At 39.0% G+C, this 57671-nt stretch carries 58 protein-coding genes (1 of these 58 running past the window's edge); 19 read left to right on the top strand and 39 right to left on the bottom strand.

Annotation, left to right across the window (positions count from 1 at the left end; all coding sequences use genetic code 11):
• The 8 genes from MLE13_RS08900 to MLE13_RS08865 all read right to left on the bottom strand — a co-directional run.
• Nucleotides 1-221: the start of an MBL fold metallo-hydrolase gene (locus tag MLE13_RS08900; RefSeq protein WP_240749375.1), read on the bottom strand. The gene continues 763 nt to the left of window position 1, outside the view; the window shows 221 of its 984 coding nt (coding positions 1-221); the start codon lies at nt 219-221; its stop codon lies off the left edge, out of view.
• Complete coding sequence (locus MLE13_RS08895; protein WP_240749374.1) at nt 218-1192, bottom strand: quinone oxidoreductase family protein; 975 nt, start codon at nt 1190-1192, stop codon at nt 218-220. The genes MLE13_RS08900 and MLE13_RS08895 overlap by 4 nt, the downstream gene beginning before the upstream one ends.
• 11 nt (nt 1193-1203) lie before the next feature.
• Nucleotides 1204-2973: an acyl-CoA dehydrogenase family protein gene (locus MLE13_RS08890; RefSeq protein ID WP_240749526.1), complete on the bottom strand. Its 1770-nt coding sequence runs from the start codon at nt 2971-2973 to the stop codon at nt 1204-1206.
• The gene (locus MLE13_RS08885; protein WP_240749373.1) at nt 2960-3382 is read right to left on the bottom strand and encodes an acyl-CoA thioesterase; all 423 of its coding nucleotides are present in this window, start codon (nt 3380-3382) and stop codon (nt 2960-2962) included. The genes MLE13_RS08890 and MLE13_RS08885 overlap by 14 nt, the downstream gene beginning before the upstream one ends.
• A 20-nt stretch (nt 3383-3402) precedes the next feature.
• Nucleotides 3403-3960 carry a TetR/AcrR family transcriptional regulator gene (locus tag MLE13_RS08880; protein WP_240749372.1) on the bottom strand — a complete coding sequence of 186 codons (558 nt, stop codon included), beginning with the start codon at nt 3958-3960 and terminating at the stop codon, nt 3403-3405.
• 31 nt (nt 3961-3991) lie between these two features.
• On the bottom strand, nt 3992-4765 hold the full coding sequence (locus tag MLE13_RS08875; RefSeq protein WP_240749371.1) for an SDR family oxidoreductase: 774 nt from the start codon (nt 4763-4765) through the stop codon (nt 3992-3994).
• 152 nt (nt 4766-4917) lie between these two features.
• Complete coding sequence (locus MLE13_RS08870; RefSeq protein ID WP_240749370.1) at nt 4918-5082, bottom strand: YfhE family protein; 165 nt, start codon at nt 5080-5082, stop codon at nt 4918-4920.
• 29 nt (nt 5083-5111) lie between these two features.
• Nucleotides 5112-6110 carry a threonine ammonia-lyase gene (locus MLE13_RS08865; RefSeq protein WP_240749369.1) on the bottom strand — a complete coding sequence of 333 codons (999 nt, stop codon included), beginning with the start codon at nt 6108-6110 and terminating at the stop codon, nt 5112-5114.
• A gap of 156 nt (nt 6111-6266) precedes the next feature.
• Between MLE13_RS08865 and MLE13_RS08860 the strand changes: the two genes are divergently transcribed.
• A complete protein-coding gene (locus tag MLE13_RS08860) occupies nt 6267-6827 on the top strand; it encodes an SLOG family protein (RefSeq protein ID WP_240749368.1) in 561 nt (186 codons plus the stop codon).
• 91 nt (nt 6828-6918) lie between these two features.
• Entirely contained in the window at nt 6919-8403 is a 1485-nt protein-coding gene (locus tag MLE13_RS08855) for a glycine betaine uptake BCCT transporter (protein ID WP_240749367.1), read from the top strand.
• 158 nt (nt 8404-8561) lie between these two features.
• On the opposite strand, the gene MLE13_RS08850 is transcribed toward MLE13_RS08855, so the two are convergent.
• Both MLE13_RS08850 and MLE13_RS08845 read right to left on the bottom strand, forming a co-directional pair.
• Nucleotides 8562-9467, bottom strand: a complete 906-nt coding sequence (locus MLE13_RS08850) for a catalase (protein WP_240749366.1) — start codon at nt 9465-9467, stop codon at nt 8562-8564.
• Nucleotides 9468-9574: 107 nt separating this feature from the next.
• A complete protein-coding gene (locus MLE13_RS08845; protein ID WP_240749365.1) occupies nt 9575-10255 on the bottom strand; it encodes a hypothetical protein in 681 nt (226 codons plus the stop codon).
• Between the two features lie 129 nt (nt 10256-10384).
• Between MLE13_RS08845 and MLE13_RS08840 the strand changes: the two genes are divergently transcribed.
• Nucleotides 10385-10672: a hypothetical protein gene (locus MLE13_RS08840; RefSeq protein WP_240749364.1), complete on the top strand. Its 288-nt coding sequence runs from the start codon at nt 10385-10387 to the stop codon at nt 10670-10672.
• Nucleotides 10673-10707: 35 nt separating this feature from the next.
• Here the strand turns inward: MLE13_RS08840 and MLE13_RS08835 are convergent, their stop codons facing one another.
• Nucleotides 10708-10908, bottom strand: coding sequence for a hypothetical protein (locus tag MLE13_RS08835; RefSeq protein ID WP_240749363.1), 201 nt, complete (start codon nt 10906-10908; stop codon nt 10708-10710).
• A 32-nt stretch (nt 10909-10940) separates the two neighbouring features.
• Complete coding sequence (locus MLE13_RS08830) at nt 10941-11420, bottom strand: PaaI family thioesterase (protein WP_240749362.1); 480 nt, start codon at nt 11418-11420, stop codon at nt 10941-10943.
• A gap of 686 nt (nt 11421-12106) precedes the next feature.
• Here MLE13_RS08830 and pepF point away from each other — a divergent pair.
• Entirely contained in the window at nt 12107-13918 is a 1812-nt protein-coding gene (gene pepF / locus MLE13_RS08825) for an oligoendopeptidase F (protein ID WP_240749361.1), read from the top strand.
• A 281-nt stretch (nt 13919-14199) separates the two neighbouring features.
• Here pepF and MLE13_RS08820 read toward each other — a convergent pair whose 3' ends face one another.
• The 4 genes from MLE13_RS08820 to MLE13_RS08805 form a co-directional block, all read right to left on the bottom strand.
• Nucleotides 14200-15483, bottom strand: coding sequence for a purine/pyrimidine permease (locus MLE13_RS08820; protein ID WP_240749360.1), 1284 nt, complete (start codon nt 15481-15483; stop codon nt 14200-14202).
• An 83-nt stretch (nt 15484-15566) separates the two neighbouring features.
• Entirely contained in the window at nt 15567-15833 is a 267-nt protein-coding gene (locus MLE13_RS08815) for a hypothetical protein (RefSeq protein ID WP_240749359.1), read from the bottom strand.
• A 162-nt stretch (nt 15834-15995) separates the two neighbouring features.
• Nucleotides 15996-16640, bottom strand: coding sequence for an NAD(P)-dependent oxidoreductase (locus MLE13_RS08810; RefSeq protein WP_240749358.1), 645 nt, complete (start codon nt 16638-16640; stop codon nt 15996-15998).
• A gap of 159 nt (nt 16641-16799) precedes the next feature.
• Complete coding sequence (locus MLE13_RS08805) at nt 16800-17534, bottom strand: MBL fold metallo-hydrolase (RefSeq protein ID WP_240749357.1); 735 nt, start codon at nt 17532-17534, stop codon at nt 16800-16802.
• Between the two features lie 116 nt (nt 17535-17650).
• Between MLE13_RS08805 and MLE13_RS08800 the strand changes: the two genes are divergently transcribed.
• From MLE13_RS08800 to MLE13_RS08785, 4 genes are all read left to right on the top strand, one after another.
• A complete protein-coding gene (locus tag MLE13_RS08800; protein WP_008431229.1) occupies nt 17651-17980 on the top strand; it encodes a general stress protein in 330 nt (109 codons plus the stop codon).
• Between the two features lie 239 nt (nt 17981-18219).
• Nucleotides 18220-19275 (top strand): YkvI family membrane protein, encoded by a 1056-nt coding sequence (locus MLE13_RS08795; RefSeq protein ID WP_240749356.1) that lies wholly within the window; start codon nt 18220-18222, stop codon nt 19273-19275.
• Nucleotides 19276-19401: 126 nt separating this feature from the next.
• Entirely contained in the window at nt 19402-20568 is a 1167-nt protein-coding gene (locus tag MLE13_RS08790; protein ID WP_240749355.1) for an acyl-CoA dehydrogenase family protein, read from the top strand.
• Nucleotides 20569-20856, top strand: a complete 288-nt coding sequence (locus tag MLE13_RS08785; protein WP_240749354.1) for a DUF3219 family protein — start codon at nt 20569-20571, stop codon at nt 20854-20856. It begins immediately after the preceding gene.
• A gap of 55 nt (nt 20857-20911) precedes the next feature.
• Here the strand turns inward: MLE13_RS08785 and MLE13_RS08780 are convergent, their stop codons facing one another.
• From MLE13_RS08780 to glgB, 8 genes are all read right to left on the bottom strand, one after another.
• Nucleotides 20912-21172, bottom strand: coding sequence for a DUF3006 domain-containing protein (locus MLE13_RS08780; RefSeq protein WP_240749353.1), 261 nt, complete (start codon nt 21170-21172; stop codon nt 20912-20914).
• Nucleotides 21173-21176: 4 nt separating this feature from the next.
• Entirely contained in the window at nt 21177-22298 is a 1122-nt protein-coding gene (locus MLE13_RS08775) for an MBL fold metallo-hydrolase (RefSeq protein WP_240749352.1), read from the bottom strand.
• An 85-nt stretch (nt 22299-22383) separates the two neighbouring features.
• Complete coding sequence (locus tag MLE13_RS08770; protein ID WP_240749351.1) at nt 22384-23193, bottom strand: SDR family oxidoreductase; 810 nt, start codon at nt 23191-23193, stop codon at nt 22384-22386.
• 19 nt (nt 23194-23212) lie between these two features.
• Entirely contained in the window at nt 23213-25600 is a 2388-nt protein-coding gene (locus tag MLE13_RS08765) for a glycogen/starch/alpha-glucan phosphorylase (protein WP_240749350.1), read from the bottom strand.
• Between the two features lie 15 nt (nt 25601-25615).
• Nucleotides 25616-27043 carry a glycogen synthase gene (locus MLE13_RS08760; RefSeq protein ID WP_240749349.1) on the bottom strand — a complete coding sequence of 476 codons (1428 nt, stop codon included), beginning with the start codon at nt 27041-27043 and terminating at the stop codon, nt 25616-25618.
• Complete coding sequence (locus MLE13_RS08755) at nt 27040-28062, bottom strand: sugar phosphate nucleotidyltransferase (RefSeq protein ID WP_240749348.1); 1023 nt, start codon at nt 28060-28062, stop codon at nt 27040-27042. Before MLE13_RS08755 ends, MLE13_RS08760 begins: the two co-directional genes overlap by 4 nt.
• A complete protein-coding gene (locus MLE13_RS08750) occupies nt 28059-29207 on the bottom strand; it encodes a glucose-1-phosphate adenylyltransferase (protein WP_240749347.1) in 1149 nt (382 codons plus the stop codon). Before MLE13_RS08750 ends, MLE13_RS08755 begins: the two co-directional genes overlap by 4 nt.
• A complete protein-coding gene (gene glgB, locus MLE13_RS08745) occupies nt 29200-31062 on the bottom strand; it encodes a 1,4-alpha-glucan branching protein GlgB (protein ID WP_240749346.1) in 1863 nt (620 codons plus the stop codon). The genes MLE13_RS08750 and glgB overlap by 8 nt, the downstream gene beginning before the upstream one ends.
• 238 nt (nt 31063-31300) lie before the next feature.
• Between glgB and MLE13_RS08740 the strand changes: the two genes are divergently transcribed.
• Both MLE13_RS08740 and MLE13_RS08735 read left to right on the top strand, forming a co-directional pair.
• Nucleotides 31301-31879, top strand: a complete 579-nt coding sequence (locus MLE13_RS08740) for an SCO family protein (protein WP_240749525.1) — start codon at nt 31301-31303, stop codon at nt 31877-31879.
• 4 nt (nt 31880-31883) lie between these two features.
• Nucleotides 31884-32213 (top strand): hypothetical protein, encoded by a 330-nt coding sequence (locus MLE13_RS08735; RefSeq protein WP_240749345.1) that lies wholly within the window; start codon nt 31884-31886, stop codon nt 32211-32213.
• A 69-nt stretch (nt 32214-32282) separates the two neighbouring features.
• Here MLE13_RS08735 and MLE13_RS08730 read toward each other — a convergent pair whose 3' ends face one another.
• Nucleotides 32283-33323: a lactonase family protein gene (locus tag MLE13_RS08730; protein WP_240749344.1), complete on the bottom strand. Its 1041-nt coding sequence runs from the start codon at nt 33321-33323 to the stop codon at nt 32283-32285.
• A 187-nt stretch (nt 33324-33510) separates the two neighbouring features.
• Between MLE13_RS08730 and MLE13_RS08725 the strand changes: the two genes are divergently transcribed.
• Nucleotides 33511-34071, top strand: coding sequence for a shikimate kinase (locus MLE13_RS08725; protein WP_240749343.1), 561 nt, complete (start codon nt 33511-33513; stop codon nt 34069-34071).
• Nucleotides 34072-34272: 201 nt separating this feature from the next.
• On the opposite strand, the gene MLE13_RS08720 is transcribed toward MLE13_RS08725, so the two are convergent.
• Nucleotides 34273-35682, bottom strand: a complete 1410-nt coding sequence (locus tag MLE13_RS08720; protein ID WP_240749342.1) for a hypothetical protein — start codon at nt 35680-35682, stop codon at nt 34273-34275.
• A 296-nt stretch (nt 35683-35978) separates the two neighbouring features.
• Here MLE13_RS08720 and MLE13_RS08715 point away from each other — a divergent pair, with 296 nt between their 5' ends.
• On the top strand, nt 35979-36887 hold the full coding sequence (locus MLE13_RS08715; RefSeq protein WP_240749341.1) for a proline dehydrogenase family protein: 909 nt from the start codon (nt 35979-35981) through the stop codon (nt 36885-36887).
• A 44-nt stretch (nt 36888-36931) separates the two neighbouring features.
• Here MLE13_RS08715 and MLE13_RS08710 read toward each other — a convergent pair whose 3' ends face one another.
• Together MLE13_RS08710 and MLE13_RS08705 are read right to left on the bottom strand one after the other, a co-directional pair.
• Nucleotides 36932-37873, bottom strand: coding sequence for a ring-cleaving dioxygenase (locus MLE13_RS08710; RefSeq protein ID WP_240749340.1), 942 nt, complete (start codon nt 37871-37873; stop codon nt 36932-36934).
• 107 nt (nt 37874-37980) lie between these two features.
• Entirely contained in the window at nt 37981-38718 is a 738-nt protein-coding gene (locus MLE13_RS08705; protein WP_240749339.1) for a hypothetical protein, read from the bottom strand.
• A 273-nt stretch (nt 38719-38991) separates the two neighbouring features.
• Here MLE13_RS08705 and MLE13_RS08700 point away from each other — a divergent pair, with 273 nt between their 5' ends.
• Entirely contained in the window at nt 38992-39987 is a 996-nt protein-coding gene (locus MLE13_RS08700; RefSeq protein ID WP_240749338.1) for an alpha/beta hydrolase, read from the top strand.
• A 48-nt stretch (nt 39988-40035) separates the two neighbouring features.
• On the opposite strand, the gene MLE13_RS08695 is transcribed toward MLE13_RS08700, so the two are convergent.
• The 7 genes from MLE13_RS08695 to MLE13_RS08665 all read right to left on the bottom strand — a co-directional run bounded on the left by MLE13_RS08695 (nt 40036) and on the right by MLE13_RS08665 (nt 47316).
• Nucleotides 40036-40650, bottom strand: coding sequence for a PH domain-containing protein (locus tag MLE13_RS08695; protein WP_240749337.1), 615 nt, complete (start codon nt 40648-40650; stop codon nt 40036-40038).
• Between the two features lie 68 nt (nt 40651-40718).
• Nucleotides 40719-42011 (bottom strand): DUF4139 domain-containing protein, encoded by a 1293-nt coding sequence (locus tag MLE13_RS08690; protein WP_240749336.1) that lies wholly within the window; start codon nt 42009-42011, stop codon nt 40719-40721.
• A gap of 16 nt (nt 42012-42027) precedes the next feature.
• Nucleotides 42028-42249 (bottom strand): hypothetical protein, encoded by a 222-nt coding sequence (locus MLE13_RS08685; protein WP_240749335.1) that lies wholly within the window; start codon nt 42247-42249, stop codon nt 42028-42030.
• 227 nt (nt 42250-42476) lie between these two features.
• Nucleotides 42477-44141 carry a formate--tetrahydrofolate ligase gene (locus MLE13_RS08680; RefSeq protein ID WP_240749334.1) on the bottom strand — a complete coding sequence of 555 codons (1665 nt, stop codon included), beginning with the start codon at nt 44139-44141 and terminating at the stop codon, nt 42477-42479.
• 93 nt (nt 44142-44234) lie between these two features.
• Nucleotides 44235-45197 carry a hypothetical protein gene (locus tag MLE13_RS08675; protein WP_240749333.1) on the bottom strand — a complete coding sequence of 321 codons (963 nt, stop codon included), beginning with the start codon at nt 45195-45197 and terminating at the stop codon, nt 44235-44237.
• Nucleotides 45198-45316: 119 nt separating this feature from the next.
• The gene (locus MLE13_RS08670) at nt 45317-45712 is read right to left on the bottom strand and encodes a hotdog fold thioesterase (RefSeq protein ID WP_240749332.1); all 396 of its coding nucleotides are present in this window, start codon (nt 45710-45712) and stop codon (nt 45317-45319) included.
• Between the two features lie 29 nt (nt 45713-45741).
• The gene (locus tag MLE13_RS08665) at nt 45742-47316 is read right to left on the bottom strand and encodes a fatty acid--CoA ligase (RefSeq protein ID WP_240749331.1); all 1575 of its coding nucleotides are present in this window, start codon (nt 47314-47316) and stop codon (nt 45742-45744) included.
• 398 nt (nt 47317-47714) lie between these two features.
• On the opposite strand from MLE13_RS08665, the gene MLE13_RS08660 reads away from it, so the two are divergent.
• Nucleotides 47715-48770, top strand: coding sequence for a LysM peptidoglycan-binding domain-containing protein (locus tag MLE13_RS08660; protein WP_240749330.1), 1056 nt, complete (start codon nt 47715-47717; stop codon nt 48768-48770).
• 127 nt (nt 48771-48897) lie between these two features.
• Here the strand turns inward: MLE13_RS08660 and MLE13_RS08655 are convergent, their stop codons facing one another.
• Nucleotides 48898-50301, bottom strand: a complete 1404-nt coding sequence (locus MLE13_RS08655; RefSeq protein WP_240749329.1) for a protoporphyrinogen oxidase — start codon at nt 50299-50301, stop codon at nt 48898-48900.
• Between the two features lie 155 nt (nt 50302-50456).
• Between MLE13_RS08655 and MLE13_RS08650 the strand changes: the two genes are divergently transcribed.
• The 3 genes from MLE13_RS08650 to MLE13_RS08640 all read left to right on the top strand — a co-directional run bounded on the left by MLE13_RS08650 (nt 50457) and on the right by MLE13_RS08640 (nt 53084).
• Nucleotides 50457-51014 carry a nitroreductase family protein gene (locus MLE13_RS08650; RefSeq protein WP_240749328.1) on the top strand — a complete coding sequence of 186 codons (558 nt, stop codon included), beginning with the start codon at nt 50457-50459 and terminating at the stop codon, nt 51012-51014.
• 100 nt (nt 51015-51114) lie between these two features.
• Nucleotides 51115-52545: an FAD-binding oxidoreductase gene (locus MLE13_RS08645; RefSeq protein WP_240749327.1), complete on the top strand. Its 1431-nt coding sequence runs from the start codon at nt 51115-51117 to the stop codon at nt 52543-52545.
• Nucleotides 52542-53084, top strand: coding sequence for an MFS transporter (locus MLE13_RS08640; protein ID WP_240749326.1), 543 nt, complete (start codon nt 52542-52544; stop codon nt 53082-53084). The genes MLE13_RS08645 and MLE13_RS08640 overlap by 4 nt, the downstream gene beginning before the upstream one ends.
• Nucleotides 53085-53145: 61 nt before the next feature.
• Here the strand turns inward: MLE13_RS08640 and coaW are convergent, their stop codons facing one another.
• Nucleotides 53146-53961 carry a type II pantothenate kinase gene (coaW, locus tag MLE13_RS08635; RefSeq protein WP_240749325.1) on the bottom strand — a complete coding sequence of 272 codons (816 nt, stop codon included), beginning with the start codon at nt 53959-53961 and terminating at the stop codon, nt 53146-53148.
• A gap of 202 nt (nt 53962-54163) precedes the next feature.
• On the opposite strand from coaW, the gene MLE13_RS08630 reads away from it, so the two are divergent.
• Nucleotides 54164-54640: a DUF948 domain-containing protein gene (locus tag MLE13_RS08630; protein WP_240749324.1), complete on the top strand. Its 477-nt coding sequence runs from the start codon at nt 54164-54166 to the stop codon at nt 54638-54640.
• A 55-nt stretch (nt 54641-54695) separates the two neighbouring features.
• Here MLE13_RS08630 and MLE13_RS08625 read toward each other — a convergent pair whose 3' ends face one another.
• On the bottom strand, nt 54696-55544 hold the full coding sequence (locus MLE13_RS08625; RefSeq protein WP_240749323.1) for a mechanosensitive ion channel family protein: 849 nt from the start codon (nt 55542-55544) through the stop codon (nt 54696-54698).
• Nucleotides 55545-55879: 335 nt separating this feature from the next.
• Between MLE13_RS08625 and MLE13_RS08620 the strand changes: the two genes are divergently transcribed.
• Nucleotides 55880-56785 (top strand): sensor domain-containing diguanylate cyclase, encoded by a 906-nt coding sequence (locus MLE13_RS08620; protein ID WP_240749322.1) that lies wholly within the window; start codon nt 55880-55882, stop codon nt 56783-56785.
• 131 nt (nt 56786-56916) lie between these two features.
• On the opposite strand, the gene MLE13_RS08615 is transcribed toward MLE13_RS08620, so the two are convergent.
• On the bottom strand, nt 56917-57474 hold the full coding sequence (locus MLE13_RS08615; protein WP_240749321.1) for a copper resistance CopC family protein: 558 nt from the start codon (nt 57472-57474) through the stop codon (nt 56917-56919).
• Nucleotides 57475-57671: the final 197 nt, after the last annotated feature.

The raw sequence follows: 57671 nt of genomic DNA, 5'->3' as shown, positions 1-57671 counted from the left end.
ATGTCAGTGACTTTTTTATCTTTTAGTTTTTCTTCCCATAGGTCTCTCGTAAGCTTGTTGTTCAATCCCGCGTCGATGACTGTCCATTCGTTCTCGTATTCAGCTATAAAGCAATTCACGTGATTTAAACGAAAAGGTAAATCAATTCGAACAAGTTCTACACCTAGCTTCTCTAGCAACGCTGTAGTATCCAGGGCTTTGTTTGTAAAAATACGCGTCATGGCCTCAACACTAATTTCCCAATGGTTTTTCTTCCCTGCAAAGAATGATGTGCTTTCGCAGCTTCCGCTAATGGATAAACTCCACCAATCGTTAATACCAATTCCCCACTCTTCATATAAGCGAGTAATTCATTAAAGCTTTGGTGGATCAATTCGGGATCTCGCATAATTTGTGGCAGGAAAAACCCAATAACAGACTGATTTTTCCGCATTAATTGTCCGGGACTAAAAGAAGACTGTTCTCCACTAGCAGCACCGAAAACGACAACCCGGCCAAAAGGAGCCAAACATTTTAATGTTTTATTGAACACTTCGCCGCCGACCATTTCCAATGCCAAATCTACACCTCTACCACCGGTAATGTTTTTGACTTTGTCGCCCCAGCCTTCTTCTGTGTAGTTAACTAAATGAGTTGCACCCATTTTCTGTGCATGAAACAGTTTCTCTTCTGTACTGGCTGTCGCAATAATTGTTTCAGCGCCAAAAATCCGAGCCAATTGTATAGCGATCGCACCAACTCCTCCTGCAGCAGCATGAATTAGTACCGTCTCTCCTTTTTGAATCCGTCCCATTGTTTTTAATATGTGATACGCACTCAATCCTTGTAATGGCAGTGCTACAGCTTGATCAAAATCGACGCCTTCTGGAATCTTGGTCAAAACACTTTCATCGACTGCAGCGAATTCTGCATATCCTGCAGAACCAATCAATGCAACCACACGATCCCCTGCTTTGAAATTTTCTACATTTTTCCCGCTCGCAACAATTACTCCTGCCACTTCTGAGCCTGGAATATAAGGCAGTTCGGTTTGTACAACATACTTCCCTTCACGCCTAGCTGTATCTGCATAATTGATGCCAATCGCTTTTACTTCAACAATCACTTCTGTGTCAGCAAAATCTGGTTTTTCAACCTCTACAAGTTGCAAGACCTCTGGTCCACCAAACTCTTCGAATTTTATAGCCTTCATTAATACTCCCCCTAAGAAATATACTGACTTGCCTCTAATAAGTTTTTAGCAATTTGCCGCTTTACTTTATCTAGCCCAGTCTTTTGTAACCGACTCAATTCACTTGTTACAACTGCCGTATTATGTGCCAATTGATTTTCTTCAGAAGCAGCCTGCAGTATTTTACGAGCAATCATTTCTACTTCAAGCAATGTATCACCTGTCATTGCCTGGGCCATTAAAGGTTTTTGTGTATGCTGCTCTTTTGTTTCAGATTCAAGTGCTTTTGCGGTTCTCATGACAGCCGATTCCAAAGAATATAATGCGATGCCGATATCTGCTAATGCCATTAAAATTTCCTGTTCTTCTATTAGTTCTGTACTAAAGGTTTCATAACAAATTCCGATGCAAAAAAGAAAGACTCGCCGAATTGCATGGATCGCTTCTAATTCATTAGAAAGGACGTCATTAGTTATAGACTTCGGCGCCTTCAAATCCTCAACGGCGGATACCGTTAGTTGCTGTAACGAAATTTTCCCTTTGGCTGTCTGTTTCAGTAAATTTCCGATGATGAGCAATCTGTTTACTTCGTTAGTACCTTCAAAGATCCGATTGATCCGCGAATCTCGATACATTTGTTCGATTTTATATTCTTTAATAAACCCGTAGCCACCATGCAATTGAAGTGCTTCATCTACTACAAAGTCCAAGGTTTCCGAACCGTGTACTTTGCAAACTGCGCATTCAACTGCATATTCCATTAATTGTTTCGCAATTTCATGATGTTCTTGCGAATCATAAAGATCCCCTAATGCGTTTTCAAGATAACCAGCTGTTCGGTATTGTAACGATTCGGAAGCGTAAATCCGAAGAGCCATGTGAGCAATTTTTTCTTGTGTCGCTGGAAATTCTGCAATCGCTTTTCCAAATTGACGTCGCTCACTCGTATATTTCAATGTAAGCTCCAAGCCATATTTTGCCGCCCCCATACAAGCAGAGCCTAAATTATAGCGACCTAAATTTAAGACGTTTAACGCAATGACATGCCCTTTGCCAATTTCACCAAGTAAATTTTCTACAGGTACTTCGCAATCTTCAAAAATCACTGCACACGTCGAAGATCCTTTAATGCCCATTTTCTGTTCTTCAAGACCAAGCGATAAGCCGGGATGGTTTTTTTCAACGATAAATGCTGTAAAAGCCGTTCCGTCTACTTTTGCATAAACGATAAATGTATCTGCAAAATCCGCATTGGTAATAAACATTTTTGTTCCATTTAATATGTAATGAGTCTTTTCCTCATTGAGTTTCGCTGTCGTCTTTGCAGACAAAGCATCTGAACCCGCTCCCGGTTCTGTCAGGCAATACGCTCCGATAAATTCTCCAGAAGCAAGTTTTGGCAAGTACGTTTCTTTTTGCTGTGGTGTTCCAAAATAAGTAATCGGCAATGTCGCTATACACGTATGATTGGAATGCGCCACCCCGTAACTCCCAGCTGAACCAAGCGATTCTCCGACTAACCCTTTACTAATTTTATCCAGACCAAGACCACCATACGCTTCAGGAACACTATGACCAAGTAATCCTAGTTCTCCAGCTTTTTCAAACAAAGTTTGAACCAATTCGAAATTTTGTTTTTCAATTTCATCATTATTTGGTCGCACTTCTTTTTCTAAAAACCGTTTAGCTGTTTTTGCAATCAATCGGTGTTCTTCCGTAAAATCTTCTGGAGTGAAAAAGTTATCAGATGCTTGGTAAAGAAAAGCTGCACCTTTATAAGCTGAAGTTTTAGTTTCCACTATGGCTTTCCCCCTTGACCAAATACTTTTCTAGTTTCTGGCGTTTATCAGCAGACAAAGATTCACTTTTTTGTGTTTCAAAATTAAATTGCACTGCACTTGCTTCACCTTTCGCAATCAATTCTCCGCTCTGTGCATCTTTAATTTCGTGCACAAGTTGAAAACTGGAATTTCCGATGCGACTCACTTCTGTCAGAACGATTAACTGTTGGTTGTAATGTCCTTGTTTCACAAAATCACATTTAATAGATGCCAAAATGATGTTCCAATTATTAATATCTCCACCGAACCCTAGCTCTGCAAAAAAATCAGTGCGTGCTTCTTCTAAGTAAATAAAGTAACTAATATTGCTTATGTGACCTAATGCATCTGTTTCACAAAACCGCGCTTTCACTGGAATTTCAAACGCCATCTTTCTTCCTCCCTTCCTTATCAAGCAATGCCATTAAGAATTAAATCGCTATATATACGCGCTAATTGATCCGGTGAGACCTTGCCTAAAGGGTTAAACCATTGATAACTCCAATTCGTGACACCTAAAATAGCAAAAGCGACCATTTCGGGTTCAAGTCCACCTCGAAACTCCTGTTGAACGATTCCTTCACTTATAATTTCCTCCAAGTTTTTCCGGAACATCTCACGTTTCTTTTTCACTTTTACCGCATTGTCTTTACCAAGATGACGCATTTCCCTGAAAAACACTTTGCCACTTGGTCCATGATTTGCAATATCTACAATTAATAAAGCAATAAGTTGTTCTAGTTTCATACGACTGCTGTGATTTTCTTGACTTATAGCTCTTTGTCGCTCTAATAGTTCGTCGATATAACTTATGTGAATATCCATTAATAACTGTTCTTTACTGGAGAAGTGATAGTAAAAAGTCCCTTTAGTCACCCCTACCTCTTCGACAATATCTTGAATAGAGGTTTCAGTGAAACCTTTTTTCTCAAATAACAAAATACTTGTTTGTTTAATTTTATTTTTCATGATTGTTCGCCGCCATTCGTTTTCCTATGGACTAAAGAACGTGCATGCCACCATCAACAACAACGACATCTCCCGTTATGTAATCCGATGCTTTAGATGCCAAAAATAAAGCAGTTCCTTTTAAATCTTCTTCTGTTCCAAATCGATTCAAAGGTGTTTTGGCTAGCAAACCTTCCTGACCTCGTTCTATTACTGCTTTAGACATTTTAGTTGGAAAGAAACCGGGTGCTATCGCATTTACATTAATATTATGTTGACCCCATTTTGCAGCTAAGTCTTTTGTGAAAGTGATGACTGCACCTTTGCTGGTATTGTAGCCGATGGTGTCCATCAACGTTGGATCAATTCCACCCAATCCAGCAACCGACGCAATATTAATGATTTTCCCACTGTTTTGTTCAATCATTGTTTTTCCAACTTCGCGACTCATTAGGAAAGTGCCCGTTACATTTACATCCATTACTTTTTTCCACGCATCTAGTGGCATATCAATAACAGGCGCTCCCCAAGTTGCACCAGAATTATTCACCAAAATATCAATTGATCCAAATTTTTCGAGCGTTTTTTGAATCACATTTTCTACATCTCTTTCATTCGTCACGTCACAAGCTAATGCTAAAGTCTTCACACCCATTTGCTCGAGCTTGTTCGCCGTTTCTTGGCAAGCTTCGATCTTTCGAGAACAAACGACAATATTTGCGCCCGCTTCAGCAAAAGCTTCAGCCATCATTGCCCCAAGACCTCTGCCTCCTCCTGTAATAATCGCTGTCTTTCCATCTAACTTGAATAAATTCATGACGGTCATTTTTCGTCCTCCTTATAAACAATTTCATACTGACTAGTCGGTATGTTCAGAATACTTAAACTTCATGTTAGCCCTTTCAATTTTTTATTGCAACAAGCAAACGACAAAAAAACAAGCGGGCTCATTACTTGAGTAATAAGCCCGCTTGTTTCTTAATTATCGTTAGAGTTTTCATCTTCTTTGTTTTTTTGTTGATCGTCCTCTTTGGCTGCTTTATCCGCTTTTTTAAAATCTTCATTGTAATGTACTTCTTGTGCTGATGTTAAATCTAAATCTTTATCTGACAATTTTTCATGCGGTTCTTTTTCGCTACTCATTTTCACCAATCCCTTTCTGATTTTAATATCTATCCTTCTTTAATGCCTTTTTTCCCGCTCAGTTCATCATTAAACATTTCGCTTTTTAAGAGTGTTGAAATTTGATAGAGATCCACATTTCCACCAGACAAAACAACAGCAACTTTTTCATTTGACTTCCCAACTTTACCGGCCATTACAGCTGCAAGAGCTGTCGCTCCTGATGGTTCTACTAACTGCTTGGTGCGTTCTAAAAGAAATTGAAATGCCTCTTTTATTTCTTCTTCAGAAACTAAGACTAGTTCATCTAAATGCTCGCTTATAATAGGAAACGTCAAATTCCCAGGTTGCGAAGTGCGTAGTCCATCTGCAATGGTGGATGTTCCTGAAATCGCCGTAATTACTCCATCTTGAAGCGATAGGTACGTATCATTTGCACTTTCTGGCTCTACACCTATAACACGAACTTCAGGTTTCGAGTTCTTGACTGCGCATAAAATTCCACTCATCAACCCGCCTCCCCCGACCGGCGCGACGATTACCTCAATATTTGGCAACTGTTCTAAAATTTCTAACGCAATTGTTCCTTGTCCCGCAATCACCGCCGGATCGTCATAAGGAGGAATATACACACCGTTTCTTTCTTTGGCGCGTTGCTTAGCTCTTGGTATCCGTTCAGCAGATGTCAGTCCGCAATACTCGATTTCTGCGCCATAACTCTTAATAGCCTCTACTTTAGCTCGGCTCGCATCTTCTGGCACTACAATTACTGCTGGGATGCCTAACTGGTCAGCAATATAAGCTACAGCCTGCCCGTGATTTCCAGATGAAGCGGCTGTGATAAAGCGTGCACCTTCTGCAACTGCCTGCATCACAGCATTTGTAGCTCCTCGTATTTTAAATGACCCCGTTTTTTGGAGATGCTCGGCTTTTAAAAACACTTCCATTTCACAATGCTCATTTAATTGTGATGAAGTAATAATTGGCGTCATGTGAATACTATGCTGAATTTTTTCGTGTGCTTTTTTTACGTCATTTAAACAGACCACTCCATCTACTCCTTTAACTTTTAGTATTTTGATACATTCACCATATCTTATCACGTCTAACAATATAAAATTAATTATTCCGATAACTAAAGCGAGTATTAAAGCTATTCTCTTTCCTGTAAACTAAAATTGTACGATTTGAAAGGGGTGGGTCAATTGTTGAAACGACTGATAGTCACCGGTTATAAACAACATGAACTTGGCATATTCGATGAAAAAAATCCCGGTATCCGCTTTATTAAAAAAGCGTTAGAGAACCGGTTTCGCGCTTTGCTTGATGAGGGGTTAGAATGGGTTATTGTAAGCGGGCAATTAGGGGTCGAAACTTGGGCTGCAGAAGTAGTTCTCGATATGAAAGAAGAATTTCCTCAATTGAAATATGCAGTGCTGACACCATTTCTTGAACAGGAAAAAAGGTGGAACGAAACCAAGCAGGAAAACTACCGGATGATAATCGATCAAGCCGATTTTCATCGGAGCTTAACGAGCAAACCATATGAAGCACCTTGGCAATTTATCGAGAAAAACAAGTTTTTTTTACGTAACTCTGATGGCATCTTAATTCTTTACGACGAAGAAACAGATGGCTCTCCTAAATTCATAAAAAAAGAAGCAGAGCGTTATGCAGAGAAGTCTGACTATCAAGTGTTGACCATAACAGGGGATGACTTACGGGTTGTGACAGAAGAAGAACAAATGAATGATTGGGACCATTAATAACGAATATCCCTCCATCCTCCGGTTGACTACGTCGCTTCTTTTAGGTAACCTTAACAACTATGTTAAAAAACTATTACCAGGGGGAACTATGAAAAAAGCTTCGAAAGTCTTTTATATTACATTTGCGCTAATCATCTTGACTGTCGCATTTGGGGTCATTGCACCTGAAACATTTGAATCTGCTACCGGCAGTATTCGCAACTATATTAATACAGCATTCGGTTGGTATTATTTGATGATAATGGGTATTTTGATGATTTTTGTCGGCATCATTATTGTCAGTCCATATGGAAAAATCCGCCTTGGGAAAGACTCGGATCGCCCAGAATTTTCAACATTCAGTTGGATTTCTATGCTGTTTTCTGCAGGAATGGGTATTGGTCTTGTCTTCTATGGTGCTTCCGAGCCGCTATCTCATTTTGCTGTTCAACCACCTACAGCTGAACCAGGCACCGATGAAGCTTTCAAAGAATCATTACAACGGACTTATTTCCATTGGGGCATTCATATTTGGACGATGTATGGGATGGTCGCTCTATCTTTAGCCTTTTTCCAATTCAGAAAAGGAGAACCTGCCTTAATTTCTTCCACATTGAAGCCGATTTTTGGAGATAAAATGAATGGACCACTAGGGACGCTCGTTGATGTGCTTGCTGTTTTTGCAACAGTTTTTGGTGTGGCAACTTCACTCGGCTTTGGTGCTGCTCAAATTAATGGAGGAATCGCCTATCTGTTCGGCGCACCACAAGAATACTGGGTGCAAATGATCATCATTGGAGTTGTCACCATTCTATTCATCATTTCTGCATGGTCAGGGCTAAACAAAGGCATCAAATATCTGTCTAATGTCAACATGATTGTCGCTGTTGTTCTATTGATATTAGTTTTGATATTAGGACCTACCCTTTTAATCTTGAACATGTTCACCGAAACTTTCGGAGAATATATTCAAAACCTAATCAGCATGAGCTTTAAATCTGCTCCACTGGATGCCGATAATCGCAGCTGGCTAGACGGCTGGACGATTTTCTATTGGGCATGGTGGATTTCATGGGCACCTTTTGTCAGCATGTTTATAGCTCGTATCTCAAAAGGTCGTACAATTCGCGAGTTTCTTACCGGGGTAGTAATTGCCCCGACAGTATTCGGTTCAATCTGGTTTGCGACTTTTGGAACAACCGCTATCAACCTACAAAAAAGCGGCATCGACTTGACTGCTTTCCCAACTGAACAGACGTTATTTGCGATGTTCAACGAACTACCTTTTGGATTTGTCATGTCGATTATCGCAATTTTGCTCGTTAGCACATTCTTTATCACATCAGCTGATTCAGCTACTTTCGTGTTAGGAATGCAATCAACACGCGGATCATTATTGCCAAGCAATCAAATTAAAATTTTATGGGGAATTGCGCAATCGATGATTGCTGCAATCTTATTATCCGTAGGTGGTTTGGCAGCCGTACAAAATACAATCATTATCGCGGCATTGCCATTCTCTTTTGTTATCATTCTAATGTTGTTTGCTTTAGTTAAAACATTGAACCTAGAATTACAAATGATGAAAAAATAAAAAATACGAAAAGCCGTCTTCAGGAAGAATTCTGAAGACGGCTTTTCGTATAGCTTAACTCAAAAGGGTTGGGGTATACATAAGCGCATTTTTTCACACTTAACAATTTATAGAATTTTCTATAGCCTAGGCTCTGCCAATAAAACAGATTGTGCTATTTACGTTTCTAAAGTTCTCCGGTCATGTGAAATTTGATACGCATGGTGACGAAAATTTAATATCCGATCCTCTGAACATTCAATTCCATCTGTCACAAGTGTTGGATCAAAAACAACTTCTTCTGCTTCTTCTGCAGCTTCTATAATTGTCAAAGTTCCCAAAGTCAGTTTCTCTCGATCCTGTGGCCATTCTTTTGTCGGGTCATCGGTGGGATCTTCTGGTTGACCCAATATGACATCCAATCGGAATTTCACAGGTCCTTTTGCGACACGTTCTTCTATATCTCTTTCAAAAGTACCTGAAGACAAGGAAATTGCATCGAGTGGAGACAAGGTATCTACTTCTTCTGGTTGCCAGAGATATTTAATGGGTTGTCGTTGCCCCTCTTCATTAATAAAATAAAAGGCATGAATAGCATAATATTGACCCGTAGCAAAACTAGAAGGCGCTTGCATTTTCCAGATATTAGTAAGCATGGCTCCGCTTTCGGGATAATCCGCTAACAACCCTACCAACTCTTTAAAGCTAGGCTTCCCTTTCTTAAAAGACTTTACAACACCGAGCATTTCACTAAAAATCTCAGGTGTTTTAGCAAAAAAGATAGGTGAGGTGACGCCTACAATATTTGTTACTTTTCCATTCGGTAAAAGGAATTGAACAGCCATTCCCTTTACCGGAGACATCGCATCCGTCCATTTCGGGTCTGGAGAAAAATGCGAAAAACGTACAACGGCTTCGCTTTCTCCTTCTTGAAAATGCGTCGCTTTAGTTAAATGATTAGCTGAGCCTGTCGCAGTAAAGTGAGCTCGATAACTCTTCCCTCTTGCATGAGCTCGGCGGTACCCCGCTGGAACGTCAAATACTTTTTCAATTCGATCAATCGTTGTTTTTGCTAATTCATCCATTTCATCACCTCTTATGGTCATTCATACCCCTTTTCTCCATATTTAACATCGTTATTTTAAAAGTTTAACCTAAAAAAAGGCGACCCCTAGAGGTCGCCTTTTGCTTATTATTGTCTAAATTCACCATCGTTGATGTTGTATAAGTAACTCCAGTTATCGGCTTTGTACAATTGATGAAAAGTAAGTCGATCTCCTGTACCAAGAATTACTTCTTCTTCAACAATTGCTACTATCATCGCAGTACCTGTGTTATCCAAGTTCAAGTAAACATCTCCAATAGAAGGGCGAATTGCACTCTTTTCACGCAATACTTCTTCTAATTGAGCGTCTTGCTCCAACTGTTCAGCTGAAACTTTAGATTTATCAAGGTAGATGATATCATTGCTGCCCGCTGCTTCTTCAGGAGACATAACGAGAAACTCTTTTGCTTTCACGGTATTTTGACGCGTCGTAATTACATTGTTTCCTTCAACAGACTCTACTTTTTCGAACTCATTCAACGAATAATGATCCATATAATCCGGGTCTGGTTTCGTGATTAAGATATAACCGCCTTCTTCAGCTGGTTGGTTCTCAAGTAACGTATACCGAGATCCAAAAAACAAGAAAGAGTCCATATGCTTCGGTTTGTAAAGTGTGATTTCTTCCGCTTTGCAGTCTACTTGCTCCATATCTTTGACACGGAACATCAACACTGACTTTTTAGCCAATGGTTTTACAGAGTACACCTTGTGTAACTCATTTTGATAATAAACAAATTGCCCTTTTCTTACTTGAAGTAATTTCATCATTAACCCTCCGATACTATCATTGCCATGGCTTTATTCTAGAGGAAAAATCGACAGAAGTCCATGCAGGCACTCGAATTGTTTGGTATGCTACTTATCATTAAACTATTAATGGCGGAGGCTCTAGACATGAATAATGAAAATCGAGATGAATATATCATCAAAAAATATCAACAAGATGAGCAAATTATGGTTCAGCTTTTTGTTCAATGGTGTATAAACTATAACTTAGACCCAGCTGAACTATATCAGCGTGCATACCCAGGCCAACTCCAAAGCCCCGTTTTGACTGATGCCATTGAGCAGTCGGATTCAGAGGAATTAGCTATTGACCATCACACCTTATTGGACGTTCTACAGCTTTTTGGCAATGATGATTTGGCTTTTGTTGTTTCAGAAGAAATTGAAAAACTTTAAAAAAGTAAAGGTCTAGTGCTAACACACTCGATCTTTTATTTTGTTCGTTTTCTCAACTCTTTTGCTTTTTGTTCAATATGGCTAGTTCGTAAGTTTTCATATCGATTAGATGCAATATTGCTGTAAAGTTTATCGAAGTTCGACTCTTCTTTAACGGGTTCAATTTCCGGCTCAGGTTCAACCACTTCTGCTTTTGGCTGTTCAACTTGTTCTGCTTCGTTTTTGTTTTCTACCATTATCAAGCACTCCTTCTCTAACTTTTTTCAAATTATTTCGCAAAGGAAGCTGGCATAACCACCGCTGTTACTTCGCCTGTTGCACAAAGTGTATCGCCAGCGTAAACCTCTGTTCTCACTTTGAATTTCTTTGGATGAATTTCTTCGATTTTCCCTACCGCTTTCAGCTCGATGCCTTGAGGAGTTGGTTTTAAATAATCTACATGCAAAGAAGCGGTAACAAATCGCGGTGGTGCTTCGCCACTCCCTGGTTCAAAACCATTTTTTCGATGAAGTGCTAAAGAAGCTGATCCTGTTCCATGACAATCTACTAACGAAGCAATCACGCCACCATAAACAAATCCAGGAATAGCTGTGTGCTCTTCTTTTGGTTTATACAAAGTGACTGTTTCCTCGCCATTCCAGACTGTCCGAAATTGATGTCCTTCCTTATTAAGTCGTCCGCAACCATAACACCATGCAAAGTCTTCTGCATACTCGTCTTGTATAGCGACTACCGAATGTTCTTCCATGACTGATTCCCCTTTTATAAAATTAAAAGTTATCTAAATGCAAACTCGTTTTGATAAAAGCTTATACAAATAGACTACACTAAAAAATCTGATAGTTCAAAATCCAAAGAAAAAAGCATGATCCTTTTCATCAGATCATGCCTTTTTCTTTTTCCATCTCTCGAAAATCCTGAGAGATTTTTTGCACGCGGAAAATCTTATTAAATTCTTTCTACAAACTGAAAATCTCTGACGAATACGAAACCCTCGTCATTGCAGTTTAGTTACGCTGACTGTCATTTGCCAATAAGGCAATTAGGTTCACATCTACTTCTCAGTGAATTTTTGGTTCTGCAGTCAGGCTTTCAATTGCACTTCCACAAAAAACTTACAACTTACTGTTTGAAACACTTTCCGGATAGAAACCCGATTAACTATGGTTCCTGACAAGAGTGAATATCGTCAGTAAAGCAAATTTCCCGCCAAGGCTGTGCAGTTTCTCGTTAAAAGGCGATTCTGAATCGAATCCAGTCGTGTCTTTCAACGGTAATTCCGCCTTGTATTTATATAGTACCCACCCTTATGATAGACTTAAACCTATTTTTTAATTTTTTTTTATATTCTTAACTATTTTTTTTACATTTCTTCAATTGCCTATTATACTAATAATTAGTTCGAAATCCGTAATACATAGAGGAGAGATTTATTTGGTTAAAAGTTTACCTGTACGCTCAGCTGTTCCTGTCGAAGAAACATGGGATTTATCCAGTCTAATTAGTAGTTCACCTGACTTCAATCAACAATTAGAAGACTTAGAACAACAAGCAGAAGCTTTAAACAAAAACTTTCAAGGCACAATTATGGATACCAAAACAATTACTCTGGTCTTAACAGCGTACATGACGTTTATGGAAAAAATGGTTTTATTGAGTACTCATGCAAATTTAACAGCAAGCACAGATCAAACCAATGACGAAGCTCAATTACAAGCAAGTAAATTTGGAGCTACTGCCGCTAAAATCGGTAGTCAATTGTCTTTTATCACAAGTGAGCTTCTCGCTTTACCAACTGAAACACTCGAGAAAGCGATGGAAGAATCAACGGAATTCCGTGTATTCTTAAAAAAATTACTTCGTAAAAAACCTTATCAATTACATCCAGAAGCTGAAAAAAGTTTAGCTGCTTATTCTTCTACTTTTAGCGCACCTTATGGACTTTACAATACAACGAAAATGGGCGATATCGATTTTGAAGACTTTGAAGTAAACGGCCAGAAGTACCCTTTAAGCTATGGCTCTTTTGAAGGTGACTGGGAAGCTGAAACAAATACCGAACTCAGACGTGCAGCATTTGATGCTTTTTCTAAAAAATTAAAAGAGTATCAACAAACAACAGCAAAAACTTATGATATGCAATTGCAGATGGAAAAAACCACTGCCGATTTGCGGGGTTATGACAGTATTTTTGACTTCCTTTTATTTAGTCAAGAAGTAGACCGTTCTCTTTACGATCGCCAAATTGATTTGATCACGTCAGAATTAGCACCTCATATGCGAAAATACGCGAAATTATTGCAGAAAGTTCATGGACTTGATCAGATGACCTTTGCTGATTTGAAAATTTCTTTAGATCCAAGCTATGAACCGGAGATTACAGTAGCTGAATCCAAACAGTATATTGACGATGCGCTTTCGATTATGGGACCTGATTATCTGGAAATGGTTGATCGTTCTTATTCTGAAAGATGGATTGATTTTGCACAAAACAAAGGAAAATCAACAGGTGCTTTTTGTTCAAGTCCTTACGGCGATCATCCCTATATTTTGATTTCTTGGACAGGTCGTATGAATGAGGTTTTTGTGCTGGCTCATGAACTTGGTCACGCTGGACATTTTTATCATGCACATCAAGAACAAAATATCTTTAATGGAAGACCTTCTCTTTACTTTATTGAAGCACCTTCAACAATGAACGAAATGCTCGTTGCTAATCATTTATTGAAAAACTCAGAGGATCCGAAATTTAAACGTTGGGTCATTTCATCAATCGTTGCCAGAACTTATTACCATAACTTTGTTACTCATTTGCTTGAAGCCGCTTATCAGCGTAAAGTATACGAGCGCATTGATGCAGGACAAAGTGTGAATGCCGGAATTTTGAATTCGATCAAACGTGGTGTACTAGAAGAATTCTGGGGAGATACTGTAGAAATAAATGAGGGTGCCGAGTTAACTTGGATGCGCCAACCGCATTATTACATGGGCTTATACCCTTACACGTACAGTGCTGGTTTAACCATCTCCACACAAGTATCTAAACGCATTTTAAAAGAAGGACAACCTGCTGTCGATGAATGGCTAGAAGTTCTTAAAGCTGGTGGTACTAAAAATCCAGTCGAACTAGCACAAATGGCCGGCGTCGACATCACCAGCGAACAACCGCTCCGTGACACCATCGCCTATATCGGCGAACTGATCGATGAACTCGTGAAACTAACAGAAGAAATCGAAGCTGAATAGAAAAGCATAAGCGGCTGTATAGTCCCGACAGGCTTAAGACAGAACACGCAGGAAATCCCGATTTCCGTAGTGGGCTGACTTAAGACCCCGAGGGACTGGCCGCTGGAGCTAGACAAATAGAAAAGCATAAGCGGCTGTGTAGCTCTGCCGGGCATAGGACAGATTGGCGAAGCGGTGTTCTTTGCCGCACAGCCAAAATGGCTTATGACCCAAAGAGCTAGCCGCTGGAGCCTAGACAATAACAAAAGCCGGACGCATTTACTACTCGCGTCCGGCTTTTGTTATGATGTCTTTTTCCGCAACAATAACTGTTCTACAAAAATCGCAATAATGGTTCCGGTGATTAATCCATTTGATAATGTCGCTGCGATAACCGATGGCAAGTTGGCCATGCTTTCTGGGGAAACAAACATAATCCCAACTCCACTCATCAATCCGAAAGCTGCCACTTTATAAGAATGTAGCCTGTCTTTTTCATTTTCTAATTCAACAAAAGCCATCTCAACCATTTTGGTAAATACCGCAAAGATAACAGCATAGGCTACCGGAGCTGGAAGAGAAGCCAGAATTGCCATGAGTGTCGGAAAAAAACTAATCAACACTACTAGCATGCCTCCGAAAATAAAAGGTCTAAGCGTAGGTGTTCTAGTCGCACTAACAAATCCAGCCGCTCCTGAAATCGGCACGGGTCCGATAGAAGAAAACAATCCCGCTACAATATGATTAATACCCGAGGCTGCTGATGCTTGTTTAACTCGGTCAGGCGCATGAATCGAAAAGGAATTCTTTAGTACACTTTCCATAACGCGAATCGACGCCATCATATTGGCAAGCAACAAAATCGTTAAAAACAAGGCAGTTACAAACATGCCACTATCCCAGATTAACGGCCCAAAAACGAGCATCTCTGGCAAGGATATTAATGCACCTGTGCTCTCTGCAGTTTCTGGTAATTTGCCAAGAATCCAGAAAATGAACCAACCTGTAGCAATTGCAAACAACACCGAGTAACGGCTAATCCATGGCATTTTATGATTCATGAAAAAGAAAGTTAATAGGATAACTATTATACTACCTAGCAAGACCGTGCCATCTACTGGATCTCCTTCTGTTACGATGCCCAATAAACCTGCAATAATCGACTCACTGATTTGAAGGACCAATAACAAAAGATAAACAAAAGTGATAGTTGGGGTAAACAAAACTTTTAGCTTATCAACGAGACCTGTATAGGCAAACACGATAAACAACACGCCACTGTACAATAACCCGCTTTGCAAGGCTTGAAGAGATTCTTCCATAGTTGCATACATAATGCCGACTAATCCAGCGTAAACAATAAATATTCCCCACCATAAGCCGGCTGGTCCTTCATTGATTGGCATACGGTGTCCAATAAAGGCTTGTACTAAACAAGCAATTCCTAAAACAAACATCGTGCGCTGTAAGAAGAGAGCGGTATCCGTTGTATCCATGCCAAAAATACTGGCAATTGCGATTGGTGCTGCGATGGAAGAAGCAATTAGAAAAACCGCCCATTGCACTCCGCCAAAGATATTCTTCATAAACAATGCCCCCATCTCTTCATTTTCATCAAGTGATTCCAGTATACACCTAGTGAAAGAACCAAAAAAAGACCTGACGGCTGTCAGGTCTCTTTTTTCTCACGTGTTTTCTTGTCGTTTGCGTAATCTGCTGCTTTTTGCGGTTCTAAGATTTCTTCTTCTGTCTGGCCTTCGTCAAAACCGTCTTTATAAACAACGGGATAACCTTGCTCTTCTAAACTTTTCACTTGCTTACGTGAAGCTTTAACTAATAACCGTACGATCAGTACAGACAATATGAATATAATTACGACAGAAATAATCCCAGGGATGTATTCCGATTTGTCTTCAGGAAAATATAAAAAATCCATTGTGTTGATTCCCACCTTTAAACCTCAAGTTTCATCTTATTATACATGATTCATGTTGCTGTTTAATTAAGGAACGTGAACATTTCATGGCAGATGTTCTTCAATAGTTGATAACTCCATGAATAGAAAAAGCCGATTTTCTTAGAAACCGGCTTTTTCTAACTATAGATGATTTTCAGAAACAACGGTAAACCGTCTATTTTGATGCTCCCCACTTTCGATTTCATCGACAAGCGCAATAGCGTAATCAGCATAACTAATATAACTCTTGCCTTTACTATTGACGATAAACCCATCATCACCTTTTTGATAACGACCTGTACGGTGACCTTTCGGATCGAAAAATGCTGCCGGGCTCAAAAACGTCCAGCGAATTCCTTCTGCTCTTTCCAAATCAGCTAAATTTTGCGCTTGGCCATTAGCAATTGATTTAAATGCTTCAGGAAACTCGGGAGTTTCTGCTAGACGAGTTGTTCGTGCTTCATCCACAAATAAACTGCCAGCACCCCCGACTACGATCAAGCGAGTATTTGGTGCACCTTTAAGTGCATCAATCAAAATTTTGCCTGCTTCAATATGTTGTCCTGCCTTTTCAGGTGGTACACCAAATGCATTGACGACCACTTCAAATGGAGATAAATCTTCCGCCGTTAAACTAAAAACATCTTTTTCGACAATTGGCACATTTAGATTTTCTGCTTTTTGTGAATCTCTAATAATCGCAGTTACTTCATGGCGCCTTCTTAGCGCTTCTTTTAATATCAAATTACCCGCTTTTCCTGTTGCCCCAATAATCCCTATTTTCATCTTATTCTCCTCCAGTCTTTTTTCTCTAGACAGACAATAAAAGAATCAGTTTTCTCCTAAGTAATTAGACCGTGGCGATATTTTCAATTTGCTTAGCATGTACTTAAAGAATAGAAGGAACCTATTAGGTATACAAACTATCTGCTTATCTCTGCAACATCAAATTTGATAGGTTTTACCGATTACCGCAAACTCGACTTCACCGGTGTAAGTAGATTTTGCCGATTCTAAAATTTCATTTAACTCGCCGTATTGCGGAAGGTGCGTCAATAGCAATTGCTTGGCATTAGCCTGTTCAGCAAGTTTCCCCGCTTGGCTACCACTCATGTGGCCCCCAATAATACCAATATACTTTTCGTATAGATTCGACTCTGCGACTAAAAGATCCGCTCCCTGTGAAAAATCGACCAATTCATCTTTCCAAGCGGTATCTGCAGTAAATACAGCCGTTTGATCGTTTGCAGTAAATCTCATAGCCAAACAATAGACAGGGTGAATCGTTTCACAAAACGTAACTTGCCACGGTCCAAGCTCCAGTGTTTCCGAAGCTTGTATCGCACGACCTTCTGTAACGCCTTTATAAGAAAGCTTGTTAAATTCTTCTAGATCTTTATCATGCGCATAGATGTATAGTGGCGTATTCCACTCTTTCAATTGCATACCAACCATGGCAGCATGTTGCAATACACCAATATCAGCCACATGATCCGGATGGTAATGACTGATGATTACCGCATCTAACTCACGTAATTCCGTATAATTTTGAACAGCTCCTAATACACCACTCCCACAATCCACTAAACAACGAAAGCCATCTTGTTCGATTAAAAATGCGGAAGTTGCTTCATTTTTGTTGGGATAACCTCCCCAAATACCAATTGGAATAACCTTCAAAAAAACCACTCCTCACTTCACTTTTCTTTAGTATAACTGATTATTGGACACTTTTTGTTTAAGCTTTAATCCGCTGTGGTATGCATAGTAATAAGAAATTAATTGGAGGGATTACATTGACTTTGAAAATGACAGTCGAAAACGCACTTCAAGCAAAATCGGAAATTGAAAAATTAGAAACACAAGGCTATACGCACGATGATATCTATATTTTTGCACATGATAAAAAACGTGGCAAAGATATTACAAAAGCATTGGACACAGAAGAAGTAGGCATGAAAGAACAAGGCTTTTTAGACAGCATGAAAAATATGACTGTTTCACGAGGCGACGAATTACGTGCTAAAATGGCAGCAGCTGGTTTATCCACACAAGAAGCAGCAGAGTACGAAGAAGAACTTGATAAAGGCAAATTAGTTATTATCGCAAACAAAGATTTAAACTAGTTATTTGTTAAAGCATCGCCAGTTGAAACTGGCGATGCTTTTTTGCGTACTTCTCCCGCCATTTTTCATTATTCTTAACTGTTTAATTTTACGTACTCTAATCCTTAAATTCACCAAGCTACTTATATTACTATTGCTTTTTCAATTGTACTGCTTCACTTCTTTTGTTATATTTAAATAAGAATTTTACAATTTTTAAAAAACTTACCCATGCATTAACAGCATCTAGGAGGAACATCATGAAAAGTTTAAGAATGGGTAGTGCCTTTGTTGGCATCATCGTCGGAGCCGGATTTGCTTCGGGTCAAGAAATTCTCCAATACTTTACAAGCTTCGGCTATATGGGAACAATCGCAGCTATTCTTGCAACCGCTTTATTTGCCTATTTAGGAATGAGTTTAACTCGGCTTGGAAGCCGGATGAAAACAACGTCACATAAAGAAGCCATTTTTGGAATCAGTGGAAAAGTAATTGGTTCTATCGTTGATTACATAATTATCCTAACTTTATTTGGAGTAGGCGTTGTTATGATTGCCGGAGCAGGTTCGATTTTCTCACAGCAATTCAATTTACCTGCTCCACTTGGCAGTACAGTCATGGCGATTTTAGTTGCTTTGACGATTATGTTAAACGTAAAAAAAGTAATCGCCATCATCGGCAGCATCACGCCATTTTTAATCATTGCCGTTATCGGTCTAGCCGCCTACAGTCTTTGGACGATGGATGCCACTTTCGCATCATTAGACCCAATTGCAAACGATCAAGAGTCGGCTTTGCCAAACTGGTTCCTATCTGCCATTAATTATGTATCGTTTAATATTGCCGTCGGAGCTTCAATGGCAATTGTAATGGGCGGAACTGAAAAAGACGAAAAAGTTGCAGCACGTGGTGGCTTGATTGGCGGTCTGATTCTAGGTGGCCTTATCATCTTGAGTCATTTGGCGATTTTCTCACAAGTCGATGTAGTCGGCAGCTCAGCAATGCCATTGCTACTAATTGCCGATAACCTCTCCCCTATTCTCGGTATTTTTATGTCTTTCATTCTTTTCGGTATGATTTACAATACCGCAGTCAGCATGCTCTTTTCATTCTCGGCGCGCTTTGTGGTAATGGGCACAACAAAATCTCGAATTTTCATTACTGCTGTTGTGCTTGTCGCCTATGTATTAAGCTTTGTCGGGTTCAAAAACCTTGTCAGTCTGTTTTATCCAACCATTGGTTATCTCGGCCTATTTCTCGTCGGAGCTTTAATCGTCGCCGACATCCGAAAACCACATAAAAAGAATCTTCACTAACTAAAAATCTTCTCCAGCCGTCAAAGCCTGATCTACTGCTTTGACGGCTTTTTTATGGTACGGTAAAAAGAAAAGCGGAGGCAGCCATGTAGATTCGACAGCCTTAAGACGGAAGGAGTCTAGTGTATGAATCAATTTATCAAAACACCTCAGCAGCAATTACTTATCGATCAAATTCGTTCCTTGCAACCAGTTTTCCAATCTCGTGAGCCGGAACTGGATGAGCGCGGCTCTTTCCCTTTTGAAAACATCAACGATTTGAAAAAAATGAATTATCATACCTTGACTCTTCCTAAAGAACACGGCGGGCAAGGGTTTGGACTATATGAATACGTATTAGCACAAGAAGCGATAGCGGAAGGTTCTGGAGCGACTGCTCTATCAATCGGATGGCATGTTGGCATTGTTTTGGAATACACTGAAAATCACCATTGGCTTGAAGAACCTGCAGATTGGCTAATGGCCGAAATCGCAAATGGTGCATTCATTAATACTGCTGCAACAGAAGCAAACGCTGGTAGCCCTGCTAGAGGCGCATTGCCTCGCACCACGGCTGTTAGCGACGGCGACTCATATATTGTCACCGGGCAAAAAACCTACACTTCCATGGCACCTGCACTCGATTATATTTTTGTAACGGCAACTACAGAAAATGACGAAGTCATCACAGTTGTTATTCCACGTCAACTTGACGGCGTATCAATAGACGAAACATGGGATATGCTAGCGATGAGGGGCACTGCAAGCCATACCTTACTTCTCGATCATGTCCGGATTCCCAAAACCTATACGCTGAAACGTTCAAGAGTTACAGCTACCGCTAAAGGCTGGCTGCTTCATATTCCTGCTTGTTATATCGGAATTGCTGCCGCTGCAAGAGCGTATGCAGTGGAGTTTGCAGCTAATTACAAGCCAGCATCACTTGGAAAACCTATTGCCGAGACACCAGCTATCCAACAAACAATCGGTGAAATGGAACTACAGCTGACTACCGCTCGGCACCTTTTATATGGCACTGTAGAACGTTACAATTTAACAGACAATAAAGCAGAAATGGATGAAGCTTTAAATATAACGAAAATAGCCGTAACCCATGCCGCCATGGAGATAGTAGACAAAGCGATGAAAATTGTCGGATCTCGCGCACTTTCAGAAGCCAATCCGATGCACCGCCATTACCTAAATGTCCGTGCTGGTCTTTACAACCCACCTATGGAAGATATGGTTAAAAGCCAATTGGCTGCACAAGCAATCCAGCAATTTACTCAACAATTGGAAACCGAGGTGAAATAAATGACGAAAACAATCGTTTGGATTGATGATACCGAGATACACGCTTCTAACTTTAAAGAAGAAACGAATGAACAGCATAAACGAAAAATCTCTTTCGACTTTAAAGTGACGAGCAAAGAGTACCACGACATTGCTACACTTTTGTATAAAATGTCTTTCCGAATCCGCATACCGTCTCTAGAGGCAGAATTTCAAGCGTCCATTTCCGATTATTCCACATCGATTACAGATTTGTACAAACCCAATCAAATAGCTGATTACCATTTAGAATTGATTGAAGAAAACTAATTAGGAATCAGAAAGTGAAGAAATCCAGATCCTCATAAGAGAATCTGGATTTCTTCTACTTCCGCTTAAAGCGGCTACCTTTTTTCTTTTTTCTTAGTCTTGCCATCAATTCTTCAGTCTGCTTTTCTCTTATGAAGGATGTTTCGTCGTCTAATGTGACTGCTAACTGACCGTTTTCTGCATAAATGGTAAACCAGGAATTGACTTTACTCCCTGTTGGCAATCGGTTGGCAGGTAAGATCAATTCAAGTCTTTCTTCTTCTACTAAAATGACTGCATATAGGTCATCTTCAATACGGTCCAAAATCCCTTTCATCCTATTACCCTCCTATGCAAGCTAGGTCCTGTTCTTGAATAGCATCTAGCGTGCCTTGCCCAATTCCTTTAATATCGATTAATTGTTCTATATTTTCAAATGGCCGCTTATCGATAATCGCTTTTGCATACGTTTCGCCTATTCCTGAAATCTCCTGTAATTCTGCTGAGGATGCGATGTTTATATCAATGCATCGATTCTGCCCTTCGGTTGGCACACCTTCTTGCTGCGTGTTAACGGTGTAGGCTTTACCATCTGTTTCAATCACAATCGTCCCGTTTACATCTGTCCCGTATACTTCTGTTCCTTCATTTTCTACAACTGCAATTACTTCCGCATGTGGGTGCCCGTATGAATTATCAGCTCCCGCACTATAAATCGCAATTTCAGGAGTCACTGCTTTTAAAAATGCCAAACTTGTTGATGTGTTAGAACCGTGATGCCCTAGATGTAGGATTTTTGCATTGAGGTCAATGCCCGTATCAATCATTTCTTGTTCTTCTTTAACCCCTGCATCTCCAGTAAAGATAAATCCGACATCTCCATATGTCATTTTTAATGATACGGATTCTTCGTTAGGGGAACCGGTGATTTCGCTCGGATGCAGCACTTCGATTTGAAGAGAACCCACATCAAAAACATCCCCCGTTCTCGGTTCAACATATTCTGTATCACTCGCTTCGATTGCCTGCAACGCATTAGTGAACGTAGCAGAGCTACTTGAATTGCCAGACATCCATACTTCACCAACATCAAATTCTCCAATCACCTGTGCCAGCTGCCCAATATGATCAGCATCTGGATGAGTGCCTACAACAATATCAATATTCTTAATCTCTTGTTGTTTTAAATAATCGACTACTTCGGTTGATTTCCAATTTCCCGCATCAATTAATATTGAAAATCCTTCAATTTCCAACAACGTAGAATCTCCTTGCCCAACATCGATATAATGGACACGCATTACTTCTTTACCATTATCAAGGACCATTGGTTGTTCTGACTTTTCTTGGTTTTCTTGATTGTCTTCGCTTTCTTCTTTTGGTTGCTGAGTTATGTCCGTACAATCTGTCAGCAATCCTAGACTAAAGGTTATCAGTAGTAAGATCCATGCAATCTTTTTCAAAAACTCACTCCCGTTCTTCAGTGAATTTTACCATACACAAGAACATATGAAAAAGCAGACCAAGAATGACCTTGGCCTGCTTTGATTAAGTAGACATATAGTCTCCGCCGTTCATATGCAGAAATTGCCCTGTCATATACGAATTTTGCGGATCCGCTAAAAACACATATGCTTTCACGAGTTCATAAGGTTGACCTGGACGTCCTGCTGGCACATCTTCACCAAAATCATCTCCAACATTCGGATTTAAATCACCAAAAGTTTTGGTAATGAGCGGCGTCCAAATGGGTCCTGGCGCGATACCATTTACTGCAATTTCCTCTCGCACCAATCGACGTGCCAACGAGCGAGTCATAGCTACCATCGCACCATTCGCCCCAGAATAATCAATCAAATCCGAATGGCCACGATATGCATTAATAGATGCCGTATTGATAATTCGAGAACCTTTTTTCAAATGAGGAAGTGCCGCTCTCGTCAAATAAAACATGGCAAACGCTTTGATCTCAAATGTTTTTAAAAGTTGCTCGTCAGTAATATCGAGTGGGGACGTTTGGGGATATTGGTAACCGGCGTTATTGACCAAGATATCTATTTGGCCAAATTCCGCTAAAGCGAATTGTACGAGTGCGTCACAATTCTCCGACTTTCCCAAATCACCACTTAACGCTTTAGCCTCACCACCATAATATTCAATCAAATCAATGGTTTTTTGAGCACCTTCGTCATCTCCGAGATACCCAATAATGACTCTCGCACCTTCTTTTGCATAAGCTATCGCTACAGCCTGACCGATGCCACTGCTGGCACCTGTGACAATTGCAACTTTACCGACTAACGCACCACTCGCTTTATAGTCTGTTAAGTCGGTATTATCAAATTCGTGATCTGCCATATTGCCACCCTTTCAACTTCTAATATATACTGGGAACTTTCGTTAAATGCCAAACATCGTCTGAATATTGCTGAATGGTACGATCACTTGAGAAAATACCTGAAGCGGCAATGTTTTTAACACCCATTTCTGCCCACTTAACTGGATTGGCATAGGCATCTAAAATTTTCTCGTGTGCTTTTGCATAACTCTGAAGATCTTTTAATACAAAATAAGGATCTCCATCATGTAGCAACTGCCCAACAATAAAATCAGCATTCGCTTTTCCTTCTGTCCAGTCGCCTTTAACCAGTTCTTCCATCAATTTCTCGATTTCTACATCCGATTCAATTATTTCTTTTGGATTATAAGAGTGATTTTTTTCATATTCCATCACTTGTTCTGCTCGCATTCCGAAGACAAATGCGTTCTCTTGACCAACTTGTTCAAATATCTCAACATTTGCACCGTCAAAAGTGCCAATTGTCAGCGCACCGTTCATCATAAATTTCATATTCCCAGTCCCTGAAGCTTCTTTAGAAGCTGTCGATATTTGTTCACTCACGTCAGCCGCAGGAATTAAGTATTCCGCTTGTGTCACATTGTAATTTTCAACAAAAACAATATGCAAATGCTGTCTTGCTAAAGGATCGTTATTCACTTTCGTCGCTACTGTATTAATCATTTTAATCACTTGTTTTGCAAAGTGATAACTCGGCGCAGCTTTCCCTCCAAAAAAGAAAGTTCGGGGATATGGTCGGTAAGTAGAATCTCGTTTGATCCGGTCGTATAGCATTTGGATATGCAAAATATTCATCAACTGCCGCTTATAACCATGAAATCGTTTAATATGGATATCAAAAATAGAAGATGGATCCACAATAATATTTTGATCTCGCTGAAGATGATGGATTAATTGCTCTTTTTTCAAACTTTTAATTGTTTGGAAGTCTTGAAGAAAGTTTTGATTTTGAGAGAAATAATGGAGTTCACTTAATCGTTCAGGCTCTTTCATCCACTGTGAACCAATTGTCTCCGTGATTAATCCCGACAACTCTTGGTTTGCTTTAATTAGCCATCTCCGGTGTGTAATTCCATTGGTTTTGTTGTGAAACTTATTTGGGAATTGCTCGTTCAATTCTTTCATTTCACGTTTCTTTAAAATCTCCGTATGCAACTTTGCTACACCATTTACTTTATAGCTCCCCACTACCGCTAGTACTGCCATCTTAATAACTCCATTTTCAATGATGGACAATTTGTGAAGAGTTTCATCATCTTTCTCTTGGTTCTGCAAACTCTCTTTAAAACGCCGATCAATTTCTTCAATGATTAGATAGATTCTAGGCAATAATGATTGAATTAAATGACTGTCCCACTTTTCCATAGCTTCTTCTAAAATCGTATGATTTGTATAGGAAATAGTACGCGTTGTAACATCCCATGCTCGTTCCCAATCCCAAGCATAATCATCGATTAAGATGCGCATTAATTCTGGAACAGCCAAAGCTGGATGCGTATCATTTATTTGAATGGCAATACTGTCAGGTAGTTTTTCTAAAGAAGACTTATGATTGCTTATAATATTTTGAAGAGAGGCACTGCAAAGCAAATATTGTTGTTTCAAGCGCAATATTTTCCCCGTCTCTAAAGAATCATCAGGATAAAGCCGGTCTGTGATGTGGGCCGTCTCACGTTCATAGACTGCGTACTCCTTACCAACCGAAGGTGAACGATCGGAAACTTCCGCTTGCCATAATCGAAGTGTATTCACCGTTCCACCATTTGCTCCAACAATCGGGATATCATATGGAACCGCTTTGACCCATTCAGGATTTTCTATTTTTGTCCGCATTCCATCAAGCCCCATAACTAATTGAACTTCTCCATAATAAGGAATGTCCACTGCCAGGTCTTCTCGACGAGTATCTACATTATTCGTATCTTTAATCCAATTTGTAGGTTGTTCTGTCTGGTTACCGTTTACAAAATGCTGCGTAAACAAGCCGCCTCTATAACGCAATCCATACCCATGTCCAGGTAATTCTAGTGAAGCAAGAGAATCCATGAAACAAGCCGCTAATCTTCCTAACCCACCATTTCCAAGACCTGGCTCTATTTCAAGTTCTTCTATTTCAGAAAGCTCGAGCCCTAGTTCATCAAGTCCTTCTTTGACCATATTGTAAAAATTTAAGTTTTGTAGGTTTTGCCCTAGCACCCGCCCAATTAAAAATTCAATGGACATGTAATATAGTTGTTTGTCCTGATTCTCTTCGTACAATTGGTTTGTACGCTTCCAGCTTTCTTGAACCCACTCGCAGGTCATTTCCCACAAAGTTTCATGAGCCCGTTCCAGACTCTTTTCGGTTCCTTTCAATTCTAATCGATTCGTAAAACTTTTCTTAAACTCTTCTTTGGAAGTAAACATAATTGGTACGCCCCTTTAAATTAGCCGTTTATAAAGTTCAGCGTATTCTGCCGCAGAACGCGACCAAGAATAATCACCTTTCATGCCGTTTTTCTTAATTGCTTCCCAATGATCAGACTGTTGGTAAAAAGTCAGGCAACGCTGCAAAGCACTATCAAATGACTCGTCTTTTGAAAAATCACTTAAAAATCCATTACCGGACTTTAAGTTTTCATCGTACTCTATTACCGTATCTTTTAGTCCTCCTGTTTTATTCGCTACAGGAACAGTTCCATATCGCATTGAGATTAACTGACTTAGTCCACAAGGTTCAAAATGAGAAGGCATTAAGAAGATATCCGCTCCTGCATACAGTAAATGAGCAAATGCTTCATCAAAGCCTATATTGATTGAAACTTGTCCTGGAAAATCAATATCTAGTTCTTTAAAAAATGTCTCGTACTGTTCTTCTCCAGATCCTAATAACACAAATTGGACGTCTTCATTTGTTAGTAAATCCGGAAGCATTTCCTGTAAAACATCAATACCTTTTTGTCCTGACAATCTCGAAATCATCGTCAACAACGGGACATCTCCTCGCTCTGGCAGCCCCGCTTTCAACTGAATTGCACGTTTGTTAACTTGCTTTCCTTCCATGCTCATTACATCAAATTCCCTTGCAATAGATAAATCTGCAGCAGGATTGTAAACTTCTAAATCGATGCCGTTTAAAATCCCGATTAAATCCTGCTCTTTTTCCTGCAGAAAGCTATTCAACTTTTCTCCATAAAAATCGGTTAGAATTTCATCTCGGTAAGTAGGACTAACAGTCGTTACTTTATCTGCATAGAAAATACCGGTCTTTAATGAATTGAAATGACCATCCCACTCTACCAGACCTCCGTCGTAATAACGGGCATCCATTTCGAAGTTTTCTAAAAATGTTTTTTTCGAGTACTTGCCTTGGAATTGCAAATTGTGAATGGTCAAAACAGTTTTAGCTGACTTAATAGATTCGTAACGCGAATCTTCCTTCAATAAGAACGGAATTGCAGCCGTATGCCAATCATGTACATGAATTACATCTGGATCTAGTTTGCGCTGCTGAACGATTTCAAGTACTGTCCGGTTGAAAAAGACATAACGTTCCGCATCGTCCGACTGTCCATAAATTTGGTCTCGTTTAAAATAATCATCATACTCCATAAAGAGGTAATTAACGCCAGCCTGTTCATATTCAAAAACTCGGAATGTTTTTTGTTGCCCTTTAAAAACTATTTCCATCGTTTCTTTGAGAACAAATTCTGACATATATTTATCAGCTATCAAACTATATTTCGGTATAATCACAGTGATTTCATGGCCTAATCTGCTAAGCTCTTTTGGTAATGCTCCTAGTACATCAGCTAATCCACCAGCTTTTGCAAAAGGTGCACATTCTGCTGCTGCCATTACAATCTTCATCGTAAATCCTCCTTCGACACACTCGCCCCTTTGCGTAAAACAATCGGCCGCTCAGGAGTTCCATGTAACACTACTCCTTCGCCGATATATACCTCTTTATCAGCAATCACATAAGCTAAGTCGCAATTTTCTTCCACCGTACTTTTTTGCATGATAATGCAATTTTCTACACGTGCACCTTTTTTAATATAAACTCCTCGACTAATGAGACTATCAGTTACTGTTCCCATAATAGTGCTGCCGTTTGCGATTAGTGCACGCTCAACATGAGAACCACTGACATAACGTGTAGGTGGCTCATCTTTTACTTTTGTGAAAATCGGTCGATTTGCAAGGAATAGCTGCTCTCTTTTATCTTCATTTAGTAAATCCAATGAAGCCTCAAAGTAGCTTTGAATCGAATCGATCACAGCAAAATAGCCTTCGTATTCATACTCATTAAATGTATAAGGACTTTTCTTCAAGTTAACGACGTCTTCGACGCTTACCACTTGTTTATCTAAATAGGTTTGAAGTAGTTCGACTAACAGATCTTTAGATAAAATATAGGTTTTTAACTGCACGCCGTTGCTAACAGCTTCCGTGAAATCTGCCCCCGATTTAATATGCTTTTCAAGCATGTCTTTATAGTCTAGTTGGGTAACGACAAAGCTATTCGTGACGATTACGTATGGTTGACTACTTTTTGTAAAAAATTGCAGATGTTCCTCGAACCCAGCAAATGCCCCTACACTCGATATCCCGCCATCTCGCTGTGTAACCGGAAGAAAATACAGACCATTCTTTCTTCTATCTAAATCCCAACTCTTGCCTACACCAATATGATCTAATAAAGAGGCAAGCGGGTAGCACGGAAAAACGCCCACCGTATTGACCCCTGAATTGACAAGGCTTGATAATACAAAATCGATTAGCCGATAACGTCCTGCGAAAGGAACAGACGAAACAGTTCGTTTCATCGTTAAATCTTGTAATCCTTCTTTTTTTATAGAGGCATCTACTACCGCAATTAAATTCATTGTTCGCCACGCTCCTTCCATTTTTCTACTTCTTCGTCTGTTAAGAGAACCACTTTGTCTTGCTGATCAATTATCTCAAATCCTTCTGGTACTTCAAATCCAGGTGGGACAATAGCACGGTGAAGTTTTGCACCTTTATGAACGGTCGCTCCACTCATGATGACACTTTCTGAAATTTGAGCATTTTCTTCAACAACTACTTTTTGGAATATAATGGATTTTGTAACTTCTCCAGAAATCACACATCCTTCGTTTACCATAGAAGATTGTACGTTACCCGTTCGGTTAATAACTTGCGGAGGAAGTTGTGGATTTGACGAATAAATACGCCAGCCAGAATCATGCAAGTTTAAGCCCGAATTCAAATCAAGCAAGTCCATGTTTGCTTCCCAGAAGCTATCAACAGTCCCTACATCTTTCCAATATCCTTTAAATGGATAAGCAATCATTTTTTCGCCATTTTCCATCATCGCTGGAAGAATGTCTTTACCAAAGTCATGAGATGATTCCTCAATCAAATTATCTGCTTCCAAATATTCTTTTAGTTTTTTCCATGTAAATACATAAACACCCATTGAAGCTAAATTACTTTTTGGATTTTCTGGTTTCTCGTCAAATTCCAAAACTTTCATCTGATCATCGACGTTAATAACTCCAAACCGACTCGCTTCTTCCCATGGCACTTCTAGTACCGAAATGGTTACATCTGCATCATGTTCTTTGTGGTAATCAACCAATACTTCATAGTCCATTTTGTAAATGTGATCACCGGATAAAATCAGTACATATTCCGGGTCACATGACTGAAGAAAAGTAATGTTTTGATAAATAGCACTTGCGGTCCCCGCATACCATTTATTCCCATCAATTTCAGCGAAAGGAGGAAGCATCGTTACTCCGCCATGGCGTCGATCCAAATCCCACGGTGTCCCAAGTCCTATATAGGAATGCAGAACATGTGGCTGATATTGCGTCAAAACGCCAACTGTTTCGATTCCTGAATTAGTGCAATTGGATAGAGGAAAGTCGATAATTCGATATTTACCACCAAACGGCAGTGCCGGTTTGGCTATTGTATACGTTAACGATTTTAATCGACTTCCTTGTCCGCCTGCTAAAAGCATCGCAACTACTTTATTATTCATTGTGCTTCACTCCCATTCTTTTTTTCCATATACTCATCGTAAATGCAGGCAAATTCATTCGGATGGAATATGGTAAGTCATCGCTTGGTTCGTCTACAGCATTCACAATTATTCTCTGGTCACTATTGCTTGTGGTAAAAACCTTTTCATAATCTGTGTTTTTTGGGACACCTAATTTAAAGTTCTCATAATGCCGCTCCGAGAAGTTACAAATGACGATACATTCGTCTTGCTCCATACGCCCTCTCCGGATAAAAGCAGCCACGCTTTGCTGATGATTATCCGCATCAATCCATGAAAAGCCATCTGGGTGATCGTCTAATTCAAAAAAAGCCTTTTCTGTTTTATAAAAAGCCAATAACTCTTTTGTGAAATCCGCCATTTTTTTATGATTTTCGGTTTCTAACGATGCCCAATCCAGTTCGGGTTTAAACTCCCATTCTTCGAAATGACCAAATTCCTGGCCCATGAACAGTAATTTCTTCCCTGGATGAGCTATCCAAAAACCTAGCAGTAACCTCAATTGCAAAAAGCGCTCATCGAGTGTTCCGGGCAGTTTGTTTAATAGAGAAGCTTCTCCATTTACCACTTCGTCATGAGAAAGTGCAAGAAGATAACGTTCTTCATACTGGTACATTAAAGAAAAATTCATTTTTCCATGTACTTCAGAGCGCTTCGAGGGCTGTACTTCCATATAGTCAAGTGTGTCTCGCATCCACCCGAAATTCCACTTGTAATGAAACCCGATTCCTCCATGTGCAACATCGTGAGTTACTTTAGGATAATTCCAGGCATCCTCTGCAATTAATATCACTTCAGGATGAGATGCTTTTAAGCTATTCGTTAATTTTTGTAAGAAATTAGTTCCTTGCTGATTATAGTGCCGCTCTTCTATGTTTGGAATGAATAACAAACAAATCAGTGCATCCATACGAAAACCATCAAATTTAAATTCTTCCAACCAGTAATGACTACTCGATAAGAGGAAACTTACAACTTCACCTTTTTCTACATCAAAATTTAAGGTTCCCCAATCCGGATTCATGCGTCGTTCCTCTATCTCGCTTTCATACAAGTAATTTCCATTAAATTGTGCTAAAGCGTGTTCGTCTACACAGAAATGTCCTGGAATCCAATCTAATATCAAGCCGACCTTATTTTCTGCACACTGGGCAATAAAGTATTTCAAATCATCACTCGTACCATAACGACTCGTTGGGGCAAAATATCCCGTCGTTTGGTAACCCCAAGATTCATCTAATGGATGTTCCGTTATTGGCAAAATTTCGATATGAGTAAAGCCCATTTCTAAGACATACGGAATCAGTTCCGCTGCCAATTCACGGTAGTTCAAAAAATCACCTTGAGCATTGCGTTTCCATGTTCCGATATGCAGTTCATAAATAGCCATCGGTTTTTCAAAATGATTTTTGTTTTGAAGTTTTTTATGCTGTAACACGGCTTTTGACCATGTATGCTTAGAGGCTTCAACTACGATCGATTTGGTTTCCGGTCGCTTTTCACTCGCTTGAGCATAAGGGTCCGCTTTTCTCAAAATTTCTCTGTCTGGCGTTTCGAGGATGTATTCATAGGCATATCCAGTTAGCTTTTGCGGCACTTGAACTTGCCAAATTGTCGCATCAAGAGGGTGCTGCTCCATTTGGAATATCTCTTCTGCTAAACTTTCGGGCTCTGTACAAGCTACTGATACTTTTATCACTTCCGGAACCCACAGTGTGAAACTTGTTTGACCTGCAGACGTATGTGCCCCAAAATAACGATATGCATCTTTCATCTGTCCAGCATGGAACGCTTCTAACTTGTCCTGCGTAAGCTGGATTATCGATTTATTCATTTTCACACCTCCAGAATTTTAACGGTTCCGTTGCCGTGTCTCTTTTAATTCTACATAAGATATGTAAATTCCTTGTTAAAATACTTGATTATTCAAAAATTTAGTTAAATTCAAAAAATACAAAAGCCTTTCTGTTCGAAATGTCTACACATTTCTTTCTACTTATGCTCTTGTTTGAAAAGAGAATATCCACTACGCTTAGGAAGATAACCGTTTGTCGAAAGAGAGGTTGACGTTTTTGCATAAATATAAAAATCTATTATTAGCTGTATTGTTCAGCATTTTTTTGAGTGCATGTAGCCCAAGTATTGAAGATTCGCTTGAATGGCAAATTGAGGATTTTACATTTACTAACCAAAATAACAAAGAATTTGGGTTAGCCGACCTAGAAGGCAAAGTATGGCTTGCCGATTTTGTCTTTACTAATTGCACAACTGTTTGCTTGCCGATGATGGCCAATATGACCGGATTGCAAGAACAGTTAAAAGAACAAGAACTGGATGTTCAAATTGTTTCGTTTAGTGTTGACCCTTTGTTTGACCAACCTGAAGTTTTAAAATCCTATGCCGAGAATTACGGTGCAGATTTGTCGACTTGGAACTTACTGACAGGTTACACGCCACAAGAAATTGATGATTTTGCGATGGATAATTTCCAAACTCTAGCTAGAAAGCCTGAAAACGATGATCAAGTGATTCATGGCACTTATTTCTACTTGGTCAACCAAGAAGGTGTGATTATGAAATCTTATGAAGGATTAAATCCACCAGTAGAAGAAATTTTGGCGGATGCGGAAATTTTACTGACGGAGGACTAACTTTATGAAAAAAAAAGAAATTTGGATGAGTGCTCTTCTATTAGCTATATCAGTGTTGTTGCTCTTATTCTTTTTGCCAAGAGAAAATGAACCAGCACCGGAAAGTCGTGTAATACTTGAGCATACGTACAGAACGTATATCGCACCTTCTTGTTTTGAAGAGGCTGACGCTACAAATTTTTTAGAAGAAGCCACGTTAGAAAAGGCTCAAGAGCTTAATTACCCTCCTCATTCCACTTGCACTGAAATCGCTTTTGCAGGAAATCGCGATAGTGGATTTACGCGCCTTATGAAAGAGCTCGGCATTATTGAAAAGGAATCTAAGGATTGGTAAAAAGAAACACCTAAATTCGCCAGGTTTTAGACCTTCGATTTTAGGTGTTTCTTTTGTCTTATGAGCCCTTTATTTAATTACTTTGACACAAACGGGAGCTGTCGTTTGGATAATATTTTCAACTGTGCAAGGTGTGCCCGTCTGCCCCATCTTTAAAACCGTTAGCGTATGTGAATTTTCATTCGCTACAATTAGCCAATCGTTTTCTGGCATAACACCAAAATGTCTCGGCCCTTCTCCACCAGATCCAGCTAATCCTAAATTTTCTAAAGTCCCATTAGCTTGAACGACGAAAGAAGCAATACTGTCGTGTCCCCGATTTGATGCATAAACAAAACTACCATCGCTCGATACTGCGATTTCTGCACTCGTATTTTCCCCTTCATAGCTATCTGGTACTAACGGCAATAATTGAATAAATTCCAATTGTCCTTCACGACTAATTTTATAGACCATTAATGTAGAATTTAGCTCATTTACCGAATAGACAAAAGGCATTGTAGGGTGAAAACTTAAATGACGCGGTCCTGCACCTGCTTCTGTTTGTACTGTATATCGAAGCGTCAACTCCCCTTTATCAGCATCTAATTTATAGGTGGTGATGGTATCTGTTCCCAAATCGGATACCAGAAATAGATTTTTTCCTGGAACCTGGATAATTGAATGTGGATGAGCCGCATCTTGTCTTTCCTTATTTGGCCCAGACCCTTCGTGCTTTATCGAAAACGCCAACTCTCCAATTGCTCCATCTGCTAAGAGAGGATGAACATTAATAGTTGCTCCTGAATAAGTAACGGACAATAGCCAATTTCCCGTTTCATCGATGGTAACATGGGCTGGGTGGTCGCCATTCGAAGATTGCCGATTGATTTCCATCATTTTTTTGGTAGTTGGATGAATCCAATAACTAACAAGCTCACCATTCCCCACTTCACTTGTCGCAACAAAACTCGTACCATTTGGATGAACAGCGAGAAACGAAGGACGTTCAATGCCTACAATATTTGTTAACTCGATTAACTTCCCGTTGCTCTTTTCAAATTCCCAAAGTTTAATACCTGGCTCGCTTTCGGATGCATACGATCCTGTCAATATATAACTTGTTGCCATCAAACTACCTCCTCGACTAAATAATTTTTCTACTTAACACCAGTTTAAGACCATTCTTTTAAAACATTTGAATATGACTTTAGCGATAAAACTTATATATTCAACTAACCCGATGAATTTTTGATACAGATAAGGTAAAGTAGGCTATGAACCCGACTAATCACTCCAAAGAGAAAGAAGGTTGTCCATGAGAAACTTCGGTTTATCTATCCGCGAAAAAAGTATTGTGTGTATCGGTTTTATGGGGGTTGGAAAAACTACTGTCGGAAAGTTACTAGCCCAAAAACTATATCGCAATTTTATAGATATCGATGCTGAAATCGAGAAAGCGTTTGCCATGCCAATTCCACAAATATTCGAGCAATATGGTGAACAGGTGTTTCGTGCCAAAGAAAAGGAATTGATTGAAAAATACAGTAAGCAGCCGCTCAATATCATTTCTGTTGGAGGCGGTGCCTTTTTGCAGAAAGAAATTCAAGACATCTGCATGACCAATTGCATCGTCTTGTTTCTCGATATTTCATGGGAATCTTGGAAAGATCGAATCCACATTCTTACTGATAACCGCCCTCTTTTAAAAGGACGCTCTCTTGAAGATATCAAATCGCTATTTCTCGAACGACAAAATAGTTACTCGCTAAATCATTCTAAATTTCAAATCGATAACTTTAAAGCTGAAGAAGCTGCAGATTATTTGGCAGATGCGTTAAAATTATCTTGGGAGATTCATGCGCCTCAACCAAAATAAAAAGGAAACCGCCACTTAGACGTGGCGGTTTTTATCGGTTAGGACTTCGCCTCTACTTTTACCCCTTATATATTATTCGTTTTAATATTCAGTTATTTCGAATTATACGCTATGGTTTGCTGGCTTTCAATGTCTCTTCTTTTGAACTTTTAAAATGCACGTAAAAGCTTGGAAAGACTTTTACGTACATTTTGAATTTCACTATAAATGAATGACGGTTTGAATAAATAATTGGACCATCACATAAAAGGCGATGGCAAATTTTAAATTGAATTGGAGGCCGTTACGGACACCGCTTAATCCGTTGACACTACTTAATATAATCACTGGCATGACAAAAGGCGATAAAATAATGGAAATAACACTTCCTGACGTAACAGCTAACACGACCAGTTCCGGCGGATATGGAAACGGAATAGCTTCTAGTATACCTGTTACTAATACGATAACTGGTAACGGACCTAACCCAATAAAACCAAGTAAAATCACAATAAACGGTAATAGAAACAATATATTTAGCAAAGGAATTATCCCAGTCAAAAAGTTCATGCCATTAATAACATACGTCCCAACATTCGATTGATTTAAAATATAAATCAGTAAGCCTGCAGCGACTAAAATGCTGTATTGTTGAGCTTGTTTTGCGATTCCTTTTGAAAAATAATACTGGCTTTCACCAACAAAACTCGGCATTCTTCTTTTAATAAGAAAATAAAGAAAGGTCCATACAAGTATGACTAACGGGATGGTCAGCAAAAACTCGAGTCCAGTAATCTCATGAATAAAGAAGATGGTGCCGAACAAAGAGATAAACAGAAAGGCAAATTCTGCTACATCCTTATTCCACTTTCCTTGATTCCTTGAATTTTTCATAGCTTTTTCGATTTCTTCTCCCAAGATACTTGAAAAGTCCACTCCGTATTTCTTTTCTTGATAATAAGAAAAGATCACTGATAAAATTGTTCCCGCTAGCGCAAAAGTAAACCCAAGCACCATGGACTTCCAAAGTGTCGCATCCAAAGCCTCTACTGCAAAGATGAAACTCGGTATACTAATTACCCATAATGTAGAAAGTCCAAAAGCACGGAGAATTGCAGTTCCTTTAAAATTTTCCCATGCTTCTCCTTTGTGATCTTTTAAAAATGTATCGATAAAATGATACATCATCGGCACGACACCAAATAGTAAGAAATGAGTAATAACTTGAGTCATGGCCATAAGACCAAAATAAAATTTCTGGCTTTGATTTAAAAAATTGTGAGCGTAACTCATAATTTCTTCTATATAAGGCTCCTCTTTTAAAACCCAGCTAATCATAGGCACAACTAATAACAAGCCAACGAGATTTCTCATTTGTTGCAACCCTCTAATTAAGTCACCACTAACCGAATCGCTCGTGAAAAATAACACAGCTATAGCCATAATCACTAACCACATTTGTAATTGAAACTTCTTAAAAGGCAGTAGAATTGCAGTGAAAATCAGCAGCACCACACCCAACATTGAAAGCATTAAAGTTAATAATGCATTTTCATAAAAATAGGTGATAAAATGCACCAAACCGTAGCCTGTAACTGACAATATAAAGCCTATGGCAGCTTTTCGATTCATTTTACCCCCCCTCCCTTATCTTCAATCACTTGTTCTATTCTACACTTTTTTGCATCTTTATATTTTCTAATTTCATATTTTCCCAGTAATCTTAAATTGATGAACACATGTCTCTTGTAACATCCTCTATTTACTCAGATTTTTAGTTTTCAGTAAATATGTGATATGCTCTGAGTTAACAAAGGATAATACATGAACTCCCTTGGTATATAGACTATCTCTTATTTAACAGGACATTCCTGTATGCAAGCTTACCTGATCATAAAAGTGATTTAACAGTATAGGGGGAATTAAAAGTGGGTGTAACAAAAAACTTCTTTATTGCATTGTCCAAAAACCAACCACTAAATAGTGCAGCAAAAAAATGGGGCCTGAAATTAGGGGCTGGAAAAGTCGTCGCCGGAACTGACATCGCCAGCATGATGCAGTCGGTAAAGGAACTAAACGCCAATGGAATTAGTGCAACAATCGATAGTCTTGGTGAATTTGTTCACACAAAAGAAGAAGCCACAAAAGCCAAAGAGGCTATAGTAAAGACACTTGAATCTATTCAAATTTATGGTGTCAATGCGCATATGTCTGTCAAACTGACTCAGATTGGTTTGGATGTGGATTTTGATTTTTGCTTAAAAAATATTCAAGAAGTAGTAGCAGAAGCTTCTCGCTATGACATCTTCATCAACTTAGATATGGAAGATTATGATCACTTACAACAAACACTCGATATACTTGAAGCTTTGCGTGCAGAGTATGAAAATGTCGGTACAGTTATCCAAGCCTATTTGTATCGATCTGAAAAAGATTTGGAAACCTTAAAAAACGTTCGACTCCGCCTAGTAAAAGGGGCTTATAAAGAAAGTGCAGAAGTTTCGTTTCAGGAAAAGCACGAAGTCGATGAAAATTATTTAAAGCTCATTAAGATTCATCTCCAATCTCCTGGATTTACTTCGATTGCCACACATGATCACCATATTATTGAAAAAGTAAAAGCATTCGTAAAAGAAGAAAATATCCCTCTAAATCGCTTTGAATTTCAGATGTTATATGGTTTTCGTTCTGAAATGCAAAAAGACTTGGCAAAAGAAGGCTATGCTTTTACAACCTACGTTCCTTTTGGACAAGACTGGTATGCATATTATATGAGAAGACTTGCTGAAAGACCTCAAAACATCAACTTGATGTTAAGAAGCATGATTTCGAAATAACCATAAAGAAGCACCTCTAAGTAAAAATTAGAGGTGCTTCTTTTTTATTGATCCAAATTCCGTACTTGAATGGGTGGCAATACACGTTGAATATTTTTTCGATGTTGTTCATACTGTTCCGGCAACATTAAAGCTTCTCCTAGAGACTCTTGTGATTCATCTATCGCAAATCCCGGTGGATCTGTCGCAATTTCAAATAAGATATCTCCATATTCACGGAAATAAATCGCGTTAAAATACTGGCGATCTTGAACCGGTGTCACGCCCAATCCGTATGCTTCTACTCGCTCTTTCCAATCCAGTTGATCGGCATCGTCTTGTGCGCGCCAAGCGATATGATGAACCGTTCCGACCCCCATCTGCCCTACACCAACAGGAGATAATTTCACATCAATCATATTTCCGATTTCACTTGCTGCCCGGAAACGCAGTAAGCCATCTTCTTCCTCAATTTTTTCTAGCCCCATAACCGTTTCTAATAACTCAGCCGTTTTTTCTGCGTTAGCTGTGTACAATGTTGCGCCACCAAATCCTTTAATCGCAACACCTTTTGCTACTCCTTGAGTTTCCCAACTATTTGGCTCTCCCTCTTGCCTTTCAACTAATTCCAAATGAAGTCCATGTGGGTCATCAAATGCTAAATATTGTTCTTTAAAACGCGTTTCTTTTGAAAAAGGTACGTTGAATTTTTCCAGTCTCTTTTCCCAGAATGCTAAAGCACCAACGGGAACCGCATAAGTAGTGACGCCAACTTGACCATCACCAATTTTTCCTTTGTATGCATTGCCCCAAGGAAAAAACGTTATAATCGTTCCTGGTTTTGCTGTTTCGTCACCAAAATACAAGTGGTACGTTTCTGGATCATCAAAATTAACGGTTTTCTTTACTAGACGTAACCCCAGCACACCGGCATAAAAGTCTACATTTTCTTGAGGATCCGCAACAATTGCCGTGATGTGGTGAATTCCCATTGATTTCTTTGTCATTTTGGAGCACTCCTTTTGTCGATAAATCTATATCTAACCTTACCATTCTACTATCTCGAACCAAAACATTTACTAGTTCTCTAACTCTGTGTCTACTTACCACTCTTCTATTTTGGAATATTGTCTTCGTATTCTTCTAATTGGTCTTGCCTTTGGTCTTTTATTTCTTCCAAGTTTTCCTTACTTTCTTGTTTGTCTTCTTCAATCTCTTCTTTCTGGTCTTTTTCTTCAGCCCTAGAGATATTGTCGTTTTTTCGTTCTTGTTCTACTTGCTCTTTCTGATGTTCTTTAAGCTCTTCCATTTTCTCTACATCTTCGGCATATTGCTCTTCCACTTCTGATGTAGAGGGAAGAAAAGGTTCGTTGTTAAAGTCCGTTCTTTTGCCATAACGAAGCATTTCATAAATAATCAATCCGTTATTCGGCATTCCGTTAGCGGTCTTCATGGGAATTACATCAAATAAGACAAAGTAAAATGCATAAAAAACAAACCGATTGAAAAAAGTTGCGCGTTCTTCAAACATGCCGTTGGCCACCATAGCGTTTAAGGTAATAGCCACCACTGTATTTAATAAAATCGGGCTTGCGTAAAGTGCGATGTAAGCAAGCTTTCCTTGCCGTTTTAGCGAATCGTATGAAAACCAGCTATATAGATGGTAATACTTCCGTATATCAAACACGCCAATTTTGATAATTCTTGGACCTGATCCGACGGTTAATCTCGGGTTTTTCACACCTAAAATCATGCTCATCAACAAATAGCCCGATTGTCTCAGAAAGACCACTACTGGTAAAATAATGAATGCAGATATTACTAATGCTATTAAATCGGGTATCCCAAACATTTGCTCACTCCTTTCAAAAGTGCAAAAAATAGTACCTCTTAACTTACCCCCTTTGTGTTGCAATCTTGCTCGTTCGGTATTACAAATATATTTCAATTCAGCGAATTTAATCCGTTGGTCATTCGTGGCATTCGTGTTAGCATAACTAATATGAAGAGAAATCAGAATCAATGAGATAGTTATCCTAACATCTCCATAATTTAACCTATACCCGAATGGACAAGCATTCAACATACTTCAACAAGTGAAAATCCACTTTAAAGGATGGATAGTGTGAGAGCAAACAGTAAACGTGGAACTCAAAAAAAATGGGTGATTGCCACGCTCTTTATAACTTTAATCTGTATGATGGTTGTTTTCGAAGAGACAAACGCTCCTCCTGATGTTTCAGCATCTATTCACATATCAGGGTCTGCTGCTTTTAGCTCTCCTCCCAATATCCATGAAATTACGAAGCAAGTCACAGTCGTGAAGAACTTGTCTTACCATGATTCTCCAAATAGTCTCTTGGATATTTATTATCCTAAAGACGCAGTTGATTCAATGCCTGTTATTTTATGGATACATGGTGGCGGGTATGTAGGAGGGTCAAAAGAGAGCCGACAAGATTATGCCATGTCACTTGCAAATGCTGGCTACGTCGTAGCGAATATTGATTATTCTTTAGCTCCAGCAGCTCTTTACCCGGGGCCTATTGTTCAAGCAAACGAGGCACTTGCTTATATGAACGTTCACGCTAGCAACTACGGCGGCGATATGGAGCGAGTGTTCATCGGTGGGGATTCTGCTGGTGCCCAGATCGCCAGTCAAGTTGCTGCTCTTGTATCCAATGCGGAACTCGCTAAAACCATGGCTATTCAACCCTCTATATCTAGTAATCAGCTTCAAGGAGCGGTACTATTATGCGGTATATACAACATGACTACACTAAGAGCTACAGCTTTTCCAAATATCGATTTTTTCTTAACAGCCTATACGGGTGCAGAACCTTTTGAGTCGTTTGCGAAAATCGATGAACTTTCTACAGTTCAACACATTAGCTCTGACTTCCCGCCTGTTTTCATAACCGCTGGCGATGCGGATCCTTTCGTTTCCCAATCTACTGAACTAGTTGATGTTTTACAGTCTTACGAGGTTCAAGTTGCTTCTGTATTCTTTAAAGGCACGCAGAAAAACTTGAAGCATGAGTTTCAATACGATTTATATACAGATGACGCAAGAGAGACACTAGAACAAACACTCGATTTCCTTGTTACTCACAGCAAATAAAAAATGAGCAAGCCGCATATGCGGCTTGCTCATTTTCAAATACAATTATCAATTATTAATATACTTTTCGAATACATCTCCAAAATCTTTTACATGGTATTGATTGCGAACAGAAGTCATCCATGTAAAGCCGAAATCAGTCAGTTTTGAGTATTGATCATCCAGTGTCACATCACTCGTTCTTGAATTTTGTAAAACAGTGACCGCCTTATTTAAACTGTCAGTTGCCATATTCGTAATAATGGCATTTTCATGCATAATTTCAGCAACTCTCAACAAAGACTTATACAAATTTGTTAAGCGACTTGCTTGCTGTTTTTGAACATCAATTTTAAAATGAACGGCTCCTACAACAAAGGCTAGCTCTACATCTAAATCGATTTTCCCTGCAGTTTCAAGCACGACACTTGAAATGGTATGCTGCGAATAAGGGTAACGCTTTAAAATCCGTTTAGATGACATTGCGCTATCTCCATCTACATGGATGATTGCAAGATTAGTAAAGCAATATTCGTCGGCTTTTGTCTTGATCAAAAAATAGATTTTCTCCCCGTCTTCATGCATAACGTAATCATCTGAATCCGTTTTATCAAAGTCTTGTGGATCGATTATTTTCCCAATATCTGATAATCCTAATGCTTCTGAAGCCATTTTTTTGAACATGTCACTTCTTCCCCTTTACTTTTAAAATACTTACTTCGACCATCTTATTTTATCAAAATTTATTTAAGCTATTCTTCAGTTCTTCTATTCACTTTATAAGTAAACTCTACTTCCACTTTTTTCCCTGAAGACATGTGTACACAAAACTCTAATTCATTTGATTGTTTTAACTCGTAATCATGACTAGACGATTCCATCTCCCACATTTGTTCGAAAACTTCGTGTTTCACATCCACTCGAACGTGCTCTGATTTTTGGTTATGCACTTTGTAAATATACGTAATATAGTCAAAGTGACCGCTTCTATCCCGCTTTTTTTCCCAGCTTTCACTAACAATATCAAAAGCTCGACCTATTGTTAAAGATACTTTTTGCTGCACCGCCGTATTTTTGACAGCATCTTCACCGATAAATACCATTTCTCCACTGTCGTCTTGGTGATATACTTTTAAAACCCCTTGAGGCAATGGCATTCCTAGCTTGTTAGCCACAATGTTATCGAATTCAACCACAACTTTCGCCTGTTCACTGTGCGCATCTATTTTATACAATCTTCGAAAAGCAACTTCTTGTATATTTAAGAAACTGATTTGTTTAGTCTGTTTGTTTAAAATGGTCACTGGACGACCTATGCTATATACATGGGAATCAGCTAAACTACGCTCTATGAAACCAGACTCTGGTTCCTCTGCTATAGAAAACAACCTGGACTGCGTAACTAATGGCAAGTTATTCTTATACCGATTCACTTTACCAGCAGCTAACTGGAGCTGACTTTCGGAAAAAACCATGCCGCTATTATTGGAAATTTGAAACCAACCGATAAAGTTTAACGTAGAGCCGTTAATTTTCGCAACATAATTTGCTTGCCATTCTACTCCTTGCGTCAAATAGGAAATGTCCACTTTAGCATCGGATTCGATAGCCGTGACTTTGCAAACTAATGCCGGTTTCGTCAATAGTCCTTCTGGCAATACAGGGAAAATCAGCTGTCCAACTGGATCAATTATTATTTCTCCTGTATCCATTCGTTCAGCAATAATAGCGGCAGAAACACTGAGTAACCGAATCTTCCATGTTTTGTTCAACTTTTCATTTTCTATAGTAATGATTTCATTAATATACTTTTCTAATAATATTTCTTTACTGATCAAGTCAGAAGTATAACTTTGTTCTAATACGTGGAGTCCCTCTATCCAAATGGAATCTACCTCTATTTCAGGAGAGACGTTCATAAATCGGATTTCCGTAACTTCTTTATTTGCTGGGACTTCTCTCACTTCTTTTACCAACCCAAACCCATCGTTATAAATGGTTATGCTTTGAGATATCAAATGTTCGTGTGTTGATTGGAATTCCATCCAAATCCCCCTTTATTTATCGATCAAAATAAGATTTCAAATAAGCAATTGTCTCCAGTCGACATTGTTCCGTTAAAGGAGATTTTTTTGTATGCACTAAATCACCGTATAATAAATCACCTAGAAACCGTAATTCTTCTTGATACCGTCGATTTGTTTGTGGGTCATAGACTTCTACTTGCATATAAATCGCTGTATTTTGTTCTACAAAATCCGTGACTGTAATTTGGCAGTTCATATTTGTTCCTCCTGGGACTTTAGCTAAACTAAACTATTTATCTCGCTTACTTTGATTCCCTATATTCTACCATCCATTTTCAAATCACGTCTTGTTTTAAAAAACAGGATGTGATGAACATGATAACGAAACATCCCTAATCGTTAGAAAAACAAAGAGGTATTGGAATAAGTTCATTCCAATACCTCTTATACACTGACTTCATTAACTCCAAGTCATTAATTTACTTAAAATAGACCAATTGCTTTGCCATCTGCAGTGACGTCCATATTCAGAGCAGCAGGCTTTTTAGGAAGGCCTGGCATGGTCATAATGTCACCCGTCAAGCAGACCAAAAACCCTGCGCCCAGCTTCGGGATAATCTCTCGAATAGTAATGGTGAATCCTTCAGGACGTCCCAATAATTTAGGTTGATCCGATAACGAATACTGCGTTTTCGCCATACAAATCGGCAAAGAATCCCAACCGAATTTTTTCAATTCGACGAGCTGCTTTTGTGCAAGATCAGACAATTGAATATCTGCTCCTCCATACACTTTTTGAACGATTGTCCGAAGTTTGTCTTCGATTGAATCCTCTTCTTTATAAAGAAGTTGGAAGTTTTTCGGCCGCTGCAGTTCTTGCTTTACAAGCTTAGCTAAAGCAACTCCACCCTGCCCGCCTTTTTCCCACACTTCTGTTAAAGCAATCGCAACTCCTTGTTGTTTTGCCCACTCTAGTACGGTTGCCAATTCTTCTTCACTATCTCCTGCAAAGCGATTTAATGCGACAACAGGCTCAATACCGAATTGTTGAATCGTATCCACATGCTTGGCCAAATTGACCATTCCGCGTTTTACAGCATCCGCATTCGCTTCTTTTAACTGATCTTTTGCTACGCCGCCATGCATTTTGAGGGCTCGAACAGTGGCTACGATGACTACAGCATCAGGATTGAATTCACCTTTTCTAGACTTGATGTGCATAAATTTCTCTGCACCCAAATCAGCTCCGAAACCAGCTTCAGTTACAACGATATCCGCTATACGTCTCGCTGTGTTTGTCGCAATTAGCGAGTTACAGCCGTGAGCGATATTCGCAAACGGACCTCCGTGGATGATCGCTGGTGTTCCTTCAATCGTTTGAACTAAATTCGGTTTGAAAGCCTCTTTCAACAATAAGGTTAAAGCGCCTTCTGATTCAAGATCTCTAACTGTAACTGGCTCTCTGTCATACGTGTAGCCAATCACCATTTGTGCCAATCGCTCTTTCAAGTCGGCAAGAGAAGTCGCTAAACATAGTACAGCCATGATTTCCGAAGCCACCGTAATATCAAAGCCGTCCTGACGAGGGATTCCTTGTCCAGGTCCACCAAGACCAATCGTCACTTGGCGTAACGCACGATCATTAATATCCAATACTCGTTTCCAAGTAATACGTCGTGGATCAATGTTCAAAACATTTTTTTGATGCAAATGATTGTCTATTAACGCAGCTAACGCATTATTCGCTGAAGTAATGGCATGAATATCGCCTGTGAAATGCAAATTGATATCTTCCATTGGTAAGACTTGTGCAAAGCCGCCGCCTGTCGCACCGCCTTTCACGCCCATAACAGGACCTAAAGATGGTTCACGAAGAGCTACCGCTACGGATTCTTTCAATTGTTTAAACGCATCAGCTAACCCTACCGTTACAGTAGACTTTCCTTCTCCAGCAGGGGTTGGACTAATTGCTGTGACTAATACTACTTGCCCTAATTTTTGAACAGGTGGCAATTGATCTACATTGATTTTTGCTTTAAAGTTTCCGTATAATTCCAACGCCTCTTTTGAAATGCCAGCCTGTTCTGCAATTTCCAGAATCGGTTGTATAGTTGCTTCACTCGCAATCGATAAATCCGTAAAAGCCATGAATAAAATCCCAACTTTCGATTTTTTTCTTTAGTATAACCTGTTTCCTGTTAAAAATCAGCGCTCAATTGTCAGAGCGATATAAATAGAACATTAGAACCGCATATCACCAATAATCGTTAGTTCTGGAAAATCTTCTTCGATTACTACTAATAAACCATTCTCTTCTAAGTGATTATACAACTCTTCTTCATCAACTTTACGAATTGCTTCCAAGCCCTCAGTTCGGCTATGAAATTTCAGAATGTATTTTTTTTGATCACCTTTAGTCAGTATATAAACATCAAATGGCTCATATCTTTTTACGTTAGCCAACTGCTGATGCTCTATGATTGATGCGGCATCCAGTTTATCAAAATGCGTAAAAAGGAACATTTCAGAACGTCTTTCTTGTGCTGAGATAAAGCTCATTTTCCCATGATGCCGATCAATAAAACGCTCGGACAATGTCTGGTGAAACGAGATCGTTTCCCATTCGACACGATTGCTATACTTTTCGATAAAACGCTCGGATAAGACTTGATAACGCGTAACTAAAGTCCAGTCTACTTGGTGAGCATGACGGTAGATTAACGGCATTGGTAAATGCTGATGACGACTAAGTTCCGTCCAATCTAGTTTGTTTTGATGCTTTTCGATAAACATCGGTGACAAGCCTTTTGTATTTGCTAATTGCTGTTTCTTTGAAACAAGCTGCCAATAATATGTCGCATCAAATGCTCGGCTTTCTTTTTCAAACGTTTTTTGCTGCTTTTTACTCAATTCTTCAATAGCGATTGGTTGCCACTTCTTTTTATTAGCAAATTTTTCAATAAAACTTTCCGACAACTTTTGGTTTTTCATTATTTCATCCCAAAACAAGCGATTTCGATATTTCCGAATAAAGCCTTCCGATAGTTCCTGATGACCGGAGATCAATTTCCAATTTACTTGATCTGCATTTTCGTTAATAAACTTCTCGGACAACAGCTCTTCCTGGCAAATCTGATTCCAAGGTATCGAGCGTTTGTCTTTTAGGTTCTTTGCTTCCATTAATTCGTTTAAGGAATTGAACATATAAACCACTCTCACTTTTCATTTCTTTATTGTTTATACTAACATGCCTGTAAATGAAAAACTCATTATAGGCAAAGAGAATCCCTTGCTCTCCTGAGCAAGGGATTCTCTTTTCTTCACTACTTTTTCTTTTGAACAATCGCCACCGTACATCTCGACACGCAAATCAGCTTTTCTTCTTCATCAACAATTTTAACATCCCAGACCATAGTTGTCCTTCCTTTATGAAGGGGTGTGCCGATAGCAGTCACTATTCCGTCTTTTTTGCCACGTAGATGGTTGGCATTGATTTCTAGACCTACGGCGATTTCATTTTCTTGATCGATTAAATTCCAAGTACCAAAACTTGCAACTGTTTCTGCCAACACCACGGATGCACCTCCATGAAGTTGACCAAAAACTTGATGGGTAGGTCCATGTACAGGCATTGTAGCCATTGCTTTATCTGAAGTCATTTCACCTAGTTCAATTCCCAATATACCAATAATTGTTTCGTCCATTGGCTTCATATCCATGTCACTATTCTCCTTCTCAACTCACACCCTCAATTTCCATCGCTTTCTTTTATTTTTTTATCAGCGTATAGTTCACGCAATAAGAATTTCTGAATCTTCCCACTAGCATTACGTGGCAATTCCTCGACAAAGCGATAAGTTCTTGGTCGTTTAAATCGTGCTAAATTTTCGTTGTTCAAGCAATATTCTTCTAATTGATCCTCTGTCAACAACTCATTTTTCACGACGATAAATGCCATCACCGATTCTCCCCACTTTTCATCAGGGATACCTAATACAGCCACATCCTGAACTAGTTCATGTCCATGGAGCGCATCTTCTACTTCGCGCGGATAAATATTTTCTCCACCACTAATAATCATGTCATCAACTCGGTCGGCCACATATAAATAGCCCTCTTCATCCACATATCCTAAGTCGCTAGTATGATACCACCCTTTATACATCACGCGAGCTGTAGCTTGCGGACGATGGAAATAACCCAACATCATACTCGGACCTCGAACAATAATTTCTCCAACCTCAAACGGCTCTACTTGATCATCCGGTTCTGAAGGTCCATGATCTTGGGGTCGAACGATTCGAATTTCATGATTAAAAGCAGGTTTTCCAGCAGATCCTGCTTTAGTTAACTGTTCATCTTCAGTCAGAAAAGTAATGGCTGGTCCCATCTCCGTTTGGCCATACGCTTGGATTAACTCAACTCCAAGTACTTCTTTAACTTGTCTAACTAAAACAGGCGCCATTGGAGCTGCTCCATATAGTCCACGCTGCAAAGTTTTCACTTTCGAATTGGCACCAGCTATCTCCGTCATCATGCTCCACATTGTTGGAACAGCAAACATGACTGTAACCTTTTCCTTTTCAATAGTGTCGATTGCTACTTGAGGATCGAACTGATGCATAATGATGCTTGAAGCACCTGCCTGAACACGCGGAATGATGCAACAATGTAATTCAGCACAATGGAACATTGGCGCAACCACCAAACCCACATCATTTTTCGTATATTTCAGCATCGCAATACACGTCATACTTTGTTCTGCCATATTACGATGAGAATGGATAACGCCTTTTGGTCGCCCAGTCGTTCCACTCGTATACATGATGGCATATATATCTGTTTCATCCACGTCTACAAGTGGGTCTGTCGAAATGGCTGCGATAACTTGTTCTTGATAACTCACTGCATATTCTGGAACATCTTCGTCTATAAACCAAAATTGAATACTCGGAAATTGCTCAGCCACTTTTCCAACTGTTTCTTTTAAAGCTTCTTCAAAAAGAACCACTTCAGGTGTTGCATCATTTAGTATATACGTCAGTTCTTCAGGCTTTAGACGGAAGTTAATAGGATTGAAAACAGCCCCAATTTTTGCACAAGCAAACAAGGCAGTAGGCAGTTCACTATTATTGAAAAGAAAGCTTGAAACACGATCCCCTTTGCAAACACCTGCTGTAATAAGCGCATTCGCTAAACGATGAACCTCGTCACTCCATTGGGAATAGGTCCATCTTTTTTCTCTTCTCATATCGACTAACGCCTCTTTGTTCGGATACATACTTACCGTCTGATCAAAGACCTTCCCAAGTGTTGCGTACATTCTTTGCTTCGCCTCCTTCTAATTTAGCCCCAATATATCTCTTCATGATGTCAGAAAAAACCCAATATTGCAACTACTCGAAGTTTCTTTATAAAGACACGAACTTACTATGAAAAAGACTTTCACACATTTTGATTAAAAAAAACAATAATTTAATATAAACTATTAACTTTTATCTAAAATGACCGATATAGTATTTGTGAGATTATAAAATTCTTTTATTTTCCATATATTTGTTACTATAAATATCTAAATTACCATTTTCATTACTTTCATATTTGTAACACAATTGTAATATTGAAACTTATTGCCTATATTTTATTAATTATATAGAATTAAATAACTCGAGAATAACAGACCAAATTATTTATAAATAAATGAAAAAAAGGGGTTTGAGGATGAAAAAGATTATTTTCACGTTATTTGCAGCTACAGCATTATCAATGGCTATCGGAACGTCAGATACAGAAGCAAGTACTTACACAGTAAAATCGGGAGATACGTTATGGAAAATTGCGTCTAACAATAATATTTCGGTTAATCAACTGCTCACGTGGAATAACCTACCATCCAATTCGATTTTTCCAAATCAAACGATTAAAGTTTCAGCGACTTTGACATCCGTCGCCACTCCAAAACCCCCTGTCGTTTCTAAACCGCCGATCAGTTCGGTGAATACATATACAGTAAAATCCGGAGATACATTGTCACATATAGCGCGAATTCATAGTACTAGCGTTAGCTCGATTCAGCAATTGAATAAGCTGTCCGAAAATACAATCATTCCTGGTCAAAAACTAGTCGTTAGCGGAAAAATAGTAGCAACTCAACCAACTACAACTGTTAAAGCACCTGCTCCTGTGCCCACAGTTTCTAATCCGAGCACGTATCGTGTAGTCAGTGGAGACACACTAACCAATATTGCCAAACGTCATAATACATCTGTTTCGCAGTTGATGAGCTTAAATAGCTTGAAATCGAGTTCTGTTCGTATTGGTCAAACTTTGAAAGTAGACGCGAAATCATCAAACGGCTCAATAGTACCTGCTTCAAATTCAATCGTTACACCTTCTGTAAATTCTGGATCGATTTCTACATTGATAAATTCAGCAACGTCTTTCTTAGGTACACCTTATAAATGGGCTGGATCTGCACCAGGTGGGTTTGATTGCAGTGGCTATATTTACTATGTTTATAACCAAGCTGGATTTAGCGTTCCAAGAACGAATACAACAGGTTTTTATGCGCTATCATCACCTGTTAGTTCTCCTGAAGTTGGCGATTTAGTATTCTTTAAAGATACTTACCGCCCGGGAATCTCACATATGGGAATTTTAATTGGGAACAATAGCTTTATCCACGCCGGTGGTGATCGTGTTCAAATTACAAGTTTGAATGATAAATACTGGAGTTCAAAATTCGATAGTTACAAACGTTTAAACGTCATGAAATAAAAAATTAATAAAAAAAGAAAAACTTCTTTGATAATATTTTTAAAAATAATCTTCTTAAGCCTTTTATCCAACTGGATAAAAGGCTTTTTTCTATATACACAAAAAAGAGACCTCAATAGGTCTCTTTTCACTCTTCATTTCTTTCAGATAAGTTATTTACAATAATCTGCGCTAAGTCAGCACCATTTTGAATACATGCGCCAATTCCTACTCCAAAGTAAGAAGAACCTGCTAGTTTAATATGTGGAAGCATTTCTTCCATTTTCAGCTCTAGTGCATTAATCGCATTTTTATGTTCCATATGATAATTAGGCATTAAATTTTCCCAACCTGTTACTTCTGCAGTTAACGGCATTTCTTCAATCCCTAAACTCTTTTGGATATCGCCCATTGCCACTTTTATCAGTTCTTCTTTAGACAAATCTTTTAGCTGACCATATGATGGATGCGAACTTTTGTAAAATAATCGAACTAATAACTTTTGATTTTTTGATGTATGTTGCCATTTCCGACTCGTCCACGTACAGGCATTGCAATGTAAATCGCTTTCTTGTGACACGATAAATCCGGTACCGTCTTCTGGCAAGCGGTCGTCCGGAATATCATAGCCAAGATAAACACTAATCAGCGATGAATTCAAAAACTGATCAAATTCAGCGTCTAGCTCGGGTAAGTTTAATAACTCTTGTGCGACTTGATGAGGAGTAGCCATAATCACATAATCAGCTTCTAATGCCTCACCTTTTTCAAGCTCTACCAGATAGCCGGCTTTGTCTTTTTTGATAGACGTTGTTCCGACTCCTTTGATGATTCGATTTTGCTCTATTTTTTTTTCTAATGTATCAATCAATACTTCCATACCGTCATCAAATGAAATGAATTTTTTATTTGCGGCGCCTTGGAAAAATTCTTTGTTTGCTTCAAAGCCTTTGATGATACTGCCGTATTTGTTTTTGTAATCAACTAAATAAGGCAATGTCGAGGATAAGGTTAGCTCATAGAGATTACCCGAATAGACTCCAGATAACACCGGAGCAATTTGATTTTCAACCAATTCTTTGCCTAAGAAAGCTTCAAGAAACTCTCCAATTGAACTATCACGTGTATAGTTTTCGTTCAGGCTAGTAAAATCTTTCAACGCCGCTTGCTTTCCTTCTTCAGAAACGAGCGTTGAACTAAATAACGATTCTTTGCTCATCGGAATACCAAAGACAGTGTCTTTTGGAATGGCATGCAGCACATTATTCGCATATAAATAAGAAATTCCCGTACCGTTATAAACCATTCGCTCTTTTAACCCCAACTCTTCGATTAACGGCATAACACTGGCATGACGTGCAACAATTGAGTCTGCCCCGACTTCCATAATGAACTCATCATTTTTGATCGTTCTGATTTTCCCTCCTAGTTGATGCGAACGTTCGATCAGAACCAACTCTAGCCCGAGGTTTTCCTGCATATTTAACTTTTGCAAATAATACATGGTGGAAAGACCTGTAATGCCTCCCCCAATGACTACAATTTTCTTCAACTTGATCCACTCCTTGCTTGTGCTTCTATTCTACCAATATTTCCGTCTGACTACATTGTTCTTTTTGTCTGTTTTAATACGCTTTGTCTCTACGCCATGGTAGGATAAAAGGTAAGTACTCGTAGTTTGTATGCGAAAAGGAGAGCTGTTTACTAATGAATCTTATTGACCAGAATATCATAGAAAGACGCTCAATCAAGAAATTCAAAGTTGATGCCGTTAACACAGAAGAAATTATCGACCTACTGAATGTCGCCAAATGGGCACCTAATCACAAAGTCAATGAACCTTGGCGTTTCCAGCTTTATACCGGCGCTGGCAAAGAAAAATTTGTTCAAGCATTTCTAGAAGCTATGAAAACAGCTGATGGAGAAACACCTGCAAAAGCATTTAACAAAGCTGATTATTTCCGCAGTATTCCGCTACACTTGGTCGTGATCATGCCTGAAGATCCGAGACAAAGAAGATGGGATGAAGATTATGGCGCAATTTCTTCGATGCTTCAAAACTTCCAGCTAGCTGCCTGGGAACGTGGCATCGGCATGATTTGGCGCTCTAACGACTGGATATACAATCCTGTGTTTCGCGAAGCGATTGGTGTAAAACCTGGAGAGAAAATTGTCGCGACCATGATGATTGGCTATCCTGCTCACATCCCTGCAAAACAAGAACGTACTGATATTCGTGAGAAGTTGACGATTATTAGTGAATAGTTTTTATTTCAAGAGATGTCGCATACAGCGATATCTCTTTTTCGTTTTAAAGGAACCAAATAGCCCTAATTCAGTCTAATTAAGCAAGAGGTGAAGTTCGATGAAAACAGCTTGGTTAGCTCTTGTATACGTAATAATTTTCGGATTGTCTGTGTACGTATACGTCACACAATTAAATCGCCCCGACAATGACTTACATCAGCGACTTTTACCTGTAGAAATAAAAAAAGTGACGTCTGGTATGACAGACTATGCACTTCAGAAAATTGTTTACGATGCTAAGAACAACGGAGATGTTCTTTCAATTGCTGGCATGCAACATAGTCAAGGCGGTCAAACCGTTTACCCCAACGGTCTTATGATTGATATGAAACCTTATAACCAAGTTTTGGAAGTCAATTCGCAAGCCAAAACTGTGACTGTACAAAGTGGTGCAACATGGGCGGATATTCAAGAAGCCATTAATCCATATGGCTTGTCCTTAAAAGTCAGTCAATCGCAAAACATCTTTACAGTAGGCGGCTCACTCAGTGTCAATGCGCATGGTTTAGACATTCGTCATGGTGGAATAACGGATACCGTTTTATCCATGCGTTTTTTAAATGCTGATGGCGACATTATCCAACTAAGTGCTTCAGAGAATAACGAGTTGTTTTATGCTGTTCTTGGTGGTTATGGACTGTTTGGCATTATTTTAGATGTCACGTTTCAGTTGACGGATGATGAATTGCTCGAAACTGAAACAGCAAGTATGTCGTACAGTGAGTATCCTGCTTACTTTACTAAGCAAGTTAAAGGAAATCCTCACGCTAAAATGCATTTAGCACGTATATCTATTGCCCCCGATTCTTTTATGGAGGATATGTATACGATCACTTACAAATCCGCTCACGATCAAAGTGAACTCGCGAGCTATCAAAAACTGAAAACTGAAAACTTGGTTGCCGTGCCAAAATTTTTTCTCGGTCTTTCACGCATTAATGATGCAGGAAAAGACAGCTTTTGGAATGCACAAAAAGTCTATACCCAACAAATCAATGGAAACCTTGTGTCTCGAAACAATGTCATGCGTTCAGATTCAGAATTTATGGAGTATGACAACAGTCGCAAAACGGAAATTTTACAAGAGTATTTTGTTCCCGTAGACCAGTTCGAGCATTATATTCCGGAACTGAAAAAGGTACTCGAAGACCATCCGGACTTTAATTTATTAAATGTCACCATTCGCTATGTTGAACAAAATGAAAATGCGGTTTTGTCTTATGCAAAAGAAGATATGTTTTCACTCGTGCTACTAATTAATCAAGGAACCGATGAAAAAAGTGTGCAAGCTACGCAAGACGTGGTTCGGGAAATGATTGATGTTACACTTGCACACGATGGTAGTTATTACCTTCCTTATTTCGGCTATCCGACAAAAAAGCAAATGCAAATAGCTTATCCAAAAACCGAAGAATTTTTTGAGTTAAAAGAACGTTTTGATCCAGAGCATCGCTTCATGAATCTTTTTTACGAGGAGTACCAACCATGAATTATAAACGCTTTATTTATTATCAGGGCATTGTAGGGATGGCTTCGAGCATGATTTTCCCGTTCTATATTTTGCTCATTCGAAACGTTGGCGATAGTTATGCTCAGTTTGGATGGGCGTATGGTTTATTTGCTTTGACAGCGGCACTATGTTATCCAATAATCGGAAAATATGCAGATCGCGTTGGGGATAAATCGCTACTAGCCATATATTCATGGGGAATGGCCATTCTTTTATTATTCTTTCCACTAGCTTCTGAAGTTTGGCATGTATACGTACTGCAAGTGCTCATGGGAATATTAGGTGCTGTACAGAAAAATTCAGAAAAAACGATATTGGCGCGCTACGTCACAAAAGAAATTGCTGGCGCTCAAATTGGTCGCTATCATGTTTGGACATCTGTTGCTGCAGCAATCGCTGTAATTGCTACCGGCTACCTCGTTGACTTCTTAACAATTGCCAGTATTTTTTATGTAGCTTCACTCATCTTTGCTGGGAGTGGAATAATAGTATTAAAATTACAAACGATCAAACAATGACAGAATCAAAAAAGACTCACTTGATCTGCAATAGATCAAGTGAGTCTTTTAAAATGGGCAATCATACTGCTTTTTTAGTTAAAGCCGTCATCGCGCCCATTGCGCCTGAAAACTCTCCGTTATCAGGGAACACGGGAACAGAACCGCGTAAAATGGTATAGCTTGTCACAACTTCTTTTAGTAGAGGATTATCGATAAATGAAGAACCGATATAAACAATAGTAGAACTTCTACATTGACGAGCCGCTTGAACACTTACTGTGCTAACCGTTTCACCTACAAGGCCAATAACTGCCGCTAACAACTCTTCTTTTGTCAGTCCATCTGAAATCGCAAACAAATTCTGCCCAAAATTACTAGCTGTCAACTCTCCAGAAATCGGTGGCTCTTTGTCTTCGTATATATGTTTGACTTTCAAGTCGAGGCGATCACGCGAACCTTGGCTTGCCAACTCCACGATTTCGTCGTAACGAGTAACTCCAGTCAATAAATGACTTAAACCAATTAACGTACCTCCACCAACACCCGTACCGCCTAATCGTTCTTGCATATTATCTTGTATACAATGAATTGACGTTCCAGTTCCAACGTTGGTCACTAAATAAGCATCTTCTAAAGTCCCGTTTTTCTCAAGAAGAACTTGTACACCAAGATGCGTAGCTTCAAATTCCACCATTTCTTGTGCTGGTTGATCGAGTAACGAAACAAGCACTCCCGACCTTCCTCCTGTTACACAAACTTTGCAGTCACTTAGATTATTTACCCAGTCAGCAACTTGTTCGATTTCAGCAATTGGGTACTTTTCAAAATGGACCTCCCCTTTTTTGGTATACGCCACTTTGATCAATGTACCGCCTGCATCTATTCCGACAATCATTTCTGCACCTGCTCTTTCTCACATTTAAAAAATGCCAGATAATTTATACATATGTGATAAAATTCTACCATACTCGTTTACATTATGGGAGTTGTTTGCTGATTAGCAAACTCTCAAGACCTATTCCTCCGATTATGTTAATAATCGAAGTTTTGCGGGTATAGCATATTCAAGACATCCATAAAAAAGAGGAGGAAATGGCATGGACTCTACAACATGGCTATACATAGCACTCATCATCTTCTTAGCAGGGCTGATTATAGCAATAATTGGAGTTGTTCTACTAATAGTAGGCATGAAAGAACCCATGAAAGAAATAAAAGGTTCTGCAAACAACTTGAAAGAACGTGCAGATAAACTTCAATTAGAAGCAGCAAGCTTGTCTCATCATGCTAATGAACTTAAAGAAGACATTCAAATGAAATCCGAAAAAATTACTGTACTCGTCGATGCCGCAAAAGGCACAATGAATTCAGTCATCGACTTGAACGCTTCCGTTCGCTCAATTACAGGGAACATCGCTTCAAGAGTCGATCATGACCGTGAAAACATTGCACAAGTTAACGAATGGAGTAACGGTGCCATTAAGTTTCTCACATTATTGGAAAACCAAAGACGCATTGAGAGCAATCGTCCTACGTATTCTTCACCATCTTTACATGATGAAAAACAGTATTAATGCATAAAAGGCAGCCTAAGTGGCTGCCTTTTATGGTTCGTTTTTTGATAAGCGATTAGTTTTCTAAAACGCCAACATTTTTATGGATATTTACTTGATGAGGGAATGGAATTTCAATCCCTTTTGCATCAAGTGCTTCTTTAATGGCTTTGCGCAATTGTCGTTCTACCGCCCATTGCTCTCCATTTTCCACTCTTGCGATGACTCGCAATGTAACGTCTGATGCACCAAATGCTTGCACACCAATCACATCAGGTCCTTCGACAATCCCGATATCTTTTGACGCCATTTGTGTACAAGCTTCCTGTATAACCACCATTGCTTCGTCGATATTTTCATCATAAGAGATACCAATATCGACAAGCGCGCGCATATTGCCTCGCGAATGATTGCTGACTGTTAAGATGTCCCGGTTTGGAATATAATTCAATGTGCCATCAAAGCTCCGAATTTTAGTTGTTCTTAAACCTACTGCCTCAACAATGCCATCAATGCTACCAACGGTTACATAATCGTTCACATCAAGCTGTTTTTCCAGTAGTAAAAAGAAACCCGTTACGACGTCACTCACTAAGCCTTGTGCACCAAAGCCTATTGCCAATCCAATAATTCCAGCCCCCGCAATCAAGCTTGCCACGGATAAACCAAATATATTAAAGATCGTTGTAACAAGGATAAAGATCAAAATATAAGAAAAAATGTTTTCCGATAAGCTTTGAAGCGTTAGGGCGCGCCCCTTCGTAACATCTTCTTTTATCAACAACTTTTCAAAAAACCGATTGATTAATCTCTTACCAATAGCTCTTACTAAAAGAAAAGCAATTAAAATGCCAATTATTTGTGCGGCAATGACTCCTGCACCAATGAGAAGCACTCCCCATTCGAAATTTCCTAAATCTAACAAAAAATCATCCTTTCTATTTTTGATAGCACAACACAATAAATTTTAGTTGTCACAATCACTTTCAATATTCCTTTTCCTTTATAACATACATGTACGAGTGATTTCATTCCTGACACTGTTTTCTGATTTCCTCTGCTTTTCAATTTTATACTACTCATAGAGAACTCTCGTTTTGAGGGGCCAGTCATTTTCTATTCCTTAAAGCTATCACCCCTTTAACTTTTTCATATTATAATAATAAATTGGAAATATTTTAAAGTTTTTAAATTTGATTGAAAGGGAATGGAGGTACTACTACATAAACTTACCTCTCCTATAGAAAGATGATGATTTTATTGAATGCACATGTTAATACTTTTTTATCGATTGACCCAGGCATCAATGAATCGATATTAAATTCACTAAGAGATCCTATTTGCTTAATTGATGCTACTGGAACAATCTGCTTTACAAATAAAGAATGGAATCGATTTGCGCTTCATAATGGTGGTGTTTTATCGAACTGCGGTATTGGTACAAATTATTTTCATCACTGTGAAAAAGAGCCTAATGTCCAGCAAGGGTTACAGGCGGTTTTGTCAGGGGAAGTAGATTGCTTCAACTTCGAATATCCTTGTCATTCCCCTTCTACAAATAGGTGGTTTTTGATGCAAGCTAACCCTCTTCAAGCAAATGCCTCGGCTATTGAAGGCGTAGTCATTCGCCATGTGGATATTACGAAACAAAAGCTGACAGAACTCCAATTAAAAGAACATGCAGAAAAAGATTCTTTGACTTCACTTTTTAATAGACGTTATTTTCAAGAACAACTAAAAAAAGAAGTACGCTTTGCGCAACAGAAAAATACACCTATTTCATTGTTATATATCGATACAGACAATTTCAAAGAAATTAATGATACTTATGGACACCCTACAGGTGATCAAGTATTAAAACAACTAGCTTTGCAAATTACGAATATCACAAGATCTTCTGATACGACAGCACGGATTGGCGGAGACGAGTTTGCTGTACTTTTGCCTAACACTGACAAAGCAGAATTAGAACTGATCGCTAACAGGTTAAGCGAAGAAATTCAGCAACTGAAAATCCAAGAACAAAACAGTCAAATTGATGTTACCGTATCGATAGGCGGGAAAAGTTTCACAAGCGATTTCCCTCTTAATTGTATGATTGATTGGGTAGATGATGCATTGTACTTAGCAAAAGATAAGGGCAAAAACCAAGTAGTTATCGCGTAATTTTTCCTCAGACCAAGTAAAGAATATATAACTATGTATATACTAACTGAACCCCGAATGATTTCACTTTTTAAAGTGGCTATCATCCGGGGTTCAACCGTAACTTTCCTTTATTTACAAAATAGCTAAAATCATTTCTTCTTCAACAGTCGGAACACAATAAAGCCAATTACCACAACTGCCAAAATAAGAAGGATGGTGATGAGCATATTGCCGCCATCTTCTTCAGTGGTTTCTGTAGCTTGAGCAGACTGCTCTTCTGTAGCTGATGCTTTTTCAACAACTGGCTCGCCTTCAGTTTCAACTTCAGAATCTTCAACAGCTTGCTCTTCTTCTGCAACTTCAACCGCTAGTTCAAATGGAACTTCCCCTTCAATCGGATGACCGTCTACTCCAATGATCTTCCATTGAATTGTATACGAGCCATTTGGAAGCTCTTCTTTTATAGCTCCGGTCATGACTTCACTTGAAAACGTAACTTCTTCAAAATCATAAGTCATTCCTTCGCTCTCCAATGTCATCGTACTTCCTTGTTCGATAACCGTCCCAAAAGTTAAAACTACTTCTTCTAGAGTCTCAGCGACAACAGATCCTTCTGCAGGTGTCGACGAGGATAGTGTCGTATGTGCTTGCCCTACTACCGGCAAAGCAAAAATAGCTAATACCAATAAAACCATTATTTTTTTCATACAGCTCATCTCCATTTCTTTTTCGATTTTACAATAGTTTTAGTCGTATTCTTCTTTATATTTTTTCTAAATCCAAAACTTTTATCCATTTCGCAAATCCCGACACAATCTAGATAAAATTAAACCTTATTGAATTGTAAAACAGGCAAACAAAAAGCTAGCCAGAAAGGCTAGCTTTTTGTAAACTCTCTAGTTAT

The sequence above is a fragment of the Planococcus halocryophilus genome (assembly GCF_022489025.1).
In the GTDB taxonomy this organism is placed as follows: domain Bacteria; phylum Bacillota; class Bacilli; order Bacillales_A; family Planococcaceae; genus Planococcus; species Planococcus halocryophilus_A.
This window is presented reverse-complemented; position numbering and strand designations above follow the sequence as displayed.

Coding starts and splice junctions, on each gene's coding strand:
- MLE13_RS08790 (WP_240749355.1), top strand. CDS start 19,402: ATGAATCAATTTATCAAAACACCTCAGCAGCAATTACTTATCGATCAA.
- MLE13_RS08670 (WP_240749332.1), bottom strand. CDS start 45,712: ATGGATATGAAGCCAATGGACGAAACAATTATTGGTATATTGGGAATT.
- MLE13_RS08850 (WP_240749366.1), bottom strand. CDS start 9,467: ATGGATGAATTAGCAAAAACAACGATTGATCGAATTGAAAAAGTATTT.
- MLE13_RS08875 (WP_240749371.1), bottom strand. CDS start 4,765: ATGACCGTCATGAATTTATTCAAGTTAGATGGAAAGACAGCGATTATT.
- MLE13_RS08895 (WP_240749374.1), bottom strand. CDS start 1,192: ATGAAGGCTATAAAATTCGAAGAGTTTGGTGGACCAGAGGTCTTGCAA.
- MLE13_RS08765 (WP_240749350.1), bottom strand. CDS start 25,600: ATGTTTACTTCCAAAGAAGAGTTTAAGAAAAGTTTTACGAATCGATTA.
- glgB (WP_240749346.1), bottom strand. CDS start 31,062: ATGAATAAATCGATAATCCAGCTTACGCAGGACAAGTTAGAAGCGTTC.
- MLE13_RS08675 (WP_240749333.1), bottom strand. CDS start 45,197: ATGTTCAATTCCTTAAACGAATTAATGGAAGCAAAGAACCTAAAAGAC.
- MLE13_RS08640 (WP_240749326.1), top strand. CDS start 52,542: ATGAATTATAAACGCTTTATTTATTATCAGGGCATTGTAGGGATGGCT.
- MLE13_RS08795 (WP_240749356.1), top strand. CDS start 18,220: ATGAAAAGTTTAAGAATGGGTAGTGCCTTTGTTGGCATCATCGTCGGA.
- MLE13_RS08835 (WP_240749363.1), bottom strand. CDS start 10,908: ATGGTAGAAAACAAAAACGAAGCAGAACAAGTTGAACAGCCAAAAGCA.
- coaW (WP_240749325.1), bottom strand. CDS start 53,961: ATGATTGTCGGAATAGATGCAGGCGGTACATTGATCAAAGTGGCGTAT.
- MLE13_RS08665 (WP_240749331.1), bottom strand. CDS start 47,316: ATGTACGCAACACTTGGGAAGGTCTTTGATCAGACGGTAAGTATGTAT.
- MLE13_RS08845 (WP_240749365.1), bottom strand. CDS start 10,255: ATGAAATTACTTCAAGTAAGAAAAGGGCAATTTGTTTATTATCAAAAT.
- MLE13_RS08630 (WP_240749324.1), top strand. CDS start 54,164: ATGGACTCTACAACATGGCTATACATAGCACTCATCATCTTCTTAGCA.
- MLE13_RS08730 (WP_240749344.1), bottom strand. CDS start 33,323: ATGGCAACAAGTTATATATTGACAGGATCGTATGCATCCGAAAGCGAG.
- MLE13_RS08650 (WP_240749328.1), top strand. CDS start 50,457: ATGAATCTTATTGACCAGAATATCATAGAAAGACGCTCAATCAAGAAA.
- MLE13_RS08710 (WP_240749340.1), bottom strand. CDS start 37,873: ATGACAAAGAAATCAATGGGAATTCACCACATCACGGCAATTGTTGCG.
- MLE13_RS08855 (WP_240749367.1), top strand. CDS start 6,919: ATGAAAAAAGCTTCGAAAGTCTTTTATATTACATTTGCGCTAATCATC.
- MLE13_RS08815 (WP_240749359.1), bottom strand. CDS start 15,833: ATGGATTTTTTATATTTTCCTGAAGACAAATCGGAATACATCCCTGGG.
- MLE13_RS08690 (WP_240749336.1), bottom strand. CDS start 42,011: ATGGAATTCCAATCAACACACGAACATTTGATATCTCAAAGCATAACC.
- MLE13_RS08840 (WP_240749364.1), top strand. CDS start 10,385: ATGAATAATGAAAATCGAGATGAATATATCATCAAAAAATATCAACAA.
- MLE13_RS08685 (WP_240749335.1), bottom strand. CDS start 42,249: ATGAACTGCCAAATTACAGTCACGGATTTTGTAGAACAAAATACAGCG.
- MLE13_RS08755 (WP_240749348.1), bottom strand. CDS start 28,062: ATGAATTTAATTGCGGTAGTAGATGCCTCTATAAAAAAAGAAGGATTA.
- MLE13_RS08780 (WP_240749353.1), bottom strand. CDS start 21,172: ATGAAAGGGATTTTGGACCGTATTGAAGATGACCTATATGCAGTCATT.
- MLE13_RS08705 (WP_240749339.1), bottom strand. CDS start 38,718: ATGTTTGGGATACCCGATTTAATAGCATTAGTAATATCTGCATTCATT.
- MLE13_RS08720 (WP_240749342.1), bottom strand. CDS start 35,682: ATGAATCGAAAAGCTGCCATAGGCTTTATATTGTCAGTTACAGGCTAC.
- MLE13_RS08725 (WP_240749343.1), top strand. CDS start 33,511: ATGAGAAACTTCGGTTTATCTATCCGCGAAAAAAGTATTGTGTGTATC.
- MLE13_RS08830 (WP_240749362.1), bottom strand. CDS start 11,420: ATGGAAGAACATTCGGTAGTCGCTATACAAGACGAGTATGCAGAAGAC.
- MLE13_RS08760 (WP_240749349.1), bottom strand. CDS start 27,043: ATGAAGATTGTAATGGCAGCAGCAGAATGTGCACCTTTTGCAAAAGCT.
- MLE13_RS08750 (WP_240749347.1), bottom strand. CDS start 29,207: ATGAATAATAAAGTAGTTGCGATGCTTTTAGCAGGCGGACAAGGAAGT.
- MLE13_RS08695 (WP_240749337.1), bottom strand. CDS start 40,650: ATGTTCAAAAAAATGGCTTCAGAAGCATTAGGATTATCAGATATTGGG.
- MLE13_RS08820 (WP_240749360.1), bottom strand. CDS start 15,483: ATGAAGAATATCTTTGGCGGAGTGCAATGGGCGGTTTTTCTAATTGCT.
- MLE13_RS08615 (WP_240749321.1), bottom strand. CDS start 57,474: ATGAAAAAAATAATGGTTTTATTGGTATTAGCTATTTTTGCTTTGCCG.
- MLE13_RS08870 (WP_240749370.1), bottom strand. CDS start 5,082: ATGAGTAGCGAAAAAGAACCGCATGAAAAATTGTCAGATAAAGATTTA.
- MLE13_RS08810 (WP_240749358.1), bottom strand. CDS start 16,640: ATGAAAATAGGGATTATTGGGGCAACAGGAAAAGCGGGTAATTTGATA.
- MLE13_RS08785 (WP_240749354.1), top strand. CDS start 20,569: ATGACGAAAACAATCGTTTGGATTGATGATACCGAGATACACGCTTCT.
- MLE13_RS08660 (WP_240749330.1), top strand. CDS start 47,715: ATGAAAAAGATTATTTTCACGTTATTTGCAGCTACAGCATTATCAATG.
- MLE13_RS08770 (WP_240749351.1), bottom strand. CDS start 23,193: ATGGCAGATCACGAATTTGATAATACCGACTTAACAGACTATAAAGCG.
- MLE13_RS08880 (WP_240749372.1), bottom strand. CDS start 3,960: ATGAAAAATAAAATTAAACAAACAAGTATTTTGTTATTTGAGAAAAAA.
- MLE13_RS08735 (WP_240749345.1), top strand. CDS start 31,884: ATGAAAAAAAAAGAAATTTGGATGAGTGCTCTTCTATTAGCTATATCA.
- MLE13_RS08645 (WP_240749327.1), top strand. CDS start 51,115: ATGAAAACAGCTTGGTTAGCTCTTGTATACGTAATAATTTTCGGATTG.
- MLE13_RS08885 (WP_240749373.1), bottom strand. CDS start 3,382: ATGGCGTTTGAAATTCCAGTGAAAGCGCGGTTTTGTGAAACAGATGCA.
- MLE13_RS08680 (WP_240749334.1), bottom strand. CDS start 44,141: ATGGCTTTTACGGATTTATCGATTGCGAGTGAAGCAACTATACAACCG.